The following is a 56,914-nucleotide window of genomic DNA, read 5'->3' as shown; positions in this document are numbered from 1 at the left end:
CGGCCGGCCACGAGATCGGCATCCACACCGAACCCCTGGCGACCGGCCCGGCGGGCACGTCGATCGCCGACCTGGTCGGCCGCACTCCGCTGGTGGAACTGGACCTGCAGCGTCTGCTCGACGCGGAACCCGGAGGCGCCCGGGTGCTGGCCAAGCTGGAGATGCTGAACCCCCTGTCCAGCAGCAAGGACCGCGCCGCGCTTTCGATGCTGGCGGGCGCCGAGGCGCGCGGCGAGCTGGCCCCGGGCGGCACCGTGGTGGAAGCGACCTCCGGCAACACGGGGATCTCCCTGGCCGCGCTGGCGGCCGCCCGCGGTCACCGGTGCATCATCGTGCTGCCGGACAACGCCACGCCGGAGCGGCTGCACATCCTGCGCGCCCTGGGCGCGGAGGTGGTGCGGACGCCGGCCGAGGGCAGGTACGAGGCCGCCGTCGCGAAGGCCGAGGAGATCCACCGCGCCACGCCCGGCTCGTGGTTCTGCCGCCAGCACGAGAACCCCGACAACGTCCGGGCGCACCTCCAGACCACCGGCCCGGAGATCTGGGCGGCCACCGGCGGCGAACTGGACGTCCTGGTCTGCGGCGTCGGCACCGGCGGCACCTTGAGCGGCATCGCCCGCTACGTCAAGCAACGCAGACCCGGGGTGCGCGTGGTCGCCGTCGAGCCGGCCGGCTCGCCACTGCTGTCCGGCGGCGTACCCGGCCCGCACGGGATCCCTGGCTTCAACGGCGGGTTCATCGCGGCCACCACGGACCGGGATCTGATCGACGAGGTGGTCACCGTCACCGATGCCGACGCCCTGGCGACGGCGCACCGGCTGGCCCGCAGGGCCGGCCTGCTGGTCGGCGTGTCGGCCGGGGCCGCAGTGCACGCCAGCGGGATCGTCGCTGCGCGGGCGGGTCTGGCCGGCGCCGTCGTCGTCACCGTTCTGCCGGACACCGGCGAGCGCTACCTCAGTGCCTGGCACCGGGAAGCCGAGTCGGCTGTGCCGGTGGCCGTTGCGCCTGGGCCGGTCATCGTCTCCGGCGGTGTGCCCTGAACGGTGAGCCTCCCGCTGCGGACGGGCGTCCGCGGCTGCTCATGGTCATGCCGTACCGGCAGCTGGTCCGGAAGGCCGTCGAGGAGGGGTTCTGGGTGGCCGCCCTGTGGGACCCGACGCTGGAGACCCCGGAGTACCTGGACGACGTACGGGCGGCCGCGGACGTCATGGTCCTCGCCGACTTCGCCGACGGTCCTGGGCTGCGCCGCACCATCCGGGAAACGGCGGAGCGGTTCGGCGTCGCGACGATCTACCACGTCGGCCGCGAGGAGACGATGCTCGCCGCCTACGAGGTCGCCGAGCTGCTCGGAGCGGAGCTGAACCCGGCGACCGCGGTGCGCCTGCTCACCGACAAGCTGGCGATGCGCCGACACCTGGCCGACTGCGGCATCTCCGCCGTCCGGTTCGCGGCTGCAGCGACGCGGGCGGACGTCCCGGCAGCGCTCGCCGAGGTGGGCTTGCCGGCCGTGGTCAAGCCGACCGCACTGGCCGGCAGCCGCGGCGTCTTCCTCTGGCGGCGGGCCGAGGACGGCGCGGCGTGGACGGAGCTCGTCGACGGTTTCGGCTGCGCGGGCCCGTTCCTCGTCGAGGAGTACCTGCGCGGCCCGGAGTTCAGCGTCGAGACGCTCAGCCACCACGGGCGGCACCAGGTCGTCGGCGTGACGGAGAAGCAGCTCGGGCCGCCGCCGCTGTTCGTGGAGGTCGGGCACGTCCACCCTGCGCGCCTCCCACCGGACCGGCGGCGCGCCGTCGAGGACCTGACGACGAGCTTCCTCACCGCGTGCGGCTACCGTTTCGGACCGGCCCACACCGAGGTGATCTGGACCGCCGACGGCCCGCGGATCGTCGAATCACAGGCCCGGCTGGGCGGCGACCGCATCCCACGACTGGTCCAGCTCAGCTGTGGGCTGGACATCGAGCGCGCCGTCTTCGCGGCGCTCGCCGGCCGCCTGCCGGCGCGGGCCACGCACACCGCGACGGCGGAAGTCCGCTTCGTCACGCTGCCGCCCGGGCGGGTCGATGCCGTGCGCGGGCTGCAGGCGGCGCGTCGGCTTGGCGGGGTGGACGAGCTGACGCTGCGCCCGCGGCCGGGCGACGTGCTGACCCCCGTGCGCGACTCTCGCGGCCGGCACGGGCACGTCATCGTGTCCGGCGCCGGACCGGAGGAGGCGACTGCGCGGCTGGACGAGGTCCTCGCGACGATCGCGGTGGTCGTGAACGGCGTCGCCCACCGGCTCGACGGTCGGCCCCACCGGACCGTCGGCTGCCGACCAGCTCGCCTTCGCACCGTCACCGAGGCCCCGGAGGGCATCGACCATGTCGTTCCAGCAGCCCCTGCCTGCAGATGAGCAGGTCGTCTTCGTCGGGTTCAACTCCGCCTACCTGCGGGCGATCGAGGGCCGCGCGCCGACCGGCGGCATCGTCGTCCTCGAGGAGCCGGACATCATCCGCAAGCGCTCCCTGGCGGGCGCGGCGGACGCCTTCGACTGCCTGGACCGGATCGTCCCGGTCGCGTACCAGCAGTCCTCCGACGTCCTCGAAGCGGGGGCCGCGGTGGCCGGGCAACGGTCGGTGGCCGCCGTCGTCCCCGGCCTGGAGTACGCCGTACCGGCGGCCGCCGCGCTGGCCGCGGAGCTGGGCCTGCCCGGCGCGACCGAGCCGGCCGCACAGGCGCTGCGCGACAAGATCCAGCTACGGCAGGCGGCCGAGGCCGGCGGGGTGCGAAACCCGGACTGGCGCGAGGTCCACGGCCCCGACGACGTCCTCGCCTTCGCCGGCGGCCGACCGGTGGTCCTCAAGCCGGCCAATCGTCAGGCGAGCGTGGGCGTGGTGCTGCTCGACGCGGTCGACCCGGTGTCCACGCGGGCCGCGTGGGAGCACGCCTGCCGGGCGCATGAGCGCACGCAGGTGCCGGACCGGGAGCTGGCCTGGCGGTACATGGTCGAGGAGCGGCTGCGCGGCCCGGAGTTCAGCGTGGAGGCGCTGGTCCGCGCCGGCTCGGTGATCTTCGAGAACGTGACGGCGAAGACCGTGGTGCCCGGGCCCTACCCGGTCGAGCTCGGCCACCTGGTCCCGGCACCGCTGGAACGCACCACCCGCGCCGCCTTCGCGGCGGCGACCCGGTCACTCGTCGCGGCGATCGGCTTCGACACCGGCATCCTGCACGCGGAGTGGATCCTCACCGAGCACGGCCCGACGCTCGTCGAGTGCGCCGGCCGCTGCCCCGGCGACCACGTCGTCGACCTCATCGACCTGGCCTGGGACACGAGGCTCCGGTTCACCCTCATCGACCTGCTGGCCGGCCGGCCGGTCACGCTCCCTGCGGCGCCCGCCCGGGCGTCGGCGATCCGGTTCCTGGCCGCCGAGCCCGGCACCGTCGTGGACGTCATCGGCGTCGACGCGGCGTCCCGGCTGCCCGGCGTGCACGACCTCTCGGTCGAGGTGACGCCGGGCGACCCGGTCGGGGTGTGGGCGTCGTCCTGGGACCGCTGTGGACACGTCCTGGTCACCGGGGCCGACCCGGCCGACGCGCAGAGCCGGGCGGTGGACGCCAGCGCAGCCGTCCACATCGCGACGAGCTCGTCGGATCTGTGACGACCCCCACCCGGACACCGCCCCCCTCGGCGCGGCGCCGCTCGAGCCTGCGCGCACGCGCCACGCACGCGGAGCCCCGGCCCGGCCTGCCCGGCGGGTCGGTCGGCATGCGACTGGCCGTGATGGCCCTGGTCGACGCAGTCGGCACCGGCGCCTTCCTGGCGGTGTCGGTCCTGTTCGTGACCCGTTCGGTGCACCTGTCGCCGGCCGAGCTGGGCCTCGGCCTCACCCTGTCCGGGGCGATCGCGCTCGCGACGACCGTCCCGATCGGCGCGCTCGCAGACCGGATCGGCCCGCGCCGGGTGCTGGTCGGTCTCAGCCTCTGGCGCTGCGGTGGCTTCGTCGCCTACGCGTTCGTCCAGAACCTGTGGCAGTTCCTCACCGTCGTCTGCCTGCTCGGCCTGGTCGACAAGGCATCCGCGCCGATGTCCCAGGCGCTGGTCGGGCAGGCGGTGGCGGCCGCCGACCGGATCCGGGTGATGGCCACCCTCCGGGCGGTGCGCAACGTCGGGATGAGTGCGGGAGCGATGCTCGGCGGCCTGGGCATGCTCGTCGACACCCGCCCCGCCTTCAGCGCCGTCCTGCTCGCCAACGCGGCGTCGTTCGCCGTCCTGGCCGCGCTCGCCGCGGGGCTGCCGCGGCTGCTGGTGCCGGCCGCCGGACTGCGCCGCCGGTTCTCCGTGACCGTGTTCCGGGACGGCGCCTTCCTGGCGTTCACGGCCGTGAACGCGGTCCTCACCATGCACATGACCCTGCTCAGCATCGGACTGCCCCTGTGGATCATCGGGCACTCGCACGCCCCGCCGGCCGTCATCGCGCCGCTGCTGGTGGTCAACACGGTGCTGGCCGTGGCGCTGCAGGTCCGCGCCAGCCGCGGAACGGACACCGTCCCGACCGCGACGCGGGCACTGCGCCGGGCCGGGATCGCGCTGGCCACCTGCTGCCTGCTGCTGGTCGGCGTGCCGCGGCTCGGCGCCGGACCGGCCGTCGTCCTGCTGCTGGTCGCGATGGTGGCGCTGACCGCGGGCGAGCTGTGGCAGTCGGCCGGCGGCTGGGGCGGCTCCTACCTGCTGGCCCGGCCGGGGCAGGACGGCGTCTACCTGTCGGTCTTCTGGCTCGGCGTCGCGGTGCAGCAGATCGCGGCGCCCGTCGTCCTGACCCGTGTGCAGGCCGCCGGCACGGCCGGCTGGGTAGCGCTGGCCGCCGTCCTCGCCGGCTCCGGACTGCTCGCGCCGGCGGTCGGCCGCTGGGCGCTGGCCCGGAGGTCCGCCGGCCGGGAACCGGTCGCGGTCCCCGCCACCTGAGCGGTCCGGCTCGGGGACCGTCACCCGGGCGATCGTCCACCTCGTCGCGGAGCTCCTCCGCACGCGGGAGCACCCCCACGGTCGTCGACCGTGGGGGTGCTCCCACGTGCGCGCCGGTCCGGGGGCAACCGGGCGGAGGGACGCCGACCCGGCAGGAGCCGGCACGCCGGCTCAGGCGGCCTCGTCCTCCGCCCCGCGGAAGAAGTTGGGACGGCGCACGGTCGGGTCGTAGGCGCAGTGGTAGACGGGCGTGGTGGAAGGTGACATCGGCGGGACGATCCAGGCCCAGTCGGCGTTGACCTCCCGCCCGGACCGCATCTCGGTCTGCACATACCGGTGGAACTGATCGGTCATCGTGTGGTGGTCGACGATGCGGACACCCGCGCGCTCGAAGGACCACAGGACCGCGGCGTTCAGCTCCACCAGAGCTCGGTCCTTCCACAGCGTTCGAGCGGAGGAGACGTCACATCCCAGGTGCCGCGCCACCGTCGGCAGCATGTCGTAGCGGCTGGCGTCCCCGAAGTTCCGCGTGCCGATCTCGGCAGCCACGTACCAGCCGCTGAAGGGCGCGGCAGGGTAGGACACGCCCCCGATCTCCAGGCGCATGTCCGAGACCGTCGGGAAGCTGTACCACCGCAGCCCGAGGGACGCGAACCACGTGTGGTCGGGATGCGTGATGGCCACCTCGGGGGTCACCGCGTCCGGCAGCTCGAACAGGGTGGTGCCGTGTCCGGGCACCTCGACAGCGACCGGGAGGATGTCGAACGCCCCCGGAGGATCCCGGTCCCAGCCCAGGTCTCGGATGGTGTCGGTCAGGGCGAGGTTCGCCGGGTCACCCACGATCGAGCCGTCGGCTGCCCGGTGTCCGGCATAGCGGACGAGCTGGTCGTTCAGGATCCGCGGGCCGGGGCGTCCGGGCGCGTCCGGTGCGAACACCGACAGGACCGGCTTGATCCGGCCCCCGTTGCCCGCGAGCCTCAGGTGCTCGACGAGTTCGTCCCGGATCCCCTCCGGGGACGACACGGTCCGGCAGTCCCTGACCTGCAGGGTCCGCCAGTACAGCTTGCCGATGCACCTCGTGTGGTTCCGCCATGCGATCCGGCAGCCGAACTGGAGCTCGGCCGCAGTGTGGACATAGGTCCCCGTCCGCGAGATCTCGTCGACGATGGCCTCCCACCGCGGCTGCCAGAGGTCGTCGGGCATGCGGGTCTCCCGCCGGAAGACCTGCATGAAGTCGCTCGCGGCTGCCAGCACCGAGGCGGGCGGCGCCGCTGCCGGCGGTTCCGGCGTTGCCGGGCAGAAGTCGTGACGGGATGAGTGCACCGTGCCTCCAGGGATGCGCCGACGGCGGCTTCTTCGCGAGGACAGAGCCGGCCCGGCGCGGTCAGATACGGCGGTGCCGGCGTATCAGGGGCGGACGCGCGGTCCTCCGCGTAGCGGGGGTCGGGGCGTCCCGTTCCCCGAGGGCCGAACGGGCCCGACCACCAGCCAGCCCGGGAGGAACAGTGGCGTTGCCCCGCACGGCCACCCTGCTCGTCGTCGACGTCCAGGAGGCCTTCGACGACCCCAGCTGGGGGGCGCGCAACAACCCCTCGGCCGAGTCGAACATCGGAGCCCTGCTGGACCGATGGCGGTCCACCGGCCGCCCGGTCGTCCACGTCCAGCACCGCAACCCCGCACCGGGGAGCCTGTTCCACCCCGACGCCCCGGGGCACCGGTTCAAGCCGGTGGCTGCCCCGCTTCCCGGCGAGGCGGTCGTGCACAAGTCGGTGAACAGCGCCTTCATCGGTACGGATCTGGAACGGCGGCTGCGGGCCCGAGCAGAAGTGGACCTCGTCATCTGCGGGCTGACCACCGACCACTGCGTGTCGACGACGACCCGGATGGCGGGCAACCTCGGGTTCCGTGCGCGTCTCGTCGGGGACGCGACCGCGACCTTCGAGCGGACCGGCCCCGACGGGCGCCACTACGGCGCAGATCTCGTGCACGACACCGCCCTGGCCAGCCTGCACGGCGAGTTCGCGGACGTCGTGGCGACCGAGGACGTCCTGCTCGACCGTTGACACGGGCGGCCCGTCTGCCCGCCGGGGCGCCGGGGCGCCGGATCACGGCGCCGCGGGTGACGGTGGACGGCCCGCGGTGCGGCGCGCGTACGCCGCGGCCACGGCGAGGAAGGCGTCGTTGGCGGCCGGCAGCCCGACGGTCACGCGGATGCCCTCGCCGGGGAAGGGCAGGACGAAGACCCCGGCCGCCGCGCAGGCGTCGGCGAGGTCGTTGCTGCGAGCACCGGCGGCGACCCAGAGGAAGTTGGCGTGGCTCTCGGGGACGGGCCAGCCCTGCCGGAGGAGCGCCACGCGGACCCGGTCACGTTCGGCGATGACCTGGTCCACCCTCCGATCGAGGTCCCGGGTCACGTCCAGCGACGCGAGTGCCGCCGCCTGTCCCAGGCCGCTCACCGCGAACGGCGGGACCGCCGCGCGCAGGGCAGTGGTGAGAGGGCCGTGGGCGATGGCGTAGCCGACCCGGAGACCGGCGAGCCCGTACGCCTTGGAGAAGGTCCGGAGCACGGCGACGTTGCGGTGCCGGCGGTAGAACTCGAGACCGTCCGGTACGTCCGGGGCCCGGACGAACTCCCGATAGGCCTCGTCGATCAGGACCGGCACGTCGCCCGGGACCTCGCTGAGGAACCGGTGCAGCTCGTCGTGCTCGATGCAGGCTCCGGTCGGGTTGTTCGGGTTGCACAGGACGACCAGGCGGGTCCGGTCGGTCACGGCGCCTGCCATGCGGGGCAGGTCGTGCCGGGCATCAGAGGTGAGCGGAATCCGGATCGAGGTGGCGCCCGAGAGGTCGGCGAGCGCCGAGTACGCCTCGAAGGACCGCCAGGCGTAGACCACCTCGTCGCCCGGACCGCAGCTGACGGCCAGCAGCTGTGCCAACAGGGCGGCGCTGCCCGCGCCGCACACGATGTCGTCGGCGGGGACGGCCAACCGTGCCGCCAGCGCCGACCGCAGAGCACCGGCCCGTGGGTCCGGATAACGGTTGATCTCGGAGGCGCCGTCGACGATGGCCTGGCAGACCCCGGCCAGCGGCGGGTACGGGTTCTCGTTCGCGAACGAACGGTGGGCGGGGAAACGGGCGGTGAGCGCGCTCACGTCGCCGGCCAGCTGCGCCCGCATCAGGTCGGGAACGGAGGACATCGGGTCGGGCGCGGTGCTCAGGGCATCGGCCGACCGCAGCGACCGTGGCCCGGCGCGTCCGGCCCTCGGGGCCGCCGGCGCGTCGGTGGTGGTACGGGCGAGCTCGGACATGACGGCTCCTTGACGGGCCGGGCCGCGGGCCGGGCGCGCAGATCCCCGTCGGAGCGTGGTCGGCTGTCCAGGATCCGACGACCCGTCGGGCGGGATGCCCCGTGCGGTCTGCGTGCGGGGCCGGCTCCCCAGCGGAGCCCGCGGCCCCCTGGTGGATGGGGCTTCTGGCGGAGACCGGCGGCGGTCCGCTGATACACGTGCCCCGCAGACGAGCGCCGTCCGGCGCCGCCGGGCCGCACGCTCCCGGCCGTCGGCCGGCAGCCGCCGTATCACCGGGCTCCCGAACTGCTCTGCCCTCTGCGTCCGGCCGGCGAGGTGCCGTGGGAGCTCGACCCCGACCTCCCAGCCGGCCGGTGTCGTACGTGCGCCGCCGAGCAGAGGAACGAGGTACCCCATGGGCTCCGCCGTCCGTACCCCCGGATCAGCTCCGCCGACGGGCGATCCCGGAGCCGCCGCCCCCGCACGAGCGCCCCAGCAACCGGACTGGCCGGACCTCGATGCCGTGGCCGCGGCTCGCCGGGAGCTGGCCGCCCGCCCCGCTCTCGTTGGACCGCGCTCCGTCGCCCGGCTGCGCGCCAGGATGGCCGCCGCCGCACAGGGGCGCGCGATGGTCGTCCAGGGCGGTGACTGCGCCGAGGCCTTCGGGACCGATGCCGAGACGGTGCGCCGCACCCTGGGCGTCCTGGCGGGGGTCGCCACCGTGCTCGGCAGGGCCGGCGGCGTACCGGTTGTCGAGGTGGGCCGGATCGCCGGCCAGTACGCCAAGCCGCGCTCGTCACCGATCGAGCGCGTGGGCGATCGAACGCTTCCGAGCTTTCGCGGCCACATCGTGCACGACCACCGCCCGAGCGCCGCCGCCCGCAGGCCGGACCCGCGCCGCCTCGTGCGCGCCCACGACGAGGCCGCCGCCACGCTGCGGGCCGTCGACGCCGCGACGGCAGGACGTCGCTCTCCCGTCTGGACCAGCCATGAGGCCCTTCTCCTCGACTACGAAGAACCACTGGTCCGGCGGGATCCGGTGACCGGCGGACGGTACGGGGGCTCGGGGCACCTCCTGTGGCTCGGTGAGCGCACCCGCGATCCGGACGGCGCCCACGCCAGGTTGCTCGCCGGCCTGAGCAACGCCGTCGCCTGCAAGCTGGGCCCGGACGCCGCGGTCCGGGACGTGCTGCGGCTGTGCGAGCTGCTGGACCCCGACCGTCTCCCGGGTCGTCTCTCGCTGATCTCCCGGATGGGGGCGGATGCCATCCGGGCAGCCCTCCCACCCCTGGTCCGTGCCGTCCGCGACGCCGGCCACCCGGTCGTCTGGCTCTGCGACCCGATGCACGGCAACACGGTGGCCGCGACCGGAGGCGGGAAGACCCGGTCCCTACGCGCGGTGATCGACGAGGCCGTCGCGTTCGTGGCCGTGCACCGGGACGAAGGCACGTGGCCGGGCGGGCTGCACCTCGAACTCACCGGGGACGACGTCCACGAGTGCGTGGACGACGCGACGGAGCGCCCACCCGCGGGCCGGGCCACGTCGTTGTGCGACCCCCGGCTCAACGCGCAGCAGGCCCTGACGGTGGCGGGCGCCATCAGCGACGTCCTGGGCCGCACCGCGGCCGGCCCATCCGCGGCCGTCCGGGGGGACGCCCCGGTATCAGACGCCGCCTGACCCCCTCCGTTCAGCCGTCACCCCGACTCACGTCTCCAGAGGAACCACTCATGCGTCTTTCCCCGCTGGCCGGCGACGGCAGCGCAGGCCCGGTCTCCGGTCAGGAGCTCGCGCCTCTCCGGATCCGGCTGGACAGCATCGACGAGGCGCTGCTCGACCGGCTGCGCGAGCGGCTCGAGTGCTGCCGCGCGATCGCCGCCGTCAAGGAGCGGCACGGCCTGCCGATGATGCAGCCCGACCGGATCGAGTTCGTCCGCCGGCGCGCCAGCAGGTACGCCACCGACCACGGCCTCGATGCCGGCTTCGTGGAGCGGCTCTACGCGCTGATCCTCGCCGAGGCATGCCGGCTGGAGAGCGCGCTCATGGGCGAGGACCGGCAGCCCGGCTGTGAGCCGATGGGCAGCTGCACGATCCCGGCGGAGCTCACGTGACGGGGATGCGAACGCTGCTGATCGACAACTACGACTCCTTCACCTACAACCTGCACCAGCTCCTGGGCGAGGTCACAGGCGTGGCCCCCACGGTCGTCCGCAACGACACGGCCTGCTCTCGGGAACTGCTCGAACAGTTCGACAGCGTGGTGATCTCACCGGGCCCGGGCCGGCCGGAGCGGGTGGCGGACTTCGGCATCAGCGGGCAGGTCATCCGGGAGAGCGGACTGCCTCTGCTCGGGGTCTGCCTCGGTCATCAGGGGCTGTGCCAGCTCTTCGGTGCGGCCGTCACGCACGCGCCTGCTCCGATGCATGGCCGGATCTCACCGGTCCACCACAGCGGCGGCGGTGTGTTCGCCGGGTTGCCGTCGCCCTTCGCCGCGGTCCGGTACCACTCACTCGCCGTCACGGACCTCCCGGACGAGATCGAGCCGCTGGCGTGGACTCCCGACGGCGTCATCATGGGCGTCCAGCACCGGTACCTGCCGATGTGGGGCGTCCAGTTCCACCCGGAGTCGATCAGCAGCACCCACGGCCGCGAGCTGCTCGAGAACTTCCAGGAGCTGGCCCTGGCGGCCCGGGGACGGGCTCGCGCACGCCGGCGCCCGGTTCCGCCCCGGGCCGCCCCGTCGGGCCCCCGGGTCGGGGCATCGGGGCGTTACCGCGTCCACGTCCGGCAGTTGCCGTTCCTCCCCGATCCGGTCGCGGCGCTGGAGGCGCTGTTCCCGCAGGGTGCGCCCCGCTTCTGGCTGGACAGCAGCGACGTGGGCGCGGCGTCGTCGCGCTTCTCCTTTCTCGGGGACGGCCGCGGCCCTCTCGCGGAGTACCTGACCTACGACGTCGCAACGCGGACCGTGACGGTGGACCGTGGCGGCGAGCGGCGGCGCATCCAGACCGCGTTCTACGACTACCTGGACGAGCAGCTGCGCAGCCGCCGCGCCGAGACCCCCGAGGGTCTCCCGTGCGACTTCAACCTCGGCTATGTGGGCTGCCTCGGCTACGAGCTGAAGGCGGAGACGGGGGGCAAGGCGGCCCATGGGGCGCGGACGCCGGATGCGGCTCTGCTGTTCGCCGACCGGATGCTCGTGCTCGACCACCGGGAGGGCTCGTGCTACCTCGTGGGCCTGAGCGTCGATGACGAGACCACGACGCTGGCGTGGCTCTCCGAGAGCGCCGCGACGCTCTCGTCGTTGCCCGGCCGCGACGCCGGGCCGATGCGACCGACCTCCCCTGTGGCCCTGGTCGGGATGACCGACCCGTCGGTCCGGGACCGACTGACCCTGCGACAGGACGAGGGCTCCTACGCACGCCTGGTCGGGGAGTGCCTGGCCGAGATCCGCGACGGTGAGTCGTACGAGATCTGCCTGACCAACGCTGTCACCGCCCGGACGACGGTCGACCCGCTCAGCACCTACTCGTGGATGCGGGAGGTCAGCCCGGTGCCGTACGGAGCGTTGCTGGACTTCCCCGGGCTCGCCGTACTGAGCGCCTCCCCCGAGCGGTTCCTGTCGATCGGCTGTGACGGCACCGTCGAGTCCAAGCCGATCAAGGGCACCCGGCCCCGGGGGGCGTCACCCGAGGAGGACGAGGCGCTCCGGCGAGATCTCGGCAGCCGGGAGAAGGACCGTGCCGAGAACCTCATGATCGTCGACCTCGTCCGCAACGACCTCAACCGCGTGTGTGAGCTCGGCTCGGTGCACGTACCGCAGTTGTTCGAGGTGGAGACCTACGCACCGGTCCACCAACTCGTGTCGACGATCCGCGGCACCCTGCGCCCGGAGGTCTCCGCCGTGGACTGCGTGCGAGCCGCCTTTCCCGGTGGCTCCATGACCGGGGCCCCCAAGGTCCGCACGATGGAGATCATCGACCGGCTGGAAGGGGGGCCGCGAGGGATGTACTCCGGGTCCCTGGGCTGGTTCTCCCTGAGTGGTGCGGCCGACCTGAACATCGTCATCCGCACCCTCCTCGTCACCGAGGGCGAGGTCAGCTTCGGCGTCGGCGGCGCGGTGATCGCCCTCTCCGACGCGGCGGAGGAGTTCGAGGAGACCGTCGTGAAGTCCCGCGTCATGGTCACCGCCCTCGACAGGAGGGCACACGGGGACGACGCACCACCGCGCCTCGCGGAGTGCGCATGACCGCGCCCGCCGACCCGCGGCCGGTCTGCGTGGTGATCGGCGGCGCCGGTCAGGTCGGCCGGATGTTCGTCGATGTGCTGCTCGGTCTCGACGCGCGGGTCTGCGTGGTGGATCCCGCCGGCCGGCCGGTGTGGCTGCCGGAAGGCTGCGCTTTCGAGCGGGGCGACGTCACCGCCCCGGGTCCGGGACTGGCAGCGGTTCTCGCCCGCGCCGACGTCGTCGTCCTCGCCGTGCCCGAACGGGTGGCCCTGGAGGCCGTCGGGAGTCTCGCCGCACTCATCCGGCCCGACGCCCTGCTCGTGGACACGCTGTCGGTCAAGACGCGCATCGTCCGGGCCGTCGCCGATGCCTTTCCCCGCGCGGAGGCGTTGAGCCTGAACCCGATGTTCGCCCCGGCACTCGGGATGACCGACCGGCCCATCGCAGCCGTCGCGATCCGGGACGGACCGCGCTCTCAGGAGCTGCTCGCCGGCATCAGCCGCCAGGGAGCCTGCATCATCCGGCTGACCGCCGACCAGCACGACCGGATCTCCGCCGCGGTGCAGGCCCTCACCCACGCCGCGGTGTTGGCGTTCGGGCACGCGCTGGCCGGGCTCGGGGTCGGCTCCGCCGAGATGGGGGCGATGGCTCCGCCTCCTCACCGCCTGCTCCTCGCCCTGCTGGCGCGGATCGACGGCGGCTCGCCCCACACCTATTGGGACGTCCAAGCCGCCAATCCCTACGCCGCCCGCGCTCGAGATCTGCTGGTCCAGAGCACGGCCATGCTCGCCACCATCGTCGACACCGGCCGGCAGGACCGCTTCGCCGAGGTCTTGGGCGACATCCGGGACCTGCTCGGCCACGACGCCGAGCACTACCGGCAGCTGTGCGCGGAGGCGTTCCGGCACTCCGCGTGAGATCTGCTCACGCCCTCGCCCGGGGACGGACCGTCCGTCCCCTTCCCCTGCCGTGACCGGGCAACGACCGCACGGCATGCCGTCGCCACGACCGTCCTCCGGCCCCATCGAAAGGCGAGATCATGACCACTCTCCCCTCCCCCACCGTCCTGTCCCAAGGCCAGCGGCACTCGCTCGCCGTCGACCCCGACTTCGGCGGCGGCAGCGTCCTGCAGGCGGCCCTGTCGGCGAACCCCTGCCCCGACGTGCCGTTCATCCGCCTCGCCCGGCCGCTGGTCGGCACCGACGGTCAGCCGGTTCACGAGCTCAGCCTGTCCCGGCTCGACCACCTCGCGCAGAGCTGGTCGGTCTGGTACCTGGCGCGCGGCGTGCGCCCCCGCGACCGGGTCGCCATCTTCCTCGACGACTCGTTCGCCTACGCGGTCCACTTCTTCGCCCTGTCCCAGATCGGCGCCATCCCGGTGCTGGTCAACAGCCGCGCCTCCCGCGCGACCGCACTCGCGCTGTGCCGGCAGACGACGCCCGTGGGCCTGTGCACCGACGCTGCACGGCTGCGGGAACTCGGCGATGTGCGGACGTCCCTGGGTGTCCACTGGGTCAGCGTCACGGAGGAACTGCCGGCTCCCCCGCCGGCACAGCTGTCCGAGGCGGACCGGTTCCGGCACGCTCCCGACGATCCCGTCTCGATCCTGCACTCCTCGGGGACGACCGGGCGGCCCAAGCCCGTCGTACAGACCCACAGGTCGAGCACGGCGGGGCCTCGCTTCCGCATGCTCAGCCACGCCGAGACGCCCGGGGCCGTGATGATGACCGCGCTGCCCCAGGCCCACCTCGGGTGCATCGCGTACACGACCTACGCCGTGCTGACCGGAACCCCGATCGTGGCCCTCCACGACCCGACCGGCGCCGAGCTCGCCGCCGCGGTCGGCACCTACCGGCCCAGCTCCGTCATGGCCTTCGCCCACGCCTACGGCGAGTTGGCCGAGCTGGACCTGCCCCCGGGCTCCCTGGACTCGGTCAACGCGTGGGTGACCATGGGGGACGCGATCCACGAGGCGCACCTCCGCAAGATCCTCCAGCAGCGCAGCCCACACCTCCCCCCGAGCCAGTTCCTGGACCGGCTGGGCACGACCGAGCTCGGCTGGGGCGCGCTCCTGCACGTCAGCACGCACGGCTCGCCACGCAAGGACCGCTGCGTCGGTCGACCCACGGGCGTGGCCGACGTCACCGTGCTGCGCCCGGACGGCACGCATGCGGACGTCGGCGAGGTCGGGTTCCTCGGGGCACAGGGGCCCGCGGTCACCGCCGGCTACTGGAACGACGCGGACACCACCTACCGGAGCATGCTCGCCGGCTACTGGCTCACCGGCGACGTGGCCTACCGGGACCACGACGGCTCCTTCTACCAGGTCGACCGTGCCGTCGACGCCATCAGGACACCTCAGGGCACCGGCTTCTCCGTGCTCATGGAGGAAGTCCTGCTCCGCGAGGTGGCAGAGATCTCCGACTGTGCGGTGGTGGCCGGGGCGCGGGACGGCACCCACGTGCCGGTGGCCGTCGTCCGATCGGCGACCCCCGGGATGCACCCGGCGCGGCTGCTCGAGCGGGCCAACGCCGCACTCCGGGCGTCGGGCCAGCCCGAGCTGGCGCTGCTGGAGGTCGCCCGCAGCGAGGCGGACCTCCCGCTCGGCGTCACCGGCAAGGTCCTGAAGCGGGTGCTCCGCGAGAAGTACGCGGACCTCTCGGCGTACGCCGCGGCCGCCGAGGACCGGGTGCTCGCCGTCCACGGTGGCTGCTGCGGGACCGCGGGGCGCGCCGCGTGAGGCACCTCGGTGTCGTGGAGTCCAATCTGGCCGGGTCGGGGTTCGCAGGCCTCCGCATCGCGAAGGAGCTCGGCTGCCGGGTCACGTTCTTCACGTCCGGGACGGACCGCTACTTCGCCGTCCCGGGCGGCCGCCAGCACTTCGAGGCGTACGTCGACCGGATCGAGCTCTGCCAGACGAACGAGATCGCACCGTTGCTCGACCGGGTACGTGCCGTGCACGCCGTCCAGCCGCTGTCGGGGTTGCTGTCCATGGCCGAGTACGAGGTGGTCGTCGCCGCGATGGCCGCCGCCGAGCTGGGGCTGCCCGGTCCGGACGTGGACAGCGTCCGAGCTGCCCGCAACAAGGTGGAGATGCGCCGGCGCTGCGCGCAGCGCGGGGTCCCGATGCCCGCCTTCCGCAGCGTGACCGATGCGGCGGCCGCCGTGCAGGCGGCCCACGAGGTCGGCCTCCCCTGTGTCGTCAAGCCGGCCGACGAGACCAGCAGCGCCGATGTGCGCCGGTGCACCACCGTCGAGGAGGTGGTCGAGCAGTTCGAGACCATCCGGGCCACCGTGTTCAACGTGCGCGGCCAGCGGCGTCACCGCGAGGTCCTCGTCGAGGAGTGCGCGCTGGGCTACGAGGTCAGCGTGGAGGTGCTGGCGGGGCGGCGGCCGCAGGTGCTCGGTGTCACGGACAAGTCCGTGGGCGGGACCAACCGCTTCGTCGAGGTGGGCCACCTGTTCCCGTCCCTGCTGCCGGCGCCGATCCGCGCCGCCTGCGAGGACGTCGCGCTCGACGCCGTGGCCGCCCTCGGGTTCGACCTGGGACTGGCGCACGTGGAGATCAAGTACACCGCCGACGGTCCACGGCTGATCGAGGTCAACCCGCGGCCGCCGGGTGACCGGATCACCGACCTGATCGATCTCAGCCTCGGCACGTCCTGCCTCGAACTGGTCGTACGGCAGTACCTGGGCGAGCGCGTCGACGGAGGAGCGGCCACGTCCCCGGTGCGCGGTGCGGCGATCCGCTTCCTCACCGCCGAGCCCGGGCGGGTCGTCGGTGTCACGGGGACCGACGTGGCGGGCGCGATGCCCGGCGTGCGCGAGGCGGTCGTCTCCGTCGCACCGGGCGACCTGGTCCCCCCGCTGCACCGGAACGAGGACCGGGCCGGCCATGTCCTCGCTGTGGGCGAGAACGCCTACGTGGCGGCTCGGCGAGCCGAGGCCGCCCTGGGCGAGATCGCCGTTCGGACGGTCGCCGCACGCCACCCGCAAGGCGGTGGGGATCCCCGCCACGACGTCCTGGGAGCACCCCTGTGCACTGCAGCCCATCCGGCTCCGTAGCGACGCCCGGGAACCCGGCGCTCGGCGGACTGGACGCCACCGCGTGGGATCGCCTCGCGGCGGAGCACTTCTACTCGTCGGCGGACTGGTTGACGTTCTGCGCCGGTCACGGTGGCGGGATCTCGGGTGCCGTCGTCAGCTCCGTCGACGGGCTGCCCTCGGCCGCGGTCCCCGTCTGGGAACCCACCGAGCCCCCGTCTCCGCTCTACCGCTGGAACGACGTCCTCTCCGGACACCGCCTGCCCACGCTCCCCGAGCGGGGCCTGATCGTGGGTCCGCGGCAGGGCTACCAGACGCACATCCTCTCGGCGAGTGGACCCGTGCGCGCGGAGGCCGTGGCCGAGCTCGTGTCCCTGGTGCAGACCTGGCCGCTGGAGAGATGCCCGCGTGGCGACGGCAGCGCCCGCGTGGCCATGTACGTGACGTCGGCCGATGCACAGGCGCTGGCGGACGCCGGCGTCACCCACACCCCCGTGCTGCTCGAGGCCGATGCCTGGTTCGACCTGCCGCCCGGTGGCTGGGACGCGTGGTTGGCCACACTCCCCGCCAAGCGCCGCAGCAACGTGCGGAACGAGGTCGGCCGCTTCCAGCGGGCCGGGTACACCGTCGACCACCTGCCGCTGGCTGAGTGCTGGGCGGAGCTGGCGCCACTGGCCGCGTCGACGCAGGCCAAGTACGGCCACGTGGCGCCCGAAGCGCACTGGCGGGGCCTCCTCCATCGGCACATGACCGGCATGGGTCGGGCGGCCCGGGTCGCGGTCTGCCGGAGGCGTGGTGGCGACATCGTGGGCTTCTGCCTGTACTACATCCGGGGGAACACGCTCTTCCTCCGCTGGGCCGGGTTCGACTACGACCGGCTCGACCGCGCCGCCGAGTACTTCAACCTCGTCTACTACAGCCAGATGGCCCGCGCGCCGGAACTGGGCGTCCGCCGGCTGCACGCCGGGGTCAAGGCCCTGGAGGCCAAGGTCCTCCGCGGCGCGCGCCTGCGTCCCCTGTGGATGGTCGACCTCGACCCCGACAGCGGGCTGAAGGGCGCCGACCAGGCGATCCGGCAGCACAACCGCGCCACCCGTGAGCGGCTGCTGGCCGAGGCGGGCTCCGGGTCGGCGGTCGACGACCCCGGCGCATGGCTCCCGTTCGCGTGAGCGGCCGTCCCCGCCGGGAGGAGCGCGACCGCGCACCCGCGGTGCGTCGAAGGCCGGCCGGGGGGGTCGGCGCTGCCCGGCACCGGCAACCGCGGGCGGGCACCGGTGTCCGCCGCAGGCTGGCGAGCCTCCTGCCGGCGGGTCGAGCGAGCCGCGCGGTGCTCGCAGCATCCCTGATCGACTCGATCGGCACCGGCTTGTTCCTCGCCGGTTCGGCGCTCTTCTTCACCCGGGCCGTGGGGCTGGGCACGGGGCAGGTCGGGTCCGGGCTGTCCCTCGCCGGGGTCATCGGCCTGCTCTGTGCCGTGCCCATCGGCAGGCTGGCCGACCGTCTGGGGAGCAAGCGGGCACTGGTCCTGCTGCTCCTGTGGCGGGGGGCGGGTTTCCTCGCCTACCTCTTCGTCGACGGCTTCTGGAGCTTCGTCGCGGTCGCCTGTCTGCTCGGCGCCACCGAGTGGGCGGTGGGCCCGGTGCTGCAGGCGCTGGTGGGCGCCACGGAGGAGCCTGCGTCGCGCGTCCGGACCATGGCTGCCATCCGGGCGGTGCGCAACGCCGGCTTCGCGTGCGGCGCACTGCTGGCCACGCTGGGCATCGCCCAGGACTCCGCAGCGAGCTACCGCGCGCTGGTGGTCGCCAACGCGATCTCCTTCTGCCTCGCCGCCGCCCTCCTGGCCCGGCGACGCGTTCCGCCCCACCGCCCAGCCCCGCGACAGGCGGCCGCCCAGGCGGTGCGCGTCCATGACCCGAGGTACCTGGTGCTCGCGACCGCCAACGGGGTCCTCGTCCTGCACCCGATCCTCCTGAGCCTGGGACTCCCCCTGTGGATCGCCAGCCGGACGAACGCTCCTCCGGCACTCGTGGGGGTCATCGTCACGATCAACACCGTGCTGGCGGTCGTGGCCGGACTGCGTCTGAGCCGGCGCGTGGAGGGCGTGCGGGCGTTCGCGAAGCGGCAGCACTGGTCGGGCTGGTGCCTGGCCCTCTGCTGCGCCCTCGTGGCGGTGACCGAGTCGCTGGACGGCCTCACCGCCAGCATCGCCCTCCTGATCGCCGCCGTGGCCCTGACACTGGGCGAGGTCTGGCAGTCGATCGGCGCCTGGGGGCTCTCGTACGCGCTGTCCCCGGAGGACCGGCGCAACTACTACCTCAGTGTGTACAACCTGGGGCAGCCCGTCGCCGCGATCATCGGCCCGGTGCTGCTCACCACCGTCGTCCTGAGCGCGGGAGCGGTCGGGTGGCTGGCCCTCGCCGGCGCCTTCGCCGCCACCGGTGTGGGGGCCCGGGTCGTCGCGACCTGGTACTCCCCGAAGCGGGCCCACCGCGGTGGCCGATCCCTGGCCCGCGGCGTACGGGTCACGGGCCCGCCGGCCGTCGCGGCCGTACTCGAACAGGCGTGACGGGGACCAGGACACGACAGCGAAGGCGAAGGTGGAGCGGCGTGGATGAGCTGATGCTGGTGGGAGTGGGCCGGATGGGGCGGCCCTATCTGGCCGCTGCCCGCCGTCTCGGGCTGCGGGTACGCGCGGTCGAGTCGGTCGCCCGGGCATCCGCCCTGGCCGGCGAGGTCGACGACGTCCGGATGTGCGAGGGCGATCTCGACGAGCACTGGGTGGCGGCGGCGGCGGCCGCCGCCGCCGCCGCCGGCCGACCCGACGGCGTCGTGGCCTTCAGCGAACCCCAGGTGATGGCCGCTGCACTCCTGCAGGAGTCCGAGCGGCTACCCGGCCCGGGGATCCACGCCGCCGTCCTGTCGAGGAACAAGGCCCTGCAGCGCGGCACCTTCGCCGCTGCCGGAGTGCGCCAGCCGGACCACCTGCTCACCGACGACCTGCGCGCGGCCGCCGACTGGGCCGCCGCGAGGATGCCTGTCGTCGTCAAGCCGCTGTCCTCCTCGGGCAGTTCCGGAGTCGAACTGGTCACGGACGTCGACGGCTACCTCGAGGTGGCGCGCCGGCGTGCCGGGGAGGGGCGGTTGCTGGTCGAGGCCGCCGTGGCCGGCCCCGAGTACAGCTGGGAGGCGCTGGTCCGGGACGGTCAGGTGTGGTTGTCCAACACGACCGCGAAGGAGACCACAGGCCCTCCGCACTTCGTCGAGGTGAGCCACCGGACGGGCATCCGCTTGGCGCCCGCGGTCGCGACGGAGGTCGAGGGGCTCGCCGCCGCCGTCCTCCGGGCGCTGCGGATGAGCACCGGGATCGTCCACCTGGAGTTCCGGCTGGCGGCGGCAGGCCCCACGCTCATGGAGGTGGCGGTCCGGACTCCGGGCGACTTCATCATGGACCTGCTGGGGCTGACCTACGGCGTGGACTGGTTCGAGCTCGTCGTTCGGGCCGCGATGGGGTTGCCCCTGCCGTCACCGTCGGGGCCCGTGCGGTACGCGGCGAGCTACCTCCCCGTCGCCGCCCCGGGGGTCGTCACACGGATCCGCGGGCTGGACGAGGTCCTCGGACACCCAGCGGTCGTCCACGCCGGCCTCATCGTGGCCGAGGGAGATGTCATCCGGTCGCTCCGCTCGTCCGCCCAACGGGCCGGGCACGTCGTGCTCGCCGCCGACACCCGGGAGGAGCTCGAGGTCGCGCTGGCCGAGGTCCGCAGCACCCTGGACATCCGGACGCGATCCGAGCGGGTGACCGCGCGGACGCGATAGCAAGCGGGAGCGGCCCCGGAACGGGAGCCGTGCCGTTGTGTGCTGCCGCGGAGAGGCAGACGGGCGGCTGCCGACCAGACGACCGCACCGGGGGCTCCGACAGGTGAGGACGACGAACCCGCCGTCCCGCGACGTCTCCCCACGCCTCCCACGGTCGACGAGGACGCAGTGGGCGGCGATCGCGTCAGTCACGTGGACGGGACGGGATCGGCCTGTTCCACGGCGTCGGCAGGGATCCCGCGCTGGTGACGCGCCCTCCCGCCATCCCCACGACCCTCGTCATGCTCCGACGAGCCGACGCTGCGCGTGGCGGCGTACTGGCTGAACGGCGCGGACCGGGGTCGGCCGGCCCTCCACCGGTTCCGGCGACGCCGGTCAGGCTGCCTCGCCGGCAGGTCGATCGGACTGATGGACGCGACCGCAGGGCATGCCCGAGGGGTCGGTGTACGTGACGCTGACCTGCTCGCGACGGACGCGGATGACCAGGACCGTGGACGGGTCGTAGCCCAGTGCGTCGCAGAGGAGGGCGAAGAGGTCGGTGTCCATGTCTCTCCGGCTGGAAGGGGTGAGGGCGCTGGTTCGCCGATCGCCGACGCTGTGGTGAGGCGGAGGTCGTCGCTCCGACACGCCGGGACCGTTGCCGGTCACGGAACGGCGTCCGCACGCCACTCAACCGCGATCTCATGGCCCAGCGGAGGCCGGATGCGTCGGAAGACGTCCGCCGGACGGCCTCGTGCCCGCACGTCACCGGGAGATGACAGGTCGCCGACCTGGAAGGTCGATGGCACCGGGCGTCGGGTGTACGGGAGGCGTTGCAGGACCGGCTTCTGCGGGGCGGTGGCCGCAGGCGCCATCCGCTGAGGCGGCCGACGCGCTCCTGTGGTGGGCGCCGCAGGTCAGGCGACGGCCCGGACGGCGACGTTGGCAGAGGCGGGTTCGGCCGCCGTCGCAACCGACGCCACAGGAATGCGCTGCTCGAGCTGACGCTGCTGCTCCGACAGGAACGCCTGCATGACGTCGTGGCTCTGCCGCTCGAGACGGCTGAGCCTGTCGATCTCGGCCCGCAGTTGTTGCGCCTGCATCGCCAGGGGCGCCAGCTCGCGCTGCCGGCGCAGTTCCATCTCGGCCTCGATCCGGCCGCTCTCGACCTTCGCGGCCGCGATCATGTCCTCGCGCTCCCGGTGCGCCCGGTCCCGGATCTCGTCCGCCTCGGCAGCCGCATCGGTCATGATCTGCTCTGCCATCTCCTCGGCTCGCGCCAGCGTGCGCAGCGCGCGGGCGGCAAGACCGGGCTCACCGGCGCGTTCGTCGGCACCCGGCGTGGACACGGCCGCACCCGGCCTCGGTTCCTCATCGGCAGCAGCTGCCGCCGGGGCTGTCGTCGTCGGCTCTCCCGCCCGGGCAGCGAGCACCTCGGCGAGGTCCGCCTGCAACCGGTCGAGAAAGGCGTCGACGGCCTCGACCTTGTAGCCGCGGAACACGATGGGGAACGTCTGGGCCTCGATGTCAGGAGGCGTGATGCTCACGTCAGGTTCTCCTCGGGGTTTGTTCGGGCTGCTTCACACATCCGTCGTACAGGTTGGAGCGCGCCGACCCGTCCGTGATACGCAGGGCCGGACGGTCGACTGGCGGTCAGGGCTGACGTCGGCCGGCTCTTCGCCACCCCATCGAACGGAATCGCTCACCGGAGCGGCACACGGCAGAGCGTCGCCGGAGTCGCTCCCTGCGCGAGGGGTGCAGAGGTGGATCGGCTGAGCCGTCGAGGCCGGTATCAGGGGACCCCTGGGAGGCGTCTGTCAAGCAGATCCGCGATCGGACGCCTGACTCGGAGCAGCCGCCCCTCGGGGCCACCGCTCGGAGCTCCGCCACCCGGCGACGTGCATGGCGCCGTGTCGCCCACCCTGCACCTCCTACGACGGCTGAGGCATCAGGAGAGACCGGTGAACACCTGCGATCCTGCCGACGGCATTCGCTTCGTCCACATGGCTCGGCAGATGGATCCGTACTCCATTCCGCTGGAGTGCGGCCGCACGTGCGCCAGGCTGCCCACCGGATACGCCAACCTGTCTCCGCGCACCTGCCTGCGGCACCGCCGGTCCCCTCGACGGGGAGTTCCGCCCACACCCGATCCCGTGCCCTCCGATGCGACCGCAGAAGTCGCGCAGTGGTGATCGTCCGGGTCGCCCCCGCTGCGTCTCTCCGCGAGTACCCCGTCGCGGGGATGTGGGACCGCGTCCGGCGGCTGGGACCGGAGCCCCGCCCCGCTCTCGAGGCGACGCCGAGAGAGCCGATGCGCTGTCGCTCTGCTGACCCCGATCACCTCATCGACACCCGGGAGCCGTCATGACCGCCCTCATCGAGGATCTCCGCACCGACCTGGGAATCGACTTCGCCGGAGCCTGCCAGGAGCTCGCCCGGGCCCGGGTCCGACAGCAGCGGAAGGACACGCCGCAGAACCGGGCCGCCGTCGCCGATTGCCTCGTGCGGATCGACCTCGTCCTCGACGTCTACCTCGAGATGTGGGGTCACGGCCGACGATGAGGACGGGGCCGGCGCGAATCGGCCGTCGCACCACGGGGATGTTGAAGGCCTCAGCTGTCCTCCCCGGTGCCGGGTCGAGGTGCCCTCGACCCGTCGGTCCGGGGCTCTCCGTCCCGCATGGTGCGGATCCGTACCAGGTCGCCGTCCGGTCTGCTCGGCGCGCCCGCGGATCTCGAGCACCAGCAGCTCCCCCGAGGGATTCGGCTGCGCGCCGCGTGCTGCTGCGCTGCTCGCCGGGAGAGACGGCTGGTCGCGGCCGCCGCTGACACCCACCGCCGGACGGGACGGGTGCCGTTCGTGCACGCGCCGTCGTCAGCGGGCCGGTGAAGGGAGCGGCGCCGGACACCTCGCAGGCGGCCACCCCCCTTGAGCCTCCTCGGGCGTCATCTCCCAGACGCGCGGGGACCCCGTGTCCAGGACGCCAGCGTCCGGTCTAGGTCGCTGTCCGCGGTCCTCCCCGTACGGGTGCCGGCGGCTCGCTGCGTGGGCCGGCGAGATCCTCGGCGTCCGCGGTGGTGACGTCGCCGACGTGCCAGCCCGCATAGCCGCCGTCGCGGTCGTCGTCACACCGGTCCGCGTACGGCTTGAAGCCCCCGATGTAGGGCATGAACACTCTCGGCTTACCGGAGACGTTGGCGCCCAGGTACCAGGAGTCGGCTCGGGGGAACAGCGTGGCGCGCGCCGCTTCGTCGACGCGCCGGGTCCACGCCTGCGCGGCGTCCGCCCGTGCCTCCACCGTACGGATCCCGCGTTGCCGGCAGTTCGCCAGGAGTTCCATCAGCCAGTTCACCTGCTGCTCGGCGGCGAGAGGGAGATTGGAGAGGCCGGCCGGGCTGCCCGGCCCGGTCAGCACGAACAGATTGGGGAAGCCCGGCACCCCGAGCCCGAGATGGGTGAGGGGGCCGTGCGCCCAGGTGTGCGCCAGCACGTCGCCGCGCGGTCCCCGGACGTCGATCCGGGTCAGTGCGCCGGTCATGGCGTCGAAGCCGGTGGCCAGCACGAGGACGTCGAGATCGTGCGACGCACGCGCGGTTTCCACGCCGCGCTCGGTGATCCGCACCATGGGATCGCGGCGCAGGTTGACCAGTTCCACGTTGCCGCGGTTGAAGGTCTCGAGGTAGCCACTGTCGGTGCAGATGCGCTTGGCCCCCACCGGGTGACCGCTCGGCAGCAGGTCCTCGGCGGTCTGTGGGTCTCGGACGATCTCTCGGACCTTGCGTTCGGCGAACCGCCGGGCGGCCTCGTTGATCTCCGGGTCGACGGCCTGCCCGTCGAACGTCTTCCCGAAGAGGACGCCGCCCTCCCGCCACCGGGCCTCGAACGCGGCCAGGCGCTCGGCCTCGTCGATCTCGGCATACTGCTTGTGGTAGGCGACGTGAGGTGTCCCGGCGAGGCTGGCCCAGGACCGCCGGCGACGCTCCGGATAGGCACGCTGGATCTCGTTCCACTCGTGCGGCGCGAACTGGCGGTTGAGGACCGGCACGGTGTAGTTCGCCGTCCGCTGGAACACCGTCAGCCGGGCGGCCACCTCGGCGACGCGCGGGATCAGCTGGACGCCCGACGACCCGGTGCCGATGACGCCCACCCGACGGCCGGTCAGGTCCACCTCCGTGTGCGGCCACCGCGACGTCTGCAGGAGCAGTCCGCCGAAGTCGTCGAGGCCCGGGACATCCGGCCTGTTGGGGGCCGACAGGCTGCCCGTGGCGAAGACCAGCCACCGCGCCCGGTGACACTCGCCGGTCTCAGTCGTCACCGTCCAGTTGGCGTCAGTGCCGTCGAAGGCCGCCGCCGTCACCCGGCGGTCGAAGCGGTAGTCGCGGCGGAGGTCGTAGCGGTCGGCGACGTGCTCCGCGTAACGGAGGATCTCCGGTTGGGTGGCGTAGCGCTCCGACCAGGTCCAGTCCCGCTGGAGATCCTCGTCGAAGGAGTACGAGTAGTCGATGCTCTCGACGTCGCACCGGGCACCCGGATAGCGGTTCCAGTACCAGACCCCGCCGACCCCGGACGCGGCCTCGAGGCCCAGCACCGAGAAGCCGTGCCGCCGCGCCTGGAGGACGGCGTACATGCCGGCGAAGCCGGCTCCGACGACGAGGACGTCCACCGCTCCGGACGCGACCTGGCCGTCGTCACAGGTCCTGGCCGGTGTGCTCATGAGCGGACCTCCTCGTCCGGTCGGTACGGCGTCTCCGGCACGCCTGCGCCGGACGTCCGGGCTCGCGGGGGCGCGATGTACTGCTGCCCCTCGGGGCACAGCGGGCCGCGGCCGGCAGTCACCACCGCGGCGGCCCGTGCGGGTTCCCACAGCCGGCTCCGAACCATCTCCGCGGTGACCACCCCCGGACCCGATGCCGCGCGCCTCGTCGCACCACCCGAGGCGGAGCTGCAGTCGGCCGGGGCCGGTGACGAGACGCCGGACCGTCCGGTCGGGGTTGCCGCCGCCGGATCAGGCGACCCGATGCGGCGCGGCGATGTCATGGCGGGGGCCGCCCGCCGGTGGTCGGTGATCTCCCGGACCCGGCGTGCCGGGGGGCTCGTCATGGTCTCCGCTCTCCGATCCACGCGGTGTCTCGTCGGGCCTGCAGCGCCGCGGTCGATGTCCCCGAGACACCGACCGCGGCGCACGGGCGCGACGCGACCGTCCTCGACGGGTTCAGCCGTCGGTCATGGGGACGCAGTTCGGCCGGCAGGCCCGCTGGCCGACCGCGTCGAGGAAGATCTGGCGGATCTCATCCGGGCTCGTCGCCCGGTAGGCGGCGCCACCAGTGGCCTGGCTGATGGCGGCGAGCGCGTCGATCCCGCTCTCTGCCCCGTAGGCGATCGTCATCACCGGCACCGCCCGTCCGTCGGACTGCTCGGCGCGGAGTGTGGCCAGCAGCTGATCCAGCCCGATGCCGTCGTCGTCGGTGTCCTCCCCGTCGGTCAGGATCACGACCGCATTGACCCGCCCGGGGTCCCAACCGGCGCGGACCGCGCGCACGGCAGCGAGCGTGGTGTCGTACAGGCCGGTGCCGCCGTTCGTGACCGGCTCCAACTCCCCCAGGGCCCGGGCGAGCAGCTCGCGCCCGTTCGGTTCGGTACCGGCGAGCGGTGTGATCGGGAGCACCTCCCGGTAGTCGGAGATGGCGCTGACGTCCTCGGAGAACGCCCAGAGCCCGATCTGGCTGGAGTCGGGGAACAGGGCGAGGCCCGCGGCCGCGGCGCGCATCGAGAGCTCGATCCGGGTGCTTCCCCCCGCCTCCGGGACGACGGCGGCCATGGACCCGGAGACATCGACGACGGCGAGCAGACGAGAGTCCCGCCGCAGGACCTCGAGCACCCGCCCCGCCTCGTCCGCCGTCGCGACGTCCGGGACGGCCACCGTGCCCGGCTGGGAACCATCGATCCCGTGGTCGGCGGTCAGGCCGCCGCCGACGCCGTCCGCCCCGCGGAAGCCGGCCTCGCGGAGTCGATGCCGGCCGCCGACAGCCTGCAGCGCGGCGAGCAGCCGTCCGGCGTCCGATGCGGTCGTCCCCCCGGCTGTGAGGTCGACGAAGGGATGGTCGAACGGAGTCGCCGCCGGAGACGGGTAGACGGCGACCGGCTCGGGTGGAAGGCCCGGGCGAGCGTCGCCCGGCCGGGGATCGTCCTCGTGCTGGGCCCACACCGCCTGCTCGCTGACGGGCACGGCGACGTCCGCTCCGACCGGCGCGCCTCCCGTAGCCGTCCCGTCCGTGCGCAGCCCCCGCAGGAGGTCCGTCACCGTCGCCCGGCCATCCGGCCCCCGGTCGGCGGTCGCTCTCAGCGCCAGGAGGAGCCCGACCGTGGCGGGAGCTGTCGGCCCCTGCGAGACGTCCAGCACCACCTGGCGACCTGATGCGGCGCTGACCAGGGCGTCCCAACCGAGCGTGCCGTCGGCACCGGCCAGCGCGTCGTGGAGAGACGACGACACCGCCAGGACCAGCGGACTGGACGCGATGCTGGGGTGCTGTGCAGGCTCGAGGAGGTGACTCGCGGCGGCGCGTTCCACCCACAGGGAGGACGTCGGGATCCAGACGTCGGGGGGCTTCGCCCCTTCCTGGACCAGCGCACTCAGGACGTCGGGATCCTCCTCGGCCCGCACACGCGCTCGGATGCACCCGTTCGAGTCCCTGAGGTCATCGACGGACTCGGCCACCGCCAGGATGACGGGCGCGATGTCCGGCGACGCAACCACGTCCAGGGGTGGGCGCGCGTCGTCGCAACCGGCCGGCGTGCGGGCCGTCTGAGCAATCGCTCCCCCACCGCCCAGCGCAGCGACGGCGACGGTGACGGCGACCAGCAGGACGCGGGTGCGCGGCCGGCGACGCGGGACGATGAGCGCGTGACGGGCTCGTGACGGCACGGCGAACTCCTGGTGGATCGACTGCCGGGGCCGGGCGGCACGGCCTCGTGGTCGGCCGCCTCACGGATCTGAGCCGTGGTCGGGATCCCAGATACGTCGTGTGCTCTGGACCGGCGGAAGGGCTCGATAGCCCTCCGTCCTGTCGGGAGCTCGGGCACCTTCGCCGAACGGACCGGCCCCGGCCGCCGTGCACGGGGAGAGGTGGCACGGCCGGTCGCCCTCCGGCGGTTCCGGCGTATCTGCCAGGGGGACGCGGCCTCCTCTAGAGCACCGGGGCGCACTCGTCCCGGGCAGGTGGGCGGGCACGGGTACGCCCCCGCACGGCGTCCAGGCTCCCCAGGCAGCAGGAAGGCGGTCCACACCGTCGTCCGCGATCGAATCGAGGACTCTCATGAACGAAGCGCTGTCCCTGCAGTCCACCCCGTTCGACGACCTGAATGCGGAGGAGAAGAGCGAGTACCTCCACGTGCTCGCCGATGTCGTCGCGGACATCGAATCGGAATTGGCACGGGCGAAGGCCGAACGGTCCGCACTGGTGAGAAGTCTCCAAGCGGACCTGGAGCGGGACCTCGATGAGTTCTGCCGCCCGACGGCGTCCGGTGCCGTTCGGGTGTCGGAGGGCCGGCCGCGGACGCCCGGCTCGCGCTGCTGTCAGGGACGGATGACCCCGGCGAACGTGCCGTAGGCCCGTCCGGCAGAACCGAATCGACTCCGGCGGCACGGGCGGGCAAACCGCGTGTCGCTCCCGATCGCCGATGGCCGTTCTCGAGACCGGCGACCCCGGTGCGAACGGAGTCGCCACGACCGTCGAACCCAGCATCCGTGCCACTAGGCTGGCCCGAACTGTCACAGCCCCGGTCGAGAGGGGGTGGACCGTTGGATCACGACAACGAAGACAATCCCGTCGCCTCGCTGGTTGCGGCCGCCATCGACGGTGACACTGCATCCTGGAACGCGCTCGTCGACCGGTATTCGCTCCTGGTGCTCTCGGTCGTCCGCCGCTACCGCCTACAGGGCAGCGACGCTGAGGACGTCGTCCAGACGGTGTGGTTGAGGCTGGTCGAGAACCTGCGTCTCATCCGGCAACCCGAGGCGCTGCCCGGCTGGATCGTCACCACCGCGCGCAACGAGTGTCTGCACGTGCTGAGAGGACGCCGGTACGTCGTGCCTGCCGATCTCGGGGAGGAGGCGTGGCCGGAGGGAACCGGTACACCTGCCGTCGAGGCGAACCTGCTGGAGAGCGAACGGCACGAGGCCCTCCTCATGGCCCTGGCCGAGCTGCCCGGACGGCAGCGGGCTCTCCTCCTGCTGCTGATCGAGGACCCGCCGCTGTCGTACGAGGAGATCAGCCGCCGCCTGGGCATCCCCATCGGCAGCATCGGCCCCACCCGGGCCCGCGCGCTGGCCCGGATCCGTACCTACCAGGCGGTGCAGGCGCTGCTGAACGCCTGAGTCCACGGGTGCCGGGACCGGCCGCCTCACCCGGCCCCGAGACACACGAACGCAGCGGCCGCAGCCCAGCCGGCGGGGTCCTCGGCGTCGAACCCCGCCTGGGCGGCCGCCAGCGCCTCGGACGGCGGGTGACCGGCCCGCAACTTCTCGTGGTACGACCGCATCAACGACACCGTCGCGGCATCGGGGACCGGCACGACCGGCGCGACCAGCGTCGCGGTACCGCCGCCGAGCAGGGCGGCGCCGAAGCCGAGGAGTTCCTCACCGGCGACGATGTGCGGCCGACCGGTGTCACAGGCGGCCAGCACCACGTGGTGCGGTGCCTGGGCCAGGCGCTCCAGCTCGTACACGGTCAGTGGACCGTCCGCCAGCGTCAGCGACGAGAACAGCGGGTTGTCCGAGCGCACGTTGCCGTGCGCGGCCAGGTGCAGGACGGCCGCTCCGTTCATACGCGCCAGCAACGTGGGGGCGGTCGCCACCTCTTCGGACAGCAGGACGGACCCGGGGTACAGCGCGGCGATCGTCGAGGCCTCGATCGTCGCGCCCGGCAGTCCGGGACCGGCCACGACCACGACCGGAGCGTCGTCGGGAGGCCGGGGGCGGCTGACCGCCTGGTGCCACATCGTCGCCGACGGGTTGACGCTCACCGGCCGGCCATGGCAGGACGCCAGCACCGACCACGGCAGTGACTGCAACGCTCCGGTCGGAACCACGACGAGCGGGCGATCCCCCACCTCGTGTCGCAGCGGCCGCAGCAGCAGGTCGTCGAATGCCGTGGCCGCACGCTGGAGCACGGCCGTGGCCGCGGCCTCCCGACCGGTCGAAGCGGCCCGGGGCTTGACCAGGCGGTGCAGCGCAAAGGGCACGTGCGTCAGCACCTGTCGCACCGTCTGGGCCCGGCCGAGGAAGTGCAGCCGGGCGCGCCCCCCGGCGACGGTCACGGCATGCAGATCACCCTCCAGCTCGACGTACTCCACGAGGGCGGCGTCGCCGAGGGGGCCGGTGAGATCCGCCACGGAGTGCCGGAGCGGCCGGCGCTCGGCGCTCTCACCGGCCTGGAGCGTCCGGCAGCAGTCGCGGATGCGTCGCTCCAGGAGGACCTGGTGGGCGACCAGCGCATCGTCGGCACGGCCGGCCCCGCGGGCCTCCTCGATCTCGGCCATGGTCGACCGGAGGTCCGCCAGGTTGCCGGCGAGTTCCGGGTGCTCGGGTGGCTGGGCGGGGCGGAGCCGCAGGGCACTGGCTCGCGCCCGTTCAGCCCACCAGATCACCCGCCGCGGATCCTGGTCCTCGATCGCCATCCGCAGTCCCAACCGGGCGAGCGATCCCCGCTGCAGGCTGACGTGTGCGCGCAGCTCGGTGGCCCCCAGGGTGGCCTGGTAGTCCTCGACGATGCGCAGCCCCGCCCGCAGCGCCGACAGCGCGGCGGCCTTGCGTCCGTCCGCGCGGCGGAGCAGCGCCTCGGCCAACCAGGCGCGGACACGTGCGTCGGCCGGGCCGGAGTGCCGGGCACGGCTGGCCATCGACAGGTGGCGCCGGGCCGCGCTCCGCCGGCCCTGGTCCAGCGCGATCCGGCCGGCCAGGACCCGCGCCTCCAGCGCCGGGACCTTCCACTTGGCCGCCTCCAGGGCCTCGGCCACGCGTGCGGCCCGCTCCGCACTGGTGCCGGTGGGATCGGCGGCCACCTGGGCCTGTAGCCGAGCGAACCGAGCGAGTGCCAGGAGGTTGGTCCGCCCCAGCCGGTGCAGACCCTGGATCGCCGCAGTCGCGCTGTCACAGGCCGTGGCGGCATCCCCCTGCACGAGCGCGACGGTCGACAGGAGCAACTGCGCTTCGGGCAGGCGGACCTCACGCTGTTGGTTCCGGTACGCGGCGACCGCGGCCTCGGCGATCGTCCGCGCCTCGTCGAGCAGCCGCACCGACAGCAGCACCTCCGCCCGGTCGACGAGCAACGACGCCTCGACGAGCCCGAACCGGCGGTAACGCTCGTCGGCAGCGTCGAAGTGCCGCAGCGACGCCGGCACGTCGCCGCGCTTCGCCTTCACACAGCCCAGGTTCTGCTCGGCGAAGGCGCCCAGGAGGTCCAGGTCGTGCTCGACGCAGAGCCGGAGTGCGTCCACCAGGTCCGCCTCGGCAGCGGCGAAGGCACGTCGCGAGGTCTGGATCAGACTGCGGTTCGACAGCGCGCGGGCGGCCCACTCGGCGTCGCCGGCCTGCCGGAGCACCGGCAGGGCACGGCGCACCTCATCCAGGGCGGCGTCGTCGCGACCGAGCTCCTGCAGGATGGCCGCCCGCTGGACGCGGGCCCGGGCCGCCTCGACGCCCTCGAGATCCGGGAGCACCGCCTCCATCTCGCGCAAGGCCTGACCGGACTGCCCACGCACGACCAGGGCCGCGGCCAGGCTCATCCGCGCCTGAGCCACCCGGTGCCGGGACCGGGCACGCCGTCCGGCCGCCACGGAAGCCCGCAGATGGGTCAGGGCCGCCTCGATCTGGCCGAGATTCATCGCGGCGACGCCCAGCGCCCGCTCGGCCATGCTGACGACCTGCCAGGCACCGCTGCGCCGGGCCGGTTCCAGGATGGCGGCGCCGATCGCTCGTGCCTCGGTCGGCCGCAGCCGGGACAACTGCAGCGCCTTGACCGCAGACGCCTCCAGGTCCGTGTCGACGCCGGTCCGAGGGGTCGTGCGGACGTCACGCACGGAACTCACCCCATGACGGTGCGCCCGCGGCGAGGGGCGAGTCAACGGGTCATGGCGTGTCACGGGTGTTCGTTCGTACCCGTCGACCGCGACACTTTCCCGACCCAGCAACAGTCCCATCGGCAGGGGGGACCAATGGCCGCGGATCCGCGCTGGAGCGACCGGTACGCCGTCTACAGGTCTGAACTCGTCGTCGTCCTGGAACACCGTGGAGAGCTGCTGCGAGTCCTGCGCGCGTGGGACGTCGGCTTCGAGGCTCCGACCGCTGAGAACAAGAGCCGCTACGAGAGCCAGGACCTCGGCCTGGGTCTGATCCCCCTTTTCGACGACGAGAAGGCAGCGGCCATCGCCGTGGCGGAACTCAAACGGGAGGCCGAACAGGACACGGCGATCGCGGACCTCGTGAGGAAGGCCGCAGGAAACGCCGGCGTCGATGCGTACGTGGAGTCGCTGACGCCTGGGATGGACCGATTTCTGTGGGCATTGCGCACGCACTTCGCCGCCAAGTACGAGAGATGGACACCGACGCTCGGCAAGAACCGGCTGGTCGGGAATGTGGAGGGTGGCGGCAACATCTCCCACGCCGAGACCGAGCCGTCGCTCGCGGACTCCGACTGGCGGCCCAGGCCAGAGGTCCGCCCGACAGAGCCAGGTCCAGGCGTGCGGATCGGTGTGGTGGACACGTCGGTCTTCCTCCATCCATGGCTCGCGGGGGGTCTGGTCGGGCCGGCCGAGGACTTCCTCGGGCCACAGCCAGACGGCGGATACCCGGCCCTGGCCGGACACGGCACCTTCGTGGCCGGGCTGGCCATGCAGAGGGCGCCGGGCTGCGTGATCGAGTTCCGCAAGGTCCTGTCGGACGACGGCGGCACCGCTACGTCCTGGGACGTGGCGAGAAAGATCGTCGAACTCGGACGCACCGGGTTGGACGTGCTCAACCTGTCACTCGGCTGTTTCACCGAGGACGGGCAGCCGCCGCTCGTACTCGCCACGGCGATCGACCGCTTGGATCCCGAGATCGTCGTCGTGGCCGCCGCCGGCAACCACGGCGACGTCCCGACGAGGGAGGCCGGGGACGCCGAACACCCCGCCATCACGATCGGCGACCGGCGTAAGCCGTCATGGCCGGCCGCCCTGGATGACGTCGTCGCGGTGGGAGCGGCCAGGGACGACGGGATCCGCGCGGCCTTCACTCCGGACGATGTCCCGTGGATCGACGTGCTCTCGAACGGAGTGGACGTTTCCAGCACCTACCTCGACGGGCAGGTGAACGTGACGTACACACCAGGAGAGCCTCGGCCCAAAGAGTTCAAGGGGTATGCCGAGTGGAGCGGCAGCTCGTTCTCCGCAGCACTGGTGAGCGGAGAGATCGCGCGTAGGACGGTGCCGGGCCGATCGTCCGCACAACAGGCGTGGCGGGCGATCCTCGACGAACTCGAGGACGGGCAGCCGGGCGTTCGTCCCCCGTTCCTCCAGCTCCGCTGAGCCGCACTCGCCGTCCAGCCGACGGAGGCAGGGACCGCGGTCCCGTCGCCCGGGGTCGCTCGCCCTGCTCAGGGGTTCGCGACCAGGGGGTGACCAATCGGGGTTCGGTCGTGCGGTCCACCGTCAGAGGCGGAACCAGTCCGTCATGAGCACCCCTGACGAGGTCCGGCAGCGCAGCCGGACCAGTCCCACGGACGAAGTCTCGAAACAGAAGCAGCCCAGCTCGTCGATCTCCGCCTGCCCGAGTTCCCCGTCCGGCCCCAGGAGGGCCGCCTCTCCGGAGGTGGGCGGGACGAGCTGACCGACGAGACCGTCGTCGGTCTCGTCGAGCTCTACGGACAGTTCCCTACCCTCGAAGACGAGCGAGCGTGGTGCGGCGCTGCTCCGGACGAGTGCCGATTCATCCGCGAGCGAATCGTGGCTGAGCGCGGCGAGTTCCGCGTCGACCGTTCGCCACGAGAATGCAGCCTGACCCGCGGCCACCATCGTGGGAGTCGGTGTCCCTGCTTGCCGGACGGCCGTGCGCAGCTGCGCGAGCAGCAGGTCGTCCTCGTCGGAGTTCTGCGATGTCACTGTGGTGGCCTCCCTTCTTCGGGTCGACGTCCGATGCTGCATGGTGCACCCACCGACACCGGGATCGCCAGAGCTGCCGCTCCCTGCTCGATGGGGCCTTTCCCAAGAGGATGTTCCAACGCTCTCCGGAATACGTGCGCCTCGAGATCGGCGGTCGCGAGGTCCAGATCGACGACGGCCCGACGACGACCGACGGTGTCCGCGACGGTGCCGGCACAGAGACGAACGCGGCGAACCGGCCGCGCCGAGCGCCGCGCAGCTGCTCCAGCAACACGTCGTCCTCGGCCAGCCGGCTGTGTCACCTCACGTGACCTCCCTGCGCCCCGCGGCGTGGCCCGATGCCGCATCCGGCACCCTGCGACACCGCTTCGCCAGGACCGCCGATCCCCCCAGCGGTCCGATCCGTCCTCCAACGGAGCCCTCGGCCCGCCCAGGGATACCGGCCACGCGGCCGGAGCGACGTCAGCCTGCGTGAGTGCGTGCCGGCGCGGCGGGCACCAGGTCAGGAACCGCACAGGACGATCGACCCCCGGACGAGTTCGGGCTGACGCACGCCCATCGCCGTCCCACCGCACCGGTCCCGACCAGAGGGGCAGGTCGCCGACCGGACCCGGCGGTGTCGGCCGTGACACCGGCCGCCGTGGACGGACGGATGCGGGTATCAGGCCCGGCCCCCTGGGTTCTGCTGGGTGGGACCTCCAGGCGCAGGTCCCCCATCAGCCGTCACTCTCCGGGAGACGAGCGCGTCATGGCACGCAACCGAGCCTGTTACCGCCACACCCGCGTCTGGATGGCCGCCTGCCCCGAGTGCACGGCGTGGCACCTCCCCGTCCAGATCACCGCACGGAACGCGGCGGCCTGGCAGCAGTCGAAGCGGGCTTGAGGAACCACAGCTGGTCGGCAGCCGTGATGCGGTGACGTCCAGACGTGGGTGTGCCGTTCACCGCTGTGCGGGGCCGCCCCGGCTCGCCCCGTGCTGGTGGACGTCGAGGGGCTCCTACGCCGGGACACCCTGGTGAACCACCCCCCGCAGAACCTCGACTCGCCGCTGGACCTCCTCGGCCGGGCGGACGAGGAACTCGGAGCGGCGCGCGACACGGCAGCCCACACGCTCCGCCCTCTATCCGCCAAGCCTCGTCCGCAGCCAGCGCATGGCGCCGTCAGCCGCCAACCGCTGCTCCATCCGGAGCGACGGCGCATAGTAGGGAGCCGGCCTGAGCGAGTTGCTCCGCCAGTAGCCGGCGAGGGCCACCAGGAAGGCGTCGACCGCTCCCGGCGGTGCTGTCCGACCGACCTCGCGGGACAGGAAGACGGCGTTCGCGTCGAATCGGACCATCTGCGCGCCCACGGTGGGCAGGAAACACGCCAGGTCCAGCCAGGGAGCCCCCACGGCCGGCCACGCCCAGTCGACGAACACGACCTCGGTCGGCGTCAGCAGGATGTTGTCCCGACGCAGGTCCAGGTGTAACAGCGTGACCCCGCCGACGCCGTCCGCCCAGTGCGACTCCAGCGACGCCAGTGTTGAGAGGTGCTCGGCGGCCCAAGGATCGGCGTCGGCCAGCGCCGACCCGTCCTCGATCTGCTCCCAGGCGCCACCGAGGACTGCCGAGAAGGCATCACGGACGGTGGCGGCGTCCTTCATCGGGCTTGGCGTCAGGGCCTGAACGCTTCGCTCTATCGAGTCCAGTACCCGGATCAGGTCCTCACCGTCCCAGGACAACGACGGAAAGCGACCGGCCACGTCGTCGAAGATGAGGCAGACCCAGTCCCCGTCGTCGATGTGGGACCACATCCTCGGCGCGGGGACCGCTGGCGGCAGGTGCGCATTGACCGTCGCCTCATGGCGGTAGGCGGTCGGCACCCAGTCCCCGTACGCAGCGCTGGCTGCCTTCACGAAACAGCGGCGGCCATCGGCGAGGAGCAGACGGGCCGCAACGCCAGGAGTGAAGCCGCCCGAGGGCGCCTGGATCGACACGACCGGCGCTCCGACCGTGTCCGTGATCGCTCGGCGCACGTGCGCCGGCACGTCCGACCAGCCCAATCGTCGCGGGGGCGCGGGCTCCGAGCTCTGCATGGGGCGGCCTCTCCACCGTCGCGGGACAGCCAAGGCATCGCAGATGTGCGGCGACGAATGTCATCCCCGGAGGCGTACGCCAGACCTCAGATCGCATTCTCGAGTTCCGGCTCGGCCCGGCGCCGCCGGGGCAGCTGGCGGCGGACCGTCCGCCGCCGAAGTGGGAGGGTCCTCAGGTCACCGGCAGGCGTCTACCGCCCGAACACCGAGCGCTCCCCCAACGCTCGGGCGTCGAGCGCGTGTTGCCATTCCGCAAGCTTCTGCTCGCGCTGCGTAGCGAGCGCCCGGGTCCACGTCGATGCGGGAACGCAGCCGGCACCCGGAGGGCTTCGCACGGCCCACCGACGGGTGGGTTCAGGCGACGCGGTTGACGTGCACGCCGGCGACGCAACAACTCGATGCCGGTCACGTCGTTCAGGGGGCTGGCCCCCAGCTGGAGCTCCTGGAGAAGTGGCGCATCGGCCGGCCCGCGCACGTCGGCGATCTGATTGCCGACAGCGTCGAGGATCAGCAGCGTCGGGATGATCCCGAGCGGCGTGGGGTCGACGATCGCGTTCTGCGCCAGCCGCAGCGTGTCGAGATCGGGCAGCCCCGCCAGCGGCCCGTCGTCGGTGATCTGTGCGGCGGCGACACCGCGGCTGGTGAGGGTGGTCGTCTCCGCCAGGGGCGTCAGATCGCTGACGGGGTTCTGCGAGAGACCGAGGTCGAACAGCAGCAGGCCGACAAGGGGGACAGGTGCTGGATGCCCTCGAGCCGGCGGATCGGTCCCAGCGCTGAGCTCTGACCGTCGCAGTGGAGCTCGGTGATCACGGCGCCGAGGACGCCTCAGTGCAGCCGCTCGGCCACCTGCTCCAGGCCGTCCCTGATCAAGCGCCCGTACTCGTCGTCGCCGAGCACGCCGATCGTCGCCTGCGCCTGCTGGAGGTGCTCGCGAGCACGGACGAGATCGCCCAGCTTTCGGTAGCACTCGCACAGGTTCAGGTGCAACGACGGGTACAGGCCGGCTACCGGAAGCGTCACGCCGGCCTGCACCACCCGCGCGTCCGTGATCAGGTCGGCAGCAGCCAGGGCTCGTCGGTCCCAGACCAGCTCGTCGCGCACGTCGTCCTGCACATCGGCCATTGCGTGGGCGAGCGTGCACCGGTGCAGCGGGTCCCCCCGCTCGCCGCCGATCTCCTCCCAGATCTCTGCGAACTGGTGGCGAGCGGCCTCGCGCTCGCCCGAGTGGCTGAGTTGCACCACCTGCCCGATCCGGATGAGCGTCGGGTCCGTGATCATCGCCGACCACTTCCTCCCCTCGCGGCAGGCGTCCGCCTCTCGCGCCAACGTCAGGCTGACACTGCTCAGAGGGATCGGGCCGCTCGAGCACCGGTCACCTGTTCGGGGACCTGACCTCGACGCCGCGATGTCGCACGGACACAGTGCTGGGCGTGTACCCCGCCGCACCGACACCGCCGCCGGAGCCGGCTCGTGCGGGCCCGCCGCGGCCGGCGTGGGTGCCGTCGTCCACGTGGCTGGTGGCCGACGTGCCCGGGCCGCTGTGGCATTCCTGCTCTCCCCGGCCCTGATCGGTTCCGCAACCGCCGTGGTCCTGCTGCGGCGGGAGACGGGTCTGGAGTCTCGGAACCCGGTCTTCTGGACGTGGCCGGCTCTCGTCGTGGTCGCCGCCGCGGCGCTGGTGTGGAACGCCCTCTACGCGCGGCGGCGCTGTCGAACCGCGACTTCGGCGCCATCATCCCGATCTGCCACTGACTGTTCACGTTCACCCCGGCCTGCCTTGCCGGCTGGCTGTTGGGTGGTCGCGGACGCCGAGCGGGCGGGCCGCAGCGCTGGGCACCGGTGTGGTCCCCCTGCCGCTGTTCGCGCTGTCGTGGGCACTGCCGGCCGGTCCGACGGGGTCTCGCTCGCCGTCATCGCAGGCCTCCTGGACGTCGTCGGCTTCCTCGGTGTGGCGCCGCTCGTCGCGGGAGTGGCCCTGGCCGGCGCGATGGGCGGCGCAACGACGACTGCCCGGTAGACCGTCCGCGCAGACCCCCCGAGACGGTGTGTCCAGGGACGTGGCGGGATCCCGCGAGAGACGCGGCCGCCATGGGGCAGCCGCTCGGCGTGAGGGCGGCGTGGGGCGCCGGCGCAGCGCTGAGTCTGGCGGCGCGCACAGGTCTACCTCCCGACCGAGACGACTCCTCATCGGGAGCAGGACATGGGCCTCATCCACATCGAGCTGTTCGCGACCCTCGACCTCGTCGGGCAGTCGCCCGGCAGCCCCGACGAGGACCCGGAGGGGTTCCCGTTCGGCGGCTGGCAGGCGCCCCTGCTGGACGAGGTCGCCGGGGCGCAGGTCGGTGCCGCGTACCAGGGCACGGACGCCCTCCTGCTCGGCCGCCGCACGTACGACATCTTCGCCGCCTACTGGCCGTACCAGGAGGGCGGCCAGGACAACGAGATCGCAACGCTCTTCAACAGCGTCCCGAAGTACGTGGCCTCCCGCGGCACGCCCGACCTCTCGTGGGCCGGTGCCACGCAGCTCGGCCCGGATCTGATCGGCGCCGTGCGCGAGATCCGTGACCGGCACGAGCACGTGAAGGTCGTCGGGAGCCTGAACCTGGTGCAGACCCTCCTGCGCGAGAAGCTCTTCGACCGTCTCGACCTATGGGTGCACCCGGTCGTGCTCGGCGTCGGGAAGAAGGTGTTCGACGGTGGCGCGGTGCCCACGACCGTCACGCTCCTCGAACCGCCCGTAGCCGGTCCGAAGGGCACCGTGTACCTGCGCTACGGGCTCGCCGATGGCACGCCCCGGACAGGGGACATGAGCACACCCGATCGCGGCGCCCGGCGCGACGATTGACGCCACGCTGCGCCATGCGGGTCCGTGTCGTCGGCGGTGGATCCCCCGGACCGGTTGGCGTCAACGCCACGCTCCTCGCCGGAGCCGCGGCGTCACCCACTCGTGGTGGACGTGAGGGTGACGGGACGATCCCGGGGGAACGTGGTCGAGGTGTCCGGCTGAACGGCGATCCCGCGGGGAACGCCACCGCCACCTGCCCCTCGTGTGCGCCCCGACGGCCGAGAGCCCCCCCGAACAGTCGACCGCCCGGCGCCGGTGCCAGGACCCGACATCCATCCATGCACCGCAGACCCGCTGAGGACGTCTCCAGTTCAGGTGTCGGCGTCCCCGTGGTCGTCCGGTTCGGCGCCGCGTGACCGCACGGGCGGCGAGGGCCGCCGCGGCTCCCGCACGCCGGCGCCGTCAGCCCCGCCGCCGAACCCGACCCGGACCCGGACCGCGGTCGTGGGACTGCCTGGATGGGGCCACTGCTCGACGACCCGCGCCGTGGGCGACTCCCATCCCCACCAGTCCACCTGCCACTGGTTGTCGATGCTGACGTCGAGGCTCAGCGCGAGGCAGACGCGCGCGGCGTCATCGGGAGGCAGTCCCACGACCTCGGGCGCCGCCTGCGGCGCTGGCTCCATCGAGAGAGCATCTGTCCAGCCCACGGTCGCCGCACGTTCCCGCGATCCGGTCGAGCTGCGGCCGGGAGCAGGCACGGCGCGCTCGGCGTTACGGTGGGCGGCTGCTTGTCGAGAGGGGCCGCGCGACATGGGCTCGCACACGGACAGCACCGACGGGCAGCGCCGCGACGAGGAACTCCAGGCGGTCACGGTCGGGACGCGGGAACCGCACAACGCTCCGATCGCCCTCGCGGCGTACGACCCCGACTGGCCTCGGTTGTTCCGTCGCGAGGCCGACCGCCTCCGCTCCGCGCTCGGCGACGCGGCGCTGCTCGTCGAGCACGTCGGGTCGACGTCGGTCCCCGGTCTGGTGGCCAAGCCCATCATCGACATCCTGCTGGTCGTGTCGGATTCGGCTGACGAGCCGCGCTACGTGCCACATCTGCAGGCGGCCGGCTACGTCCTGCGGATCCGGGAGCCCGAGTGGTTCGAGCACCGCCTGTTCAGGGGGCCGGACACCGCCATCAACCTGCACGTCTTCAGCTCGGGCGCGGCCGAGGTGGAGCGGATGCTGCGCTTCCGCGATCGGCTGCGCGACGACGACGCGGCGCGGGAGCGCTACGCCCACGTCAAGCGCGAACTCGCGCAGCGGACCTGGCGGCACGTGCAGGACTACGCCGACGCCAAGACCGCCGTGGTCACCGAGATCCTCGACGCCGCGGAGGGCCCACCGACCCCATGCGCCGGCTGATCACCGGGGCGACCGTGCTTCCCTCGCAGGCGGGAACTCCCACGAGACGGACAGGAGGCCGAGGTGACGGTGGCCGAGACGACGGTGGCCGAGGTGATGGCCGAGCTGGCCGCGCTCGAGGACCCCAAGGCACGCGCGGTCAACGAGAGACACGGCGACGACCACGGCGTGAACCTCGGCCGACTGCGCGCGATCGCGAAGCGGCTGAAGACGCAGCAGGAACTCGCTCGCCGGCTCTGGGAGACGGATGACACCGCGGCGAGACTGCTGGCGCTCCTGATCTGCCGTCCGAAGGCGTTCGAGCGGGACGAGCTGGACGTCATGCTGCGCGAGGCACGCACTCCCAAGGTGCACGACTGGCTCGTGAACTACGTGGTCAAGAAGAACCCGCACGCCGAAGAGCTGCGCGTGGCGTGGTCCGCCGACCCGGATCCGGTGGTCGCGAGTGCCGGCTGGGCGCTGACCACCGAACGCGTGGCGAAGAAGCCCGAGGGCCTCGACCTGGCAGGACTGCTCGACGTCATCGAGGCGGAGATGAAGGACGCCCCCGATCGCCTGCAGTGGGCGATGAACCACTGCCTGGCCCAGATCGGGATCGAGCACGCCGAGCACCGCGCTCGTGCCCTCGACATCGGCGAGCGCCTCGAGGTGCTCAAGGACTACCCGACTCCCCCGAACTGCACGTCTCCGTTCGCGCCCGTCTGGATCACCGAGGTGGTGCGCCGACAGCACGAGAACTCGGGAGGGTTCGCGCTCCCCCTCGCGGGGGCCGGAAGGGGGGCGGCGACGACGTCAGGCTGAGACGAACGTGTGCGCGGGAGACAGCTCCGGCTCCTCGGTGATGCCGACCTCCTGCAGCACCGGCATCAGCTTCTCGCCGAAGGCCCCGGCGGCTTCCAGCGTCCGACAAGGCTGTGGCCTTGACGGCGTTCCCGCGGAAACGTCGTCGGCACCACGGCGCCCCGGTCCCGCGCGGGACGAACCGCCGCGGACCAGACGCCGTCCAGACGAGCGATCTCGTGGTCCACCCACCCGCGGTCGAGGCCGTGCGCCCGGACGACGCGCTGGTCGACGTCGGACCTGGACGACAGACGGATCTTCATCGAGGGGTCAGCACACAGAACTCGTTGCCGTCGGGATCGGCCATCACCACCCAGCCGACGTCGCCCTGGCCGATGTCGATCCGAGTCGCCCCGAGCGAGACCAGGCGGTCGACCTCCGCGTGCTGATCACCGTCGTCCGGTGGAGCGAGGTCGAGGTGCAGCCGGTTCTTCCCCGTCTTCGGCATCAGGGGCGGACCGCCCCAGGTGATCTTCGGACCGCCGTGCGGGGAGCGGATCGCGGTCTCCTGGTCCTGGTCCCAGACCAACGGCCAGCCCAGCGCGTCGCGCCAGAAGTACCCGACCCCCTGCGAACCGTCGCACGCGAGCGCTCCGACGAACCCGCAGTCGGCCAGGAAGTGGTTGCCCGGCTCGATGACGCAGAACTCGTTGCCCTCGGGGTCGGCGAGCACCACATGGCGCTCCTCCGGGCGTTGACCGACATCGGTGTGGCGGGCGCCTAGCCGCAGTGCGCTCGCCACCGTCTGCTGCTGGTCCTCGAGGGACGCGCTCGTCAGATCGAGGTGCATCCGGTTCTGACCGGTCTTCGGCTCGTCGGTCGGGAGGAACCGGAGCCGGAACCCGGTGTCGTCGCTCGGCAGGAGCGCGATCCCGTCGTCGGGGTCGTCGACCAGCTCCCAGCCCAGGACGCCGGCCCAGAAGCGCGCGAGGAGGAGCGGGTCGTTCGCGTCGAAGCTGAGCGCGACGAGGCGGCAAGGCATCCGGTCCGCATCTCCGATCTGCCGACGACCAGCCGGAGCAGGCCACGGCCGCCCGCCCATGGGGGAACGACGCTAGGGCCGCCGCAGACCGCGGGGCAACGCGAATTCGGCCTGGAGGTGCCGGGCACGGATCGACCCACCGGCGAACGGCGGCGGAGCGCCATCAGCGGCATGGCCGAGCCGCCTGATGGCCGAGCCGCGACCTCGTCGCCCGTCGAGGGCGGCGCGCAGGACCACTCCCCCCACCACCCGCGGCACGGGCGCCGGCGGCGCCACTGGCTCGCGCTCGCCGCCGTGGTGGCACTCGCGCTCGTCGTCGGCGTCGTCGTGTGGCGCGGTGGGGACGACCCCGCGAGCCGCGCGGAGGCCGCCCGGGCCACCGCGCGCCTCGATCGGCGTGGCCGGCACCGCCGTGGTGATCGTGGCGGTCCAGCCGGGCACCGGCTCGACCATGACGAACGCGAACGGGGTGTCGGTCGGCAGCTGCACGCGCAGCGACGTCGTCCGCGCGGTGTCGCTCTCGCTCGGCACCCGGAAGGTGATCTCCCCGAAGCCGCCGGCGGCGTCGGGCGAGCTGACGGTCACGTGCGCGCACGCCGTCCCGACGCCGAGGGTCAGGACGGCGACGACGGCGGCGAGCACCGCCAGCGCAGCGCGGCGCAGTCGGGTGGTCATGGGGGCTCCGCGGGCCTCCCCCATCCCGATCCCCCTCCCACCTCCGATGACGGGGAGAGGGGCCCGGGCTACTCCTCGTCCTCGAACAGGGCGACGAGCTCGTCGGCGGTGCCCGCCACGTGCAGCGGCACGATCGACACCGTCCACTCCGCACGGCGGTCGTCCACGCCCAGCGCGAGGTCCCACGCCGCGCGGGCGCTCAGCGGGCCGAAGCAGGCATCGTCCCCGTCGTCGCTGACGGCCACCTCGACCAGCCAGGTGTCGGAGAGGTCGGCGGCCAGCTCGGCGAAGTCGGGGGGCGTGCCCTCGTCGGGCTCCGGCGAGTCGGCCTGGACGGGGTAGATGAGCGCCATGAGGCACCCTCTCAGAGCTGGATGCCGCGCGTGAGGGCGCCGTCCACCACGAGGTTGGTGCCGGTGGTGAAGCTGGAGACCGGGCTGGACAGGAAGACCACCGCCCGCGCCATCTCCTCCGGGGCCCCCATCCGGCCGGTCGGGTTGAGCGCGAGCGAGTCGGCGTACAGCTCCGGCTGACCGGTCTCGATGCCGTTCCAGATGCCGCCGGTGAAGTAGGTGTTGCCCGGCGAGACCACGTTGGCCCGGACGCCGCGGCCGGCCAGCTGGAAGGCGAGCCCGGAGACGTAGCCGACGATCGCCGTCTTCATCGTCCCGTAGGGGCCGGAGGCGAAGTCCACCTCGCGGCCGGAGACGCTGGAGACCGCCACGATCGAGCCGTTCGCGCCGGCCTCCAGGTACGGCAGGGCGGCCCTGGCCAGCCGCACCGTGTGCATGAGGTCCACCTCGAAGGACAACCGCCAGTTCTCCTCGGTGTCCGGAACGGCCAGCGCGCTGACGTTGGCGACGACGGCGTCCAGACCGCCCAGCCGGGCCGCCGCGGCGTCCACCCACGACACCAGCGCCGGCCCGTCGCCGACGTCGAGCCGGACGCCGGCCGCGCGGCCGCCGCGCTCGGCGATCGCCTTCTCGGTGGCCTCGATCTCGGCGGCGTCGCGGGCGCAGAACTCGACGACGGCGCCCTCGTCGACGAACGCCTCGACGATCGCCCGCCCGATGCCGCGGGTGCCCCCGGTGACGAGCACGCGGGAGCCGGTGAGCTGCAGGTCCATGGGGTCCTCCGGGGTCTCAGAGCAGGGTCGCCGCGCGGCGGCGCAGGTCGTCGTGCAGCCCGCCGAAGGCCGTGGCCTGCGGCAGGAGGGACTTGCGCGCCTTCACCACGGCGCTGTAGTTCGCGTCGACCACATTGGCGATCGGCACCTCGGTGATCTGCGAGAGCAGCTGGTAGGCGTCCATCGGGTGCAGCCCGAACAGCTCGCCGAACCAGCGCACCAGCTCGACCTGGCCGATCCGCCAGGCGTCCTCGAGCGGGCGGCTGGAGCCCACCGTCATCCAGTGCGTGTCGTCCTCGAGCCGGGGCCATGCCGGCCACCCGCCCACCCCCCCGCCCTTGATCAGCTCGACGATCAGTGTCGTGGTCATCGCCCCCTCGACGGCGGTGCCGCAGGCCTCGCCCTCCCCCTGCCGGTAGTGCCCGTCGCCGACCGAGAACAGCGCGCCCTCGACGTTCACGCCCAGGAAGCACGTCGTGCCCGGGCGCATCTGCGGGGTGTCCATGTTGCCGCCGAACCGCTCGGGCACCAGCGAGCTGCGCACCTCGCCGCCGGGCGGGGCGACGCCGACCGTCCCGAGCATCGGCGCCACCGGGAGGGCGACCTGCAGGTCGGTGTGCTGCGCGGCGAAGGTGACGGTGTTGGCGGCCCGGTCCAGCTCGTAGATCCAGGTGGTGTCGGGCAGCGGGTCCTGAAGTGTGGCGACGCGGTCGGTGCTGGTGAGCCCGCCGAAGAACGGGATCGCCGCCGAGGCGCCCCAGTCGCGGGCCGGCTCCATGGCCACGAAGTGCAGCGCGAGCGTGTCGCCGGGCTCGGCGCCCTCGACGTAGAACGGGCCGGTCTGCGGGTTCACGAAGCGCAGGTCGACCTTCTCGGTGGACAGGTCGGTGGTCTTCTGCAGGGCGCCGCAGAAGGCGTCGTCGGACCAGACCCGCAGCGCCGTCCCCGGCGGGATCCGGCGCAGCGGGGCGACCCCGCCGAAGGTGAACGCGTACTGCTCGAACGTGGGCACGACCTCGACGACGTCCATGACGCAGCCTAGGAAGGCGCAGGTCAGCTCGGCAATGCTCAGATCCCGTTCCGCATCCGCACTCGGTCCGGGGTCAGCTCCGCCACCGAGGGGACGCCGAGCAGCTGCAGCGTGCGGGCGATCTCGCGGGACATGATGTCGGTGGCCCGCTGCACGCCCCGCTCGCCACCGGCCATCAGCCCGAACAGGTACGCCCGGCCGACCAGGCAGGCGCGGGCGCCGAGGGCGACGGCGGCGACGACGTCCGCGCCGTCCAGGATGCCGCCGTCCAGGTAGACCTCCGCCCGGTCCCCGACCGCCGCGACCACCGCGGGCAGCTCCTCCAGCGGCGTCGGCGCGCGGTCGAGCTGGCGGCCGCCGTGGTTGGAGACGACGACCGCGTCGGCGCCGGCGTCCACCACGGCGCGCGCGTCGTCGGCGGTCTGCACGCCCTTCACCACCAGCGCCCCGGCCCACGTCGCGCGCAGCGCCCTGACGTCGGCCACCGTCGCGGCCGGCTCGAAGACGCGGTCGGCCAGCTCGGCGACCGTGCCGCCCCACGAGCGCAGCGAGGCGAACTCCAGCGGCTCGGTGGTCAGCAGGTCGACCCACCACCGCGGGTGGACGGCGGCGTTGGCCATGGTCCGCAGCGTGAGCGCCGGCGGGATGGTGAACCCGTTGCGGACGTCGCGCAGCCGGGGCCCGGCCACCGGGGTGTCGACGGTGAGCACCAGCGCCTCGTACCCGGACGCCGCGGCCCTCCCGACCAGCGCCTCGCTGGCGGCACGGTCGCGCCACAGGTACAGCTGGAACCACTTGCGCGCCCCCGGGGCCGCGGCGGCGAGCGCCTCGATCGTCGTGGTCCCCATGGTCGACAGCGCGTGCGGGATGCCGACCCGCTCGGCCACCCGGCCGACCGCGACCTCGCCCTCGGTGTGCATGAGCCGGGTGAAGCCGGTCGGGGCGAAGACCAGCGGCAGCGCCGACGGCCGCCCGAGGACCGTCGTCGACGGGTCGACGACGGAGACGTCGCGCAGCACGCTCGGGCGGAACTCGACGCGCGCGAACGCCTCGCGGGCGCGGCGCAGGCTGATCTCCGCGCCGGCGGCCCCGTCGGTGTAGTCGAACACCGCCCGCGGGACCCGCCGCCGGGCGATCTCCCGCAGGTCGCCGACGGTGACGGCCGCCGCCAGCCGCCGGTCGGTCGCGTCCCCCGGCCGCCGGCGCGGCCGGACCACCTCCCGCAGCTCGCTCCAGCGGGGCACTCGACGCTCGACCACGCGACCTCCTCGACCCGGCGTCCGCCCACCCTGCCAGCACCGGTGTGACGGCCGGTACGGGTGGGACGGCGCCGGCCCCGCCCGGCGCTCCGACGCGCGACCGTCGGCGCGCGGAGTTAACGTGCGGGTAACCGTGACGCCGGTCACGCTCCGATCACAGACAGGCAGGGTCCCGATGCTCTACACCGCGTACGAGGTCAACCGCCGGGCGAGCGCGCCCGTGCTGGCGGCGTCCGGGCTGACCGCCCGGGCGCTGTCCGCGCTGCCGCCCCGGCTGGGGGGCGCGGCGGGCGTGCGGCACCTGCGCGCGGCCTGCGACGTCGTCGCCAAGGCGCGGCCGACCCACGCCCGCCCGGAGTACGGGATCGACGCCGTGGTCGTCGGCGGCCGGCCGGTCGCGGTCACCGAGGAGCCGGTGACGGCGACGCCGTTCGCGACGCTCCTGCACTTCCGCAAGGCGTCGCTGACCGGCCAGCCCCCGGTACTCGTCGTCGGGCCGATGTCCGGGCACTTCACGACCCTCATCCGGCCGACCATCCGCACCCTGCTGACCGACCACGACGTGTTCGTCCTCGACTGGCACAACGCGCGGGACATCCCGGTCGAGCACGGCGCGTTCGGCCTCGACGAGTACATCGAGCACGTCATGGACGCGCTGCGGCAGCTCGGCGGCGGCGCGCACGTCGTCGCCGTCTGCCAGCCCGCCGTCCCGGTGCTGGCCGCGGTGGCGCTGCTCGCCGAGGCCGACGACGACGCCCAGCCCGCCAGCCTCACCCTCATGGCCGGGCCGGTCGACACGCGGGTCAACCCGAACCGGATCAACCTCGCCGCCGAGAAGCGCCCCCTGTCGGCCTACGAGCGGCGGCTGATCGCCTCGGTCCCGGGCTGGTACGCCGGCGCCGGGCGGCGCGTCTACCCGGGGGTCGTCCAGCTGACCGCGTTCATGTCGATGAACCCGCGGCGGCACCTGAGCGCGCACCTGCAGATGGTCCGGGACCTCGCCGGCGGCAACACCGAGCGGGCCGCGGCCACGCAGGCGTTCTACGAGGAGTACGGCGCCGTCATGGACGTCCCGGCCGAGTTCTACCTGGAGACCGTCGGCCGGATCTTCCAGGAGCACCACATGGCGACCGGCCGGTTCACCTGGCGCGGGCAGCGGGTGGACCCGGCCGCGATCGGGCGGACGGCGCTGCTGACCGTCGAGGGCGCCCGCGACGACATCTGCTCCCCCGGCCAGACCCGGGCCGCGCACGACCTGTGCACCGGCATCCCCGAGGAGCGCAAGCGGCACCACCTGCAGGAGGGGGTCGGCCACTACGGCGTGTTCAGCGGGTCGCGCTGGGAGAACGAGGTCTACCCGGTGCTGCGCGACTTCATCGCTGCCTCCGCCCGCGAGGAGGTCGCGGCGGGCTGAGCAGGGGATCCCCCGGAGGCCGCGAACCAGGGGCCGATCCGGGCGTTCCCCGATGGTCGCGGGCGGTCGTGCCCAGCAGAGTTCTTGCCATGACCACCGCACCGAACCCTCCCCAGCACCCGACCTGGCAGCAGCCGCCTCCGCGGCCCCAGCTGCGCCGCAGCGGCACCGACAAGATGCTCGGAGGCGTCTGCGGCGGGCTGGCCGAGTACAGCGGCATCGACGCGCTGATATGGCGGGTCGGCTTCCTCGTCCTCGCCTTCTCCGGCATCGGCGTCGTCGCCTACCTGGCCCTGTGGGTGCTCGCGCCGCCCGCCCCGGCCGGCCCGGACACCCGGACCAACGTGGCCGACCAGTTCGTCGAACGCCTCCACGCGTCGCTCACCGGCACGCGGACGACGGCCGGCCGCTGACCGGGCAGCCCCGGCGTCCCTCCGCGGACGCCGGGGCTACCGGTCGGTGAACCGGACGTCGTGCTCCCGGCCGGGCGCGAGGAAGCCGAGCAGGCGGGCGCCCTCCTCTCCCGTCTCCGTCCGCACCGCGGCCGGCAGCGGGAGGGAGGGCCGCACGGTGAGCACCGTCGCCGCGCCGTCCCGCCGGGCCGCCCAGGTCGCCTGGACGCGGCCGTCGACCAGCACCGTCCCCACCCAGCCGCCGGGACCGCCCGGCAGCGGCACGTGGTCGCCCTCGGCCACCACCCGCGAGCGGTCGGCGTGCGAGAGCGTGACGTTGTCGTACTCGGCGAGGAACCGCACCGGCGCGGGCGTGTCCGGGTCGGGCAGCGGACCGTCGGGCACGTCGAGCAGCTCGCCGCCGTCCCCTGTGCGCACCCGGCGCAGCCGCGGCCCCAGCCGCTCGGCGACCTCGCGCAGCCGGGTGAGCCCGCACCACACCTGGGCGTCCCGCACGGACGCCGGGCCGAACGCCGCCAGGTAGCGGACCAGCAGCTCGTCCGGGGTCGCCGGCGGGACCGCGCGGCCGTCCAGCCAGGCCTCGACGGGCGTCATGACCGCGGCACTGCTCGCGCCCCACAGCCCGCGCGGCGTCGGCTGCACCCAGGGGACCGAGTAGCCCACGCAGAACGCCACCGCCTCGCCGTCGAGGCCGGGGTGCCGGCGGCCGAGCTCCCGCTGCAGCTCCGCCCGGCCCATCGGCCGCTCGGCCAGCAAGGCCGCGGCCTCGGCCACCACGGCGGAGACGTCCTGCCCCCGCAGCCGCTGCCCCCAGACGGTGGACGCCGCCGTCCGGTCGAGCACCGGCTGCAGCAGCGGGCGCAGGGCGAGGGCGTCCTCCGCCGTCACGGTGTGGATCGTGGTCCGCATCAGCGGGGTCCGGACCACCTGCCGCGACGACAGCAGGCCGTCGAGCTCCGCCGGGTCGTACCCGGCCAGCCGGTCCCACAGCGCCAGGTGCGGCACCCGCGGCACCTGCGCCTGCAGGCCCACGAGGTGCTCGACGACGTCGCGCACCGGGCGGGTGGTGCGCTCGAGCAGCAGCTGCCGGGCGAGGGTGGCCCGGCCGAGGGCCCGCACGCTCAGCGCCGGCACGCCCGCTCCCCCGCGGGCGGCAGGCCGCCGCGACTCACTTGCGGCCGGGAGCCCAGTTCATGCCCCAGCCGTACTGCTGGTCCAGCACGTCCTGGCCGCCGTGGACGTAGCGCACCTCGCGGTTGACGACGAGCTGCCCGCCCTGGTTGGTGAACGAGGCGATCGCGCACAGCCGCGCCCGCGGGTCGTGCTCGTCGAGCCGGATCTCCACCTGCGGCCCGGACGCCGGGAACAGCGTCACGACCGCGTCCGCGTCGGCCCAGTTCGGCGTGCCCTGGTAGATGAAGGCGAAGACCAGGATCCGGCGGATGTGCGCGGTGTGCCGCAGGTCGATGAGCAGGTTCTCGCCGCCGGTGTTGCGCCCGGACCGGTCGTCGCCGTCCAGCCAGGCCACCAGCTCCCCGTTGGGCAGCGTGTGCTGCCCGCGGAAGGCGTTGCCCAGCGCCTGGATGACGCCCCTCGACCCGTCCGCGTACTCGTACAGGCAGCCGAGGTCGAGGTCGATGCCGCCGGAGGCCGCGCCGGCCAGGCGCTTGAGGAACCCGCCGCCCTGCGGGGCAGCCGGGCGGGCGTTCCAGTTCAGGTTGACCCGGAGCACGCCGGTCGTGCCGGCGGTCTTGGTGAGCGACACCGACGGCGCGCTCTTGGTCAGCGTGACCTTGCCCAGCGAGACCCCGGGCGCCGGCGGCGGGGCGCCGTGCTGCTGCTGGGGAGCCGGCGGCGGGGCGCCGTGCTGCTGCTGGGGAGCCGCCGGCGGGCCCCACTGCTCGTACCCGGCCGACGGCGGCCCGGGCGGCGGGGGCGGCGGCTGCTGCTGCGGCGGCGGTGCCGCCGGCTGCCTCGGGCGCTTGGTGTAGTCGACCATCGGGCCTCCCTGCTCTCCCCCGGGCGGTGCGCCGGGCGGCTGTCCACTGCCCCAGACCCTAGGCGGCCCGGTCAGCCCAGCCGGGTGGCCCGGACGGTGAGGGGTCCGCGGCCGTCGTCGTCCATCGGCAGCGGCTCGCCGTCCACGACCTCGCCGGGCAGCTCGTCGAGCCCGGGGCCGGCGTCGGCGGAGGCCGGCAGCCAGCGGTCCCACCAGCGCAGCAGGTGCTGCAGCCGTGCCAGCCGGTGACGCGGCCGCCCGGAGCGCGCCAGCCCGTGCCCCTCCCCGGGGAACAGCAGCAGCTCCGAGGGGACGCCGCGGCGCTTGAGCGCGACGTAGAACCGCAGCCCCTGCTCGACCGGGCAGCGCCAGTCCTCCTCGGCGTGGACCACCAGCGTCGGCGTGGTGATCTGCCCGGCGGCGGCCAGCGGGCTCTGCGCGGCCAGCCGCGCCGGGTCGGTACCCAGGTGCTGGTCGACGAAGTACCACCCGATGTCCGACGAGCCGGCGAAGCTCACCGGGTCGGTGAGGGCGCGCTCGCTGACCGCAGCGGCGAACCGCGTCGTCCGGGCGGTGAGCAGGGTGGTCAGGTAGCCGCCGTAGGAGGCGCCCATGACGCCGACCCGGTCGGCGTCCAGCGCCGGGTCCTCCAGCGCGGCGTCGAGGAAGGCGAGGACGTCGGCCGCGTCGTGCTCCCCCCACGCCCCCCGGATGGCCCGCCCGTGCGCCTGGCCGTAGCCCGACGAGCCGCGGGGGTTGCACTGGACGACGGCGTAGCCGGCCGAGACGAGGACCTGGGTGTCCTCCGACAGCGACCACCCGCACTGCCGGTACGGCCCGCCGTGGATGCTCAGCAGCACCGGGTGCGGCCCCGGCCCGTCCGGCACGGTGACCCATCCGTGCACCGGGGCGCCGTCGGGGGCGGTGGCGGTGCGCTCGGCCATCCGGCGCAGCCGGCCGGTGGCACCCAGGGCCCGGCCGAAGCCGGTGATCAGCCGCCGGCGGCCCGGGGTGATCGCGATCAGCTCCCCGGCCGACCGGTCGTGCGCCACCGTCGCGACGACGACCTCGCCGCCGACGGCGAACCCGCGGACGGTGAACGGGCCGTCGACCAGCGTCTCCACCGGCCCGCCGTCCAGCGGTACGCGCAGCAGCTCCACCGCGCCGCGGCGCTGCACGCCGAGGTGGGCCGCACCCCCCGCCAGCACCGTCCCCGGGGTGTCGTCGCCGCGGTCGGTGTCCTCGGGGTCGAGCACCGTCTCCACGGTCCCGCCCGCGGCCGGCACCCGGCAGAGGGTGGCGCTGCGGGCCACCACGTCCAGCCCGTCGGGGCCGAGGTCGGGCCGGGCGGTGAGGTAGATCCAGGCGCCGGAGGGGTCGTAGGCGGGCAGCGCGCAGTCGGACCGGCCGTCGGTGAGCCGGCGCGGGGTCCCGCCCGCGGCCGGGACGGCGTAGACGTCGCGGACCAGGTCGCGGTCGGCCCGCGGGTGGCGGGCGGAGGTGAAGGCCAGCTCGGCGCCGTCCGGGCTCCAGGCCACGTCGGCGTCCTCGCCGGCGCCGGCGGTGACCCGCCGGGGCTCGGGCGGCGGCGCCCCGTCGTCCTCCCCGTCGGGCGGCAGGTCGAGGACGAAGACCGAGCTCGGCCGGCCGGCGAGGAAGCCGACGCCGTCCAGCCGGTACTTCAGGGTGGTGATCAGCCGCGGCGCCTCCGCCCCGGACGGAGCCTCCGGCGCCGTCCCGGACCGGCCCGGCTCCGGGGCGCGGGCGGTGTAGGCGAGCCGCCGCGAGTCCGGCGACCAGACCGGCCCGCCCGCGCCGAGCGGGGCGCCGGTGAGCCGCCGGGGCGCGCCGCCGGCCGTGGGCAGGAGGTGCACCTGGGGCGGCTCCCCCGGCTCGGCGCCGAGGTAGGCCAGCCACCGCCCGTCGGGCGAGAACGCCGGCGCGGTGTCCCGGGGACCGGGGGTCAGCGGCCGGGCCGGGGCCGATCCGTCCGTGGGCACGGCCCAGAGCCGGCTGCGGTCGGTGTCGGCGTCCAGGTCGAGCCGGCTGACCGCGACCACCGCCATCCGGCCGTCGGGCGACACGGTCGGGACCCCGGGGACGCGCAGCAGGGCGAGGTCGTCGGGCCGCATGCCGCCGACGCTAGCCGAGCGCCGTTCCGGGCCCGGGCCGGCTCAGCGGGTGCCGCGGGCGGCGTCCCGGCGGCTCCGGCGCAGGCTCGCGGCGGTGGTCACCAGCAGGGTGACCATGATGACCAGCAGCGAGAGCCACGTCGGGATGAGCGGGACGGCGGTCACCGGCTCGCCGCCGTTGACGAACGGCAGCTCGTTGGTGTGCAGCGCCTCGATCACCAGCTTGACGCCGATCAGGCCGAGGATCACCGCCAGCCCGTAGCCCAGGTACACCAGCCGGTCGAGCAGCCCGCCGAGCAGGAAGAACAGCTGCCGCAGGCCGAGCAGGGAGAAGGCGTTGACGGTGAAGACCAGGTAGGTCTCCTGGGTCAGGCCGAAGACGGCGGGGATCGAGTCGACGGCGAACAGGACGTCCGCGCTGCCGATCGCCAGCAGCGCGATCACCAGCGGCGTCACGGCGCGCCGGCCGTTCTGCCGCACGGTCAGCCGGTCGCCCTCGTAGCCCTCCGTCGTCGGCAGGACCCGGCGGGCCAGCCGGAGCGCGGCGTTCTCCTCGAACTCGTCGCGCTCGCCGCGGGCGGCCTCCCGGGCCTGGTTCACCGCCGTCCAGAGCAGGAAGGCGCCGAAGAGGTAGAAGACCCAGCTGAACAGCTCGATGACGGCGGCTCCGACGAGGATGAACCCCGTCCGCAGCAGCAGGGCGAACACGATCCCGTACAGCAGCACCGTGGGTTGCAGCTCCTTCGGCACGGCGAAGCTGCTCATGATCAGCACGAAGACGAAGAGGTTGTCGACCGAGAGGCTCTTCTCGGTCACGTAGCCGGCGAAGTACTCGCCGCCGAAGGTGGGCCCGGCGACCACCAGGACGACGACGCCGAAGAGCAGCGCGATGCCGACGTAGGCCGCCGACCACACCGCCGACTCCCTGAGCCCGGGCTCGTGCGGGCTGCGGACGTGCAACACCAGGTCGACGACGAGCATGGCCACGATCAGGGCGACCGTGAGTCCCCACACCCAGACGGGCACGTCCACGCGGGCACCTCCGGGATCGGCCGCCGGCCCCAGCCCGGGCGCCGGCGTCCCCCCGTCCTTCCCGCGGACGCCGGCGGCTACCCCCGGATCAGGGCTGCTGCTGCGCCCGGGCCATCAGTCGCTGGCCCAGGCTGCCGGCCTGGCTGTTGGTGAGCAGCTGGGTCTGGGACTCGATCAGCCGCAGCACCGCCGGGTCCTCGCGGGCGATCTCGGAGGACTGCAGCAGGATCGTCCCCTGGCCGGTGAAGTCGTACTGGCGCTCCTCGCCGGAGACCCGGCCGAGCATGCCCTGGACCATCCCCGCCATCGACGACGCCATCCACTCGGTGTCGTGGTGCACCGAGGGGGACGGGCAGTCCGCCCAGCCCAGCAGCGCGTCGGGGTCGGCCCGGAACGGCGGCTCTACGAAGATCACCGGGCCGTTGGACGACGCGATGAACTTCCCCGTGCCGAGCAGCGTCACGAACCCGGGGACGATCGACTGCTTGAGCTCCAGCCGCCGGTCGAAGGCCAGCAGGTTGTTCGCCTTGATCGTGAGGTTGCCCTCGTCGAGGTCGTAGGCGTTGAGGTCGAAGCCGCGGTCACCGAGCAGCACCTTGCCGTGGCCGGCGGCGACCACCCAGTCCTGCACGTACACCGGGCTGGAGAAGCGCGCGGCCACCCAGGCCTGCACCGCGGAGTAGGCGGTGACCGCCTCGAAGCGGACGTCGCCGTAGTAGGCGAGCATCGCGCCCTTGCTCATGAACCACTCGCCGGAGAGGGCCACGCAGAACACGTAGGGGTTGACGTTGTCGTCGACCGGCAGGCTCGCCGCGTTCCAGGTCTGCACGTCGCTCGCTCCTCAGAACTTCTTCTCGCTGGCCTGCACGTACACCGTCCCGTAGCCGCTGATCCGCAGCTGGAACGCCTCCCCCGACCCGCGCCCGACGACGTCGCGGAAGCCGAGCTTCGCGGCGAGGTCGACCTGCAGCTGGCCGACGTGGCCGACGTAGGCCTGCGGGTCGACGCCGACCGCGGTGCCGTTCAGCTGGAGCGGGAAGGCACCGCCGTGCGACAGCAGCGCGACCGCGCCCCGGCCGTGGACGTTGGTGGTGAACAGTCCCTGGCCGGTCATCGCGCCGCTGACCGCCTGGCGCAGCCCGCCCGAGCCCAGGAACTGGACGCTGGTCTGCAGGGTGGCGTCGTGGGCGAGCAGCCGGTCGGCCTCGCAGACCAGCGGCGCGCTGCCGTCGAGGTCGAGCACGGTGGTGTGCAGCCCCTTGTAGCCGTAGAGCACCTCGCCCTGGCCCTCGGTGGCCATCATCGGGTTGGACTCCCCGGAGAGCGCGGCGCCGACGAACCCGCCGGCGCCCCGGCCCTGGCCGCGCACCGGCCGGAACGCGATCCGCCCGGAGTAGCCGAGCATCGCGCCCCGGCGGGCGAGCACCGGCGTCTGCGGGCTGACCCGCGCCCGCACGACCTTGCTGTTGACCGCTTCGAACGGCACCGGTCAGCCCTCCGAGGACTGGACGAGGACCAGGCCGTGCCCGGAGAACCGCAGCGAGAACGGCTCTCCCGAGCTCTCCCCGACCATCGACTTCCAGGACACCCCGGACACCAGGGACATCTGCAGCTGGCCGCGGGAGCCGACGTAGGCGTCGGGGTCGACGACGAGGTCCTGCCCGGGCGCGACCTCCAGGGCCATGACCGGGCCCTCGGAGACCAGCGCCACCTGCCCCTGACCGCTCACCGACGTGGTCGCCAGCCCCTGCCCGCTGGTCATGCCGCGCAGTCCGGAGAACTGGACGTCGAGGCGCAGGCCGTCGGTGTGGGCGAGGATGTGCTCGCTCTCCGCGGTGAGGGTGTCCCCCGCCAGGTCGACGACCAGGACGTCCATGGCGTCCTTTGCCAGGTAGGCGCGGCCGTGCCCGGTGCAGTCCATCAGCGAGAGGCTCTCGCCGGCGACCGCCCGCTTGAGCGCGGCGCGCACGCCGCCGCCGCCTCCCATGCCGGCGTTCCGGAACTCGATGTCGCCCTCGAAGGCGACCATCGAGCCGCTGGCGGCACGGATCCGGTCACCGTGCAGGTCGGCGCGGAGCACGCGCTTGTCGGCGATGAGCTGGGCCACGGGGTCCTCTCCGTCGGGGTCCACGAGCGGGACGGCGCCGGACGGTAACGGTCCGGCTGCGCGGACGGTAGGCCCCGCGCCGTGGCCCGCCCAGCTCCCCTGCCGACCGTGTTCCCGAGAGTCAACCGGCTCCTCCCCCACCACGGGTGGGGAGGGAGGAACCGGGACGGTGCGTGCTGCGGGCGGGCGTCAGCGCCGGCCGGCCAGCTCCTCGCTCGGCTCGCGCCCCTCGGCCACCGCGTGCGCGTGGTCGCGCCGCTGGGCGACGACGCTGCTGATGACCGCGGCGATGATGAACCCGAGGCCGGTCAGGCCGGTCACGTACTCGCTGATGTGCCAGCGTAGCTCGAGGATCATGATCGCGGCCAGGACGCCGATCGCCCACATCGCGCCGTGCTCGAGGAAGCGGTACTGCTCCAGGGTGCCCTTGTCGACCATGTAGATGGTCAGCGACCGCACCCAGAAGGCGCCGATGCCCAGGCCCAGCGCGATGATCAGGATGTCGCTGCTGATCGCGAACGCGCCGATGACGCCGTCGAAGGAGAACGACGCGTCGAGCACCTCGAGGTAGAGGAACGCGGCCGCGCCCGCTCCGGCGACCGCCTTCGCGCCCGTGCCCACGTCCGTGGCCTTCCGGGTGGAGCGGCCGTCGGGCAGCACGTCGGGCTCGTCGTCCTCCTCGTCCTTCTGCTCCATCAGTTCGTTGAGGCCACCGATGAGCAGGTAGGTGAACAGGCCGGCCAGGCCGGAGGCCAGCACGGTCGCGTACTTGTCGTCGTCGGCGATCTGCGAGCCGGTGTAGATGACCGCGAGCGCGATGACGACCGCGAGGTAGGGCAGCAGCCCCGCCTTCGCCAGCGGCCGCTCCAGCCAGGCGAGCCAGTGGATGTCCCGCTCCTCGTCGAAGAGGAAGTTCAGGAAGATCATCAGCAGGAAGATCCCGCCGAAGGTGTAGATGGCCTCGGCCGCGCCCTCGACGTTGGCCGCGTAGGCCTCCGAGTCGTTGAGCGCCAGCGACCACACCTCGCCGATCGACAGGTTGGCGGTGATCGCGACCATCACGATCGGCAGCAGCAGCCGCATCCCGAAGACGGCGATGAAGATGCCGACGTAGAGGAAGAGCTTGCGCCAGAGCGGGCTCATCCGGCGCAGCACCTTGGCGTTGACCACGGCGTTGTCGAAGGAGAGGCAGACCTCCAGGACGCCGAGCACCGCGACGGCGAGCAGCGCGGCCGGGCCGCCGAAGACCACGGCGGTGACGAGGGCCGCAACGGTCAGTCCGACCGAGAAGCCGAAGTAGCGGAGCATGGGGTTCCTCTCTCAGGCGCCCGCGGGAGTGGGGGCACCGACGTCTATACGAACGGGGCCGGGCGGCCGTTCCGGTGCTACCGGTGCTCTTCGGCACACCCGGTCGGACGGGTCGCCCGTCTGACCGGCCGGCCGCCCGACGTGGTAGGCATCGGCGCACGGGGCGCCGATCGGGACCTCGCGGGTTCGGAGGGTGGACGGGCGGCATGAGCGGGCAGGCGGGGAGCCCCGCGTCGCGCTGGTGGCGCCGCGGCCGGGACGCGGCCCTCGCCGACGCCGTCGGCGATGCGCAGCTGGCCCGCGAGGCGGCCGCGGCGGCGATGCTCGAGCTCGACGCCGAGCTCAGCGGCCTCTCGGTGGACGTGGCTGCGCACGAGGACGCCGGTAGCGCCCGGGGCGCCGGGCACCACTCACCCGGCCCCGACCCGCTCGTGCAGAACTGGCGTGACCTCTCTTCACGTACGGACGCGGTCATCGGACACTATCTCTCCGCACTCGCCCAGCACGACCCCGCGTACCTCGTCGACGTCCCCCGCGCCCGGCAGGCGCGCGCGGAGCTCGACCAGGCGGCCGCCGAGCTGCGCGACGTCCTGCCGCAGGTGCGCCGGTTCAAGCAACAGTACGAGCGGCCGCTGGGGATCGCCCGGGGCGCCCGCACGCTGGCGCCGCGCCGGATCGCCGAGGCCACCGCGGCGGTGCCACGGGCCGGGGAGGCGGCCGCCGCCGCCGGCACGCAGGTCACCGACCCCGGGCTCGGCCGCGCGCTCGACGAGGCCGAGCGCGCCGCCGAGGCGGCCCAGCGGGCCATGGCCGAGGGCCGGCTGGCGGCCGCCGGCGCCGCCGCCGGGTCAAGGCGGGGGGCAAGGGGGGTTAGGAAGACAATGGTTCCACTCCACTCCT

The 56,914-nt window shown here is 73.4% G+C and carries 52 protein-coding genes (1 of these 52 cut by a window edge); 27 read left to right on the top strand and 25 right to left on the bottom strand.

Annotation, left to right across the window (positions count from 1 at the left end; translation table 11 throughout):
• The 4 genes from MY520_RS17075 to MY520_RS17060 form a co-directional block, all read left to right on the top strand.
• Positions 1-1,040, top strand: the final stretch of a protein-coding gene (locus tag MY520_RS17075) for a pyridoxal-phosphate dependent enzyme (protein WP_436693751.1). 1,216 nt of this gene lie to the left of the window's left edge; 1,040 of the gene's 2,256 nt are visible here — the last part of the coding sequence; the start codon falls outside the window, past its left edge; its stop codon occupies positions 1,038-1,040.
• Positions 1,041-1,087: 47 nt separating this feature from the next.
• Positions 1,088-2,389, top strand: a complete 1,302-nt coding sequence (locus MY520_RS17070; protein WP_436693750.1) for an ATP-grasp domain-containing protein — start codon at positions 1,088-1,090, stop codon at positions 2,387-2,389.
• Entirely contained in the window at positions 2,358-3,635 is a 1,278-nt protein-coding gene (locus tag MY520_RS17065) for an ATP-grasp domain-containing protein (protein WP_436693749.1), read from the top strand. Before MY520_RS17070 ends, MY520_RS17065 begins: the two co-directional genes overlap by 32 nt.
• Before the next feature lie 107 nt (positions 3,636-3,742).
• The gene (locus tag MY520_RS17060; RefSeq protein ID WP_436693748.1) at positions 3,743-4,939 is read left to right on the top strand and encodes an MFS transporter; all 1,197 of its coding nucleotides are present in this window, start codon (positions 3,743-3,745) and stop codon (positions 4,937-4,939) included.
• A 171-nt stretch (positions 4,940-5,110) separates the two neighbouring features.
• Here the strand turns inward: MY520_RS17060 and MY520_RS17055 are convergent, their stop codons facing one another.
• On the bottom strand, positions 5,111-6,262 hold the full coding sequence (locus MY520_RS17055; RefSeq protein WP_436693747.1) for a nitric oxide synthase oxygenase: 1,152 nt from the start codon (positions 6,260-6,262) through the stop codon (positions 5,111-5,113).
• Between the two features lie 182 nt (positions 6,263-6,444).
• Between MY520_RS17055 and MY520_RS17050 the strand changes: the two genes are divergently transcribed.
• Positions 6,445-7,002 carry a cysteine hydrolase family protein gene (locus tag MY520_RS17050; protein WP_436693746.1) on the top strand — a complete coding sequence of 186 codons (558 nt, stop codon included), beginning with the start codon at positions 6,445-6,447 and terminating at the stop codon, positions 7,000-7,002.
• Between the two features lie 42 nt (positions 7,003-7,044).
• Here MY520_RS17050 and MY520_RS17045 read toward each other — a convergent pair whose 3' ends face one another.
• Positions 7,045-8,247, bottom strand: a complete 1,203-nt coding sequence (locus MY520_RS17045; protein WP_436693745.1) for a histidinol-phosphate transaminase — start codon at positions 8,245-8,247, stop codon at positions 7,045-7,047.
• A 94-nt stretch (positions 8,248-8,341) separates the two neighbouring features.
• Here MY520_RS17045 and MY520_RS17040 point away from each other — a divergent pair, with 94 nt between their 5' ends.
• The 9 genes from MY520_RS17040 to MY520_RS17000 all read left to right on the top strand — a co-directional run bounded on the left by MY520_RS17040 (position 8,342) and on the right by MY520_RS17000 (position 20,309).
• Positions 8,342-9,904 carry a 3-deoxy-7-phosphoheptulonate synthase gene (locus MY520_RS17040; protein WP_436693744.1) on the top strand — a complete coding sequence of 521 codons (1,563 nt, stop codon included), beginning with the start codon at positions 8,342-8,344 and terminating at the stop codon, positions 9,902-9,904.
• A gap of 50 nt (positions 9,905-9,954) precedes the next feature.
• Positions 9,955-10,335, top strand: coding sequence for a chorismate mutase (locus MY520_RS17035; RefSeq protein WP_436693743.1), 381 nt, complete (start codon positions 9,955-9,957; stop codon positions 10,333-10,335).
• A 5-nt stretch (positions 10,336-10,340) separates the two neighbouring features.
• Entirely contained in the window at positions 10,341-12,470 is a 2,130-nt protein-coding gene (gene pabB, locus MY520_RS17030) for an aminodeoxychorismate synthase component I (RefSeq protein ID WP_436693763.1), read from the top strand.
• On the top strand, positions 12,467-13,366 hold the full coding sequence (locus MY520_RS17025) for a prephenate dehydrogenase/arogenate dehydrogenase family protein (RefSeq protein WP_436693742.1): 900 nt from the start codon (positions 12,467-12,469) through the stop codon (positions 13,364-13,366). The genes pabB and MY520_RS17025 overlap by 4 nt, the downstream gene beginning before the upstream one ends.
• Positions 13,367-13,488: 122 nt before the next feature.
• Positions 13,489-15,189: a class I adenylate-forming enzyme family protein gene (locus MY520_RS17020; RefSeq protein WP_436693741.1), complete on the top strand. Its 1,701-nt coding sequence runs from the start codon at positions 13,489-13,491 to the stop codon at positions 15,187-15,189.
• 14 nt (positions 15,190-15,203) lie between these two features.
• Positions 15,204-16,514: an ATP-grasp domain-containing protein gene (locus tag MY520_RS17015; protein WP_436693740.1), complete on the top strand. Its 1,311-nt coding sequence runs from the start codon at positions 15,204-15,206 to the stop codon at positions 16,512-16,514.
• On the top strand, positions 16,487-17,662 hold the full coding sequence (locus MY520_RS17010) for a GNAT family N-acetyltransferase (protein WP_436693739.1): 1,176 nt from the start codon (positions 16,487-16,489) through the stop codon (positions 17,660-17,662). The genes MY520_RS17015 and MY520_RS17010 overlap by 28 nt, the downstream gene beginning before the upstream one ends.
• Positions 17,663-17,820: 158 nt before the next feature.
• The gene (locus MY520_RS17005) at positions 17,821-19,059 is read left to right on the top strand and encodes an MFS transporter (RefSeq protein WP_436693738.1); all 1,239 of its coding nucleotides are present in this window, start codon (positions 17,821-17,823) and stop codon (positions 19,057-19,059) included.
• A 41-nt stretch (positions 19,060-19,100) separates the two neighbouring features.
• A complete protein-coding gene (locus MY520_RS17000) occupies positions 19,101-20,309 on the top strand; it encodes an ATP-grasp domain-containing protein (protein ID WP_436693737.1) in 1,209 nt (402 codons plus the stop codon).
• 375 nt (positions 20,310-20,684) lie between these two features.
• Here MY520_RS17000 and MY520_RS16995 read toward each other — a convergent pair whose 3' ends face one another.
• Together MY520_RS16995 and MY520_RS16990 are read right to left on the bottom strand one after the other, a co-directional pair.
• Positions 20,685-20,855, bottom strand: a complete 171-nt coding sequence (locus MY520_RS16995; RefSeq protein WP_436693736.1) for a hypothetical protein — start codon at positions 20,853-20,855, stop codon at positions 20,685-20,687.
• 350 nt (positions 20,856-21,205) lie between these two features.
• Positions 21,206-21,835, bottom strand: a complete 630-nt coding sequence (locus tag MY520_RS16990; RefSeq protein ID WP_436693735.1) for a DivIVA domain-containing protein — start codon at positions 21,833-21,835, stop codon at positions 21,206-21,208.
• A gap of 817 nt (positions 21,836-22,652) precedes the next feature.
• Here MY520_RS16990 and MY520_RS16985 point away from each other — a divergent pair.
• Positions 22,653-22,850 carry a hypothetical protein gene (locus tag MY520_RS16985; RefSeq protein ID WP_436693734.1) on the top strand — a complete coding sequence of 66 codons (198 nt, stop codon included), beginning with the start codon at positions 22,653-22,655 and terminating at the stop codon, positions 22,848-22,850.
• A gap of 433 nt (positions 22,851-23,283) precedes the next feature.
• On the opposite strand, the gene MY520_RS16980 is transcribed toward MY520_RS16985, so the two are convergent.
• Positions 23,284-25,002 (bottom strand): flavin-containing monooxygenase, encoded by a 1,719-nt coding sequence (locus MY520_RS16980; RefSeq protein WP_436693733.1) that lies wholly within the window; start codon positions 25,000-25,002, stop codon positions 23,284-23,286.
• A 498-nt stretch (positions 25,003-25,500) separates the two neighbouring features.
• Positions 25,501-27,042, bottom strand: coding sequence for a substrate-binding domain-containing protein (locus MY520_RS16975; RefSeq protein ID WP_436693762.1), 1,542 nt, complete (start codon positions 27,040-27,042; stop codon positions 25,501-25,503).
• A gap of 559 nt (positions 27,043-27,601) precedes the next feature.
• Here MY520_RS16975 and MY520_RS16970 point away from each other — a divergent pair.
• Positions 27,602-27,895 (top strand): hypothetical protein, encoded by a 294-nt coding sequence (locus MY520_RS16970; protein WP_436693732.1) that lies wholly within the window; start codon positions 27,602-27,604, stop codon positions 27,893-27,895.
• Between the two features lie 191 nt (positions 27,896-28,086).
• Entirely contained in the window at positions 28,087-28,662 is a 576-nt protein-coding gene (locus tag MY520_RS16965) for an RNA polymerase sigma factor (protein ID WP_436693731.1), read from the top strand.
• A 26-nt stretch (positions 28,663-28,688) separates the two neighbouring features.
• Here the strand turns inward: MY520_RS16965 and MY520_RS16960 are convergent, their stop codons facing one another.
• Positions 28,689-31,373, bottom strand: a complete 2,685-nt coding sequence (locus tag MY520_RS16960) for a CHAT domain-containing protein (protein ID WP_436693730.1) — start codon at positions 31,371-31,373, stop codon at positions 28,689-28,691.
• Between the two features lie 126 nt (positions 31,374-31,499).
• Between MY520_RS16960 and MY520_RS16955 the strand changes: the two genes are divergently transcribed.
• Positions 31,500-32,849, top strand: a complete 1,350-nt coding sequence (locus MY520_RS16955; protein ID WP_436693729.1) for a S8 family peptidase — start codon at positions 31,500-31,502, stop codon at positions 32,847-32,849.
• Positions 32,850-32,972: 123 nt separating this feature from the next.
• Here the strand turns inward: MY520_RS16955 and MY520_RS16950 are convergent, their stop codons facing one another.
• Positions 32,973-33,422: a hypothetical protein gene (locus MY520_RS16950; RefSeq protein WP_436693728.1), complete on the bottom strand. Its 450-nt coding sequence runs from the start codon at positions 33,420-33,422 to the stop codon at positions 32,973-32,975.
• A gap of 748 nt (positions 33,423-34,170) precedes the next feature.
• On the opposite strand from MY520_RS16950, the gene MY520_RS16945 reads away from it, so the two are divergent.
• Complete coding sequence (locus MY520_RS16945; protein WP_436693727.1) at positions 34,171-34,305, top strand: hypothetical protein; 135 nt, start codon at positions 34,171-34,173, stop codon at positions 34,303-34,305.
• A 237-nt stretch (positions 34,306-34,542) separates the two neighbouring features.
• Here the strand turns inward: MY520_RS16945 and MY520_RS16940 are convergent, their stop codons facing one another.
• Positions 34,543-35,397, bottom strand: a complete 855-nt coding sequence (locus MY520_RS16940; protein ID WP_436693726.1) for a hypothetical protein — start codon at positions 35,395-35,397, stop codon at positions 34,543-34,545.
• 397 nt (positions 35,398-35,794) lie between these two features.
• Here MY520_RS16940 and MY520_RS16935 point away from each other — a divergent pair, with 397 nt between their 5' ends.
• Positions 35,795-36,280, top strand: a complete 486-nt coding sequence (locus tag MY520_RS16935) for a hypothetical protein (RefSeq protein WP_436693725.1) — start codon at positions 35,795-35,797, stop codon at positions 36,278-36,280.
• Between the two features lie 41 nt (positions 36,281-36,321).
• On the opposite strand, the gene MY520_RS16930 is transcribed toward MY520_RS16935, so the two are convergent.
• Positions 36,322-36,774, bottom strand: coding sequence for a hypothetical protein (locus tag MY520_RS16930; RefSeq protein ID WP_436693724.1), 453 nt, complete (start codon positions 36,772-36,774; stop codon positions 36,322-36,324).
• A gap of 592 nt (positions 36,775-37,366) precedes the next feature.
• Here MY520_RS16930 and MY520_RS16925 point away from each other — a divergent pair.
• Entirely contained in the window at positions 37,367-37,513 is a 147-nt protein-coding gene (locus MY520_RS16925) for a hypothetical protein (RefSeq protein WP_436693723.1), read from the top strand.
• Positions 37,514-37,696: 183 nt separating this feature from the next.
• Positions 37,697-38,341, top strand: a complete 645-nt coding sequence (locus MY520_RS16920) for a dihydrofolate reductase family protein (RefSeq protein ID WP_436693722.1) — start codon at positions 37,697-37,699, stop codon at positions 38,339-38,341.
• A gap of 311 nt (positions 38,342-38,652) precedes the next feature.
• Here MY520_RS16920 and MY520_RS16915 read toward each other — a convergent pair whose 3' ends face one another.
• On the bottom strand, positions 38,653-38,967 hold the full coding sequence (locus MY520_RS16915; protein WP_436693721.1) for a hypothetical protein: 315 nt from the start codon (positions 38,965-38,967) through the stop codon (positions 38,653-38,655).
• 127 nt (positions 38,968-39,094) lie between these two features.
• On the opposite strand from MY520_RS16915, the gene MY520_RS16910 reads away from it, so the two are divergent.
• On the top strand, positions 39,095-39,697 hold the full coding sequence (locus MY520_RS16910) for a GrpB family protein (protein ID WP_436693720.1): 603 nt from the start codon (positions 39,095-39,097) through the stop codon (positions 39,695-39,697).
• Positions 39,698-39,793: 96 nt separating this feature from the next.
• Positions 39,794-40,498, top strand: a complete 705-nt coding sequence (locus MY520_RS16905) for a DNA alkylation repair protein (protein ID WP_436693719.1) — start codon at positions 39,794-39,796, stop codon at positions 40,496-40,498.
• A 298-nt stretch (positions 40,499-40,796) separates the two neighbouring features.
• On the opposite strand, the gene MY520_RS16900 is transcribed toward MY520_RS16905, so the two are convergent.
• The 6 genes from MY520_RS16900 to MY520_RS16875 all read right to left on the bottom strand — a co-directional run bounded on the left by MY520_RS16900 (position 40,797) and on the right by MY520_RS16875 (position 45,609).
• Positions 40,797-41,519, bottom strand: a complete 723-nt coding sequence (locus tag MY520_RS16900) for a VOC family protein (protein WP_436693718.1) — start codon at positions 41,517-41,519, stop codon at positions 40,797-40,799.
• Between the two features lie 72 nt (positions 41,520-41,591).
• On the bottom strand, positions 41,592-42,194 hold the full coding sequence (locus MY520_RS16895) for a DUF1775 domain-containing protein (protein ID WP_436693717.1): 603 nt from the start codon (positions 42,192-42,194) through the stop codon (positions 41,592-41,594).
• 68 nt (positions 42,195-42,262) lie between these two features.
• On the bottom strand, positions 42,263-42,547 hold the full coding sequence (locus MY520_RS16890; protein WP_436693716.1) for a hypothetical protein: 285 nt from the start codon (positions 42,545-42,547) through the stop codon (positions 42,263-42,265).
• A gap of 11 nt (positions 42,548-42,558) precedes the next feature.
• Positions 42,559-43,320, bottom strand: a complete 762-nt coding sequence (locus MY520_RS16885; RefSeq protein ID WP_436693715.1) for an SDR family NAD(P)-dependent oxidoreductase — start codon at positions 43,318-43,320, stop codon at positions 42,559-42,561.
• 16 nt (positions 43,321-43,336) lie between these two features.
• A complete protein-coding gene (locus tag MY520_RS16880; protein ID WP_436693714.1) occupies positions 43,337-44,350 on the bottom strand; it encodes an acetamidase/formamidase family protein in 1,014 nt (337 codons plus the stop codon).
• Positions 44,351-44,388: 38 nt separating this feature from the next.
• Positions 44,389-45,609: an alpha-hydroxy acid oxidase gene (locus tag MY520_RS16875; protein WP_436693713.1), complete on the bottom strand. Its 1,221-nt coding sequence runs from the start codon at positions 45,607-45,609 to the stop codon at positions 44,389-44,391.
• 175 nt (positions 45,610-45,784) lie between these two features.
• Between MY520_RS16875 and MY520_RS16870 the strand changes: the two genes are divergently transcribed.
• Positions 45,785-47,023: a polyhydroxyalkanoate depolymerase gene (locus MY520_RS16870; protein ID WP_436693712.1), complete on the top strand. Its 1,239-nt coding sequence runs from the start codon at positions 45,785-45,787 to the stop codon at positions 47,021-47,023.
• A gap of 89 nt (positions 47,024-47,112) precedes the next feature.
• Entirely contained in the window at positions 47,113-47,436 is a 324-nt protein-coding gene (locus MY520_RS16865; RefSeq protein ID WP_436693711.1) for a PspC domain-containing protein, read from the top strand.
• Between the two features lie 36 nt (positions 47,437-47,472).
• Here MY520_RS16865 and MY520_RS16860 read toward each other — a convergent pair whose 3' ends face one another.
• The 8 genes from MY520_RS16860 to MY520_RS16825 all read right to left on the bottom strand — a co-directional run bounded on the left by MY520_RS16860 (position 47,473) and on the right by MY520_RS16825 (position 56,014).
• The gene (locus MY520_RS16860; RefSeq protein WP_436693710.1) at positions 47,473-48,570 is read right to left on the bottom strand and encodes a winged helix DNA-binding domain-containing protein; all 1,098 of its coding nucleotides are present in this window, start codon (positions 48,568-48,570) and stop codon (positions 47,473-47,475) included.
• 34 nt (positions 48,571-48,604) lie between these two features.
• On the bottom strand, positions 48,605-49,435 hold the full coding sequence (locus tag MY520_RS16855; RefSeq protein WP_436693709.1) for a TerD family protein: 831 nt from the start codon (positions 49,433-49,435) through the stop codon (positions 48,605-48,607).
• A 71-nt stretch (positions 49,436-49,506) separates the two neighbouring features.
• Positions 49,507-51,567 carry a prolyl oligopeptidase family serine peptidase gene (locus MY520_RS16850; protein ID WP_436693708.1) on the bottom strand — a complete coding sequence of 687 codons (2,061 nt, stop codon included), beginning with the start codon at positions 51,565-51,567 and terminating at the stop codon, positions 49,507-49,509.
• 42 nt (positions 51,568-51,609) lie between these two features.
• Positions 51,610-52,599, bottom strand: coding sequence for a TerC family protein (locus tag MY520_RS16845; RefSeq protein WP_436693707.1), 990 nt, complete (start codon positions 52,597-52,599; stop codon positions 51,610-51,612).
• 88 nt (positions 52,600-52,687) lie between these two features.
• Complete coding sequence (locus MY520_RS16840) at positions 52,688-53,428, bottom strand: AIM24 family protein (protein WP_436693706.1); 741 nt, start codon at positions 53,426-53,428, stop codon at positions 52,688-52,690.
• A 12-nt stretch (positions 53,429-53,440) separates the two neighbouring features.
• Positions 53,441-54,085 (bottom strand): AIM24 family protein, encoded by a 645-nt coding sequence (locus tag MY520_RS16835; RefSeq protein ID WP_436693705.1) that lies wholly within the window; start codon positions 54,083-54,085, stop codon positions 53,441-53,443.
• Positions 54,086-54,088: 3 nt separating this feature from the next.
• Positions 54,089-54,730, bottom strand: a complete 642-nt coding sequence (locus MY520_RS16830; RefSeq protein ID WP_436693704.1) for an AIM24 family protein — start codon at positions 54,728-54,730, stop codon at positions 54,089-54,091.
• A 165-nt stretch (positions 54,731-54,895) separates the two neighbouring features.
• The gene (locus MY520_RS16825) at positions 54,896-56,014 is read right to left on the bottom strand and encodes a DUF475 domain-containing protein (RefSeq protein WP_436693703.1); all 1,119 of its coding nucleotides are present in this window, start codon (positions 56,012-56,014) and stop codon (positions 54,896-54,898) included.
• A gap of 206 nt (positions 56,015-56,220) precedes the next feature.
• Here MY520_RS16825 and MY520_RS16820 point away from each other — a divergent pair.
• A partial coding sequence (locus MY520_RS16820; protein ID WP_436693702.1) for a hypothetical protein occupies positions 56,221-56,914 on the top strand: 694 nt, incomplete at its 3' end.

Origin of the sequence: Geodermatophilus sp. CPCC 205506 (genome assembly GCF_051383635.1) — a bacterium.
Taxonomy (GTDB): Bacteria; Actinomycetota; Actinomycetes; order Mycobacteriales; family Geodermatophilaceae; genus Geodermatophilus.
The sequence above is the reverse complement of the archived record's forward strand: the minus strand, read 5'-3'. Positions and strand labels throughout refer to the sequence as shown.

What these genes read in the sequence shown, in the direction of transcription:
- MY520_RS16995 (WP_436693736.1), bottom strand. Translation starts at nt 20,855, where the DNA reads ATGGACACCGACCTCTTCGCCCTCCTCTGCGACGCACTGGGCTACGAC.
- pabB (WP_436693763.1), top strand. Translation starts at nt 10,341, where the DNA reads ATGCGAACGCTGCTGATCGACAACTACGACTCCTTCACCTACAACCTG.
- MY520_RS16865 (WP_436693711.1), top strand. Translation starts at nt 47,113, where the DNA reads ATGACCACCGCACCGAACCCTCCCCAGCACCCGACCTGGCAGCAGCCG.
- MY520_RS16945 (WP_436693727.1), top strand. Translation starts at nt 34,171, where the DNA reads ATGGCACGCAACCGAGCCTGTTACCGCCACACCCGCGTCTGGATGGCC.
- MY520_RS16825 (WP_436693703.1), bottom strand. Translation starts at nt 56,014, where the DNA reads ATGCTCCGCTACTTCGGCTTCTCGGTCGGACTGACCGTTGCGGCCCTC.
- MY520_RS16850 (WP_436693708.1), bottom strand. Translation starts at nt 51,567, where the DNA reads ATGCGGCCCGACGACCTCGCCCTGCTGCGCGTCCCCGGGGTCCCGACC.
- MY520_RS16855 (WP_436693709.1), bottom strand. Translation starts at nt 49,435, where the DNA reads ATGGTCGACTACACCAAGCGCCCGAGGCAGCCGGCGGCACCGCCGCCG.
- MY520_RS16920 (WP_436693722.1), top strand. Translation starts at nt 37,697, where the DNA reads ATGGGCCTCATCCACATCGAGCTGTTCGCGACCCTCGACCTCGTCGGG.
- MY520_RS16935 (WP_436693725.1), top strand. Translation starts at nt 35,795, where the DNA reads ATGCGGGAACGCAGCCGGCACCCGGAGGGCTTCGCACGGCCCACCGAC.
- MY520_RS16900 (WP_436693718.1), bottom strand. Translation starts at nt 41,519, where the DNA reads ATGCCTTGCCGCCTCGTCGCGCTCAGCTTCGACGCGAACGACCCGCTC.
- MY520_RS17060 (WP_436693748.1), top strand. Translation starts at nt 3,743, where the DNA reads ATGCGACTGGCCGTGATGGCCCTGGTCGACGCAGTCGGCACCGGCGCC.
- MY520_RS17035 (WP_436693743.1), top strand. Translation starts at nt 9,955, where the DNA reads ATGCGTCTTTCCCCGCTGGCCGGCGACGGCAGCGCAGGCCCGGTCTCC.
- MY520_RS16905 (WP_436693719.1), top strand. Translation starts at nt 39,794, where the DNA reads ATGGCCGAGCTGGCCGCGCTCGAGGACCCCAAGGCACGCGCGGTCAAC.
- MY520_RS16915 (WP_436693721.1), bottom strand. Translation starts at nt 38,967, where the DNA reads ATGGAGCCAGCGCCGCAGGCGGCGCCCGAGGTCGTGGGACTGCCTCCC.
- MY520_RS16880 (WP_436693714.1), bottom strand. Translation starts at nt 44,350, where the DNA reads ATGGACGTCGTCGAGGTCGTGCCCACGTTCGAGCAGTACGCGTTCACC.
- MY520_RS17025 (WP_436693742.1), top strand. Translation starts at nt 12,467, where the DNA reads ATGACCGCGCCCGCCGACCCGCGGCCGGTCTGCGTGGTGATCGGCGGC.
- MY520_RS16895 (WP_436693717.1), bottom strand. Translation starts at nt 42,194, where the DNA reads ATGACCACCCGACTGCGCCGCGCTGCGCTGGCGGTGCTCGCCGCCGTC.
- MY520_RS16930 (WP_436693724.1), bottom strand. Translation starts at nt 36,774, where the DNA reads ATGATCACGGACCCGACGCTCATCCGGATCGGGCAGGTGGTGCAACTC.
- MY520_RS16985 (WP_436693734.1), top strand. Translation starts at nt 22,653, where the DNA reads ATGACCGCCCTCATCGAGGATCTCCGCACCGACCTGGGAATCGACTTC.
- MY520_RS16890 (WP_436693716.1), bottom strand. Translation starts at nt 42,547, where the DNA reads ATGGCGCTCATCTACCCCGTCCAGGCCGACTCGCCGGAGCCCGACGAG.
- MY520_RS17040 (WP_436693744.1), top strand. Translation starts at nt 8,342, where the DNA reads ATGCCCCGTGCGGTCTGCGTGCGGGGCCGGCTCCCCAGCGGAGCCCGC.
- MY520_RS17065 (WP_436693749.1), top strand. Translation starts at nt 2,358, where the DNA reads ATGTCGTTCCAGCAGCCCCTGCCTGCAGATGAGCAGGTCGTCTTCGTC.
- MY520_RS17020 (WP_436693741.1), top strand. Translation starts at nt 13,489, where the DNA reads ATGACCACTCTCCCCTCCCCCACCGTCCTGTCCCAAGGCCAGCGGCAC.
- MY520_RS17045 (WP_436693745.1), bottom strand. Translation starts at nt 8,247, where the DNA reads ATGTCCGAGCTCGCCCGTACCACCACCGACGCGCCGGCGGCCCCGAGG.
- MY520_RS16970 (WP_436693732.1), top strand. Translation starts at nt 27,602, where the DNA reads ATGAACGAAGCGCTGTCCCTGCAGTCCACCCCGTTCGACGACCTGAAT.
- MY520_RS16885 (WP_436693715.1), bottom strand. Translation starts at nt 43,320, where the DNA reads ATGGACCTGCAGCTCACCGGCTCCCGCGTGCTCGTCACCGGGGGCACC.
- MY520_RS17070 (WP_436693750.1), top strand. Translation starts at nt 1,088, where the DNA reads ATGCCGTACCGGCAGCTGGTCCGGAAGGCCGTCGAGGAGGGGTTCTGG.
- MY520_RS16980 (WP_436693733.1), bottom strand. Translation starts at nt 25,002, where the DNA reads ATGAGCACACCGGCCAGGACCTGTGACGACGGCCAGGTCGCGTCCGGA.
- MY520_RS16910 (WP_436693720.1), top strand. Translation starts at nt 39,095, where the DNA reads ATGGGCTCGCACACGGACAGCACCGACGGGCAGCGCCGCGACGAGGAA.
- MY520_RS16870 (WP_436693712.1), top strand. Translation starts at nt 45,785, where the DNA reads ATGCTCTACACCGCGTACGAGGTCAACCGCCGGGCGAGCGCGCCCGTG.
- MY520_RS16955 (WP_436693729.1), top strand. Translation starts at nt 31,500, where the DNA reads ATGGCCGCGGATCCGCGCTGGAGCGACCGGTACGCCGTCTACAGGTCT.